This window comes from Actinomycetospora rhizophila (assembly GCF_042657905.1).
Taxonomy (GTDB): domain Bacteria; phylum Actinomycetota; class Actinomycetes; order Mycobacteriales; family Pseudonocardiaceae; genus Actinomycetospora; species Actinomycetospora rhizophila.
In genome coordinates this window covers 1-56036 of the sequence record NZ_JBHSKG010000018.1, presented here as the reverse complement: position 1 = coordinate 56036, position 56036 = coordinate 1, and the positions used below count along the sequence as shown (strand labels likewise).

The 56036-nt window shown below is 74.1% G+C and carries 52 protein-coding genes, 3 tRNA genes and 2 pseudogenes (1 of these 57 running past the window's edge); 31 read left to right on the top strand and 26 right to left on the bottom strand.

The window, feature by feature from the left end; all coding sequences use genetic code 11:
• Positions 1-1153, top strand: the 3' portion of a protein-coding gene (locus ACFPK1_RS26305; RefSeq protein ID WP_378023914.1) for a glycosyltransferase. It extends 875 nt beyond the left edge of the window; the window shows 1153 of its 2028 coding nt (coding positions 876-2028); the start codon falls outside the window, past its left edge; the stop codon is at positions 1151-1153.
• 188 nt (positions 1154-1341) lie between these two features.
• Complete coding sequence (locus tag ACFPK1_RS26300; RefSeq protein ID WP_378023913.1) at positions 1342-1911, top strand: DinB family protein; 570 nt, start codon at positions 1342-1344, stop codon at positions 1909-1911.
• A 21-nt stretch (positions 1912-1932) separates the two neighbouring features.
• Here the strand turns inward: ACFPK1_RS26300 and ACFPK1_RS26295 are convergent, their stop codons facing one another.
• A complete protein-coding gene (locus ACFPK1_RS26295; RefSeq protein ID WP_378023912.1) occupies positions 1933-2340 on the bottom strand; it encodes a hypothetical protein in 408 nt (135 codons plus the stop codon).
• Between the two features lie 7 nt (positions 2341-2347).
• On the opposite strand from ACFPK1_RS26295, the gene ACFPK1_RS26290 reads away from it, so the two are divergent.
• Positions 2348-2707 (top strand): hypothetical protein, encoded by a 360-nt coding sequence (locus tag ACFPK1_RS26290; protein ID WP_378023911.1) that lies wholly within the window; start codon positions 2348-2350, stop codon positions 2705-2707.
• A gap of 7 nt (positions 2708-2714) precedes the next feature.
• On the opposite strand, the gene ACFPK1_RS26285 is transcribed toward ACFPK1_RS26290, so the two are convergent.
• Entirely contained in the window at positions 2715-4046 is a 1332-nt protein-coding gene (locus ACFPK1_RS26285) for an MFS transporter (protein WP_378023910.1), read from the bottom strand.
• 330 nt (positions 4047-4376) lie between these two features.
• Between ACFPK1_RS26285 and ACFPK1_RS26280 the strand changes: the two genes are divergently transcribed.
• The 3 genes from ACFPK1_RS26280 (at position 4377) to mscL (ending at position 5702) form a co-directional block, all read left to right on the top strand.
• On the top strand, positions 4377-4787 hold the full coding sequence (locus tag ACFPK1_RS26280; protein ID WP_378023909.1) for a hypothetical protein: 411 nt from the start codon (positions 4377-4379) through the stop codon (positions 4785-4787).
• Between the two features lie 41 nt (positions 4788-4828).
• Positions 4829-5152: a hypothetical protein gene (locus ACFPK1_RS26275; RefSeq protein ID WP_378023908.1), complete on the top strand. Its 324-nt coding sequence runs from the start codon at positions 4829-4831 to the stop codon at positions 5150-5152.
• Between the two features lie 118 nt (positions 5153-5270).
• On the top strand, positions 5271-5702 hold the full coding sequence (gene mscL, locus ACFPK1_RS26270) for a large conductance mechanosensitive channel protein MscL (RefSeq protein ID WP_378023907.1): 432 nt from the start codon (positions 5271-5273) through the stop codon (positions 5700-5702).
• A gap of 275 nt (positions 5703-5977) precedes the next feature.
• Here the strand turns inward: mscL and ACFPK1_RS26265 are convergent, their stop codons facing one another.
• Entirely contained in the window at positions 5978-6535 is a 558-nt protein-coding gene (locus tag ACFPK1_RS26265; protein WP_378023906.1) for a GNAT family N-acetyltransferase, read from the bottom strand.
• Positions 6536-6618: 83 nt separating this feature from the next.
• Positions 6619-8847 carry a hypothetical protein gene (locus ACFPK1_RS26260; RefSeq protein WP_378023905.1) on the bottom strand — a complete coding sequence of 743 codons (2229 nt, stop codon included), beginning with the start codon at positions 8845-8847 and terminating at the stop codon, positions 6619-6621.
• A gap of 372 nt (positions 8848-9219) precedes the next feature.
• Between ACFPK1_RS26260 and ACFPK1_RS26255 the strand changes: the two genes are divergently transcribed.
• Positions 9220-10704 (top strand): acyltransferase family protein, encoded by a 1485-nt coding sequence (locus tag ACFPK1_RS26255; protein ID WP_378023904.1) that lies wholly within the window; start codon positions 9220-9222, stop codon positions 10702-10704.
• Between the two features lie 153 nt (positions 10705-10857).
• Here the strand turns inward: ACFPK1_RS26255 and ACFPK1_RS26250 are convergent, their stop codons facing one another.
• Genes ACFPK1_RS26250 through ACFPK1_RS26235 form a run of 4 tightly spaced genes read right to left on the bottom strand, consistent with a single transcriptional unit; the run spans position 10858 to position 19205 of the window.
• Positions 10858-11613, bottom strand: a complete 756-nt coding sequence (locus ACFPK1_RS26250) for a decaprenylphospho-beta-D-erythro-pentofuranosid-2-ulose 2-reductase (protein WP_378023903.1) — start codon at positions 11611-11613, stop codon at positions 10858-10860.
• Positions 11614-11621: 8 nt separating this feature from the next.
• A complete protein-coding gene (locus ACFPK1_RS26245; RefSeq protein ID WP_378023902.1) occupies positions 11622-12992 on the bottom strand; it encodes an FAD-binding oxidoreductase in 1371 nt (456 codons plus the stop codon).
• A gap of 11 nt (positions 12993-13003) precedes the next feature.
• A complete protein-coding gene (locus ACFPK1_RS26240) occupies positions 13004-16057 on the bottom strand; it encodes an arabinosyltransferase domain-containing protein (protein WP_378023901.1) in 3054 nt (1017 codons plus the stop codon).
• The gene (locus tag ACFPK1_RS26235) at positions 16041-19205 is read right to left on the bottom strand and encodes an arabinosyltransferase domain-containing protein (RefSeq protein WP_378023900.1); all 3165 of its coding nucleotides are present in this window, start codon (positions 19203-19205) and stop codon (positions 16041-16043) included. Before ACFPK1_RS26235 ends, ACFPK1_RS26240 begins: the two co-directional genes overlap by 17 nt.
• 75 nt (positions 19206-19280) lie before the next feature.
• On the opposite strand from ACFPK1_RS26235, the gene ACFPK1_RS26230 reads away from it, so the two are divergent.
• Together ACFPK1_RS26230 and ACFPK1_RS26225 are read left to right on the top strand one after the other, a co-directional pair.
• Positions 19281-19709, top strand: coding sequence for a GtrA family protein (locus ACFPK1_RS26230; protein ID WP_378023899.1), 429 nt, complete (start codon positions 19281-19283; stop codon positions 19707-19709).
• Positions 19710-19763: 54 nt separating this feature from the next.
• Entirely contained in the window at positions 19764-20741 is a 978-nt protein-coding gene (locus tag ACFPK1_RS26225) for a glycosyltransferase (protein ID WP_378023898.1), read from the top strand.
• A gap of 64 nt (positions 20742-20805) precedes the next feature.
• Here ACFPK1_RS26225 and ACFPK1_RS26220 read toward each other — a convergent pair whose 3' ends face one another.
• The 5 genes from ACFPK1_RS26220 to ACFPK1_RS26200 are packed head-to-tail and all read right to left on the bottom strand — an operon-like array spanning position 20806 to position 27724.
• A complete protein-coding gene (locus ACFPK1_RS26220) occupies positions 20806-24384 on the bottom strand; it encodes an arabinosyltransferase domain-containing protein (RefSeq protein ID WP_378023897.1) in 3579 nt (1192 codons plus the stop codon).
• Positions 24385-24443: 59 nt separating this feature from the next.
• Positions 24444-25349: a galactofuranosyltransferase GlfT1 gene (glfT1, locus tag ACFPK1_RS26215; protein WP_378023896.1), complete on the bottom strand. Its 906-nt coding sequence runs from the start codon at positions 25347-25349 to the stop codon at positions 24444-24446.
• Positions 25346-26143 carry a galactan export ABC transporter ATP-binding subunit Wzt/RfbE gene (gene wzt, locus ACFPK1_RS26210; RefSeq protein WP_378023895.1) on the bottom strand — a complete coding sequence of 266 codons (798 nt, stop codon included), beginning with the start codon at positions 26141-26143 and terminating at the stop codon, positions 25346-25348. Before wzt ends, glfT1 begins: the two co-directional genes overlap by 4 nt.
• A gap of 7 nt (positions 26144-26150) precedes the next feature.
• Positions 26151-27089 (bottom strand): galactan export ABC transporter permease subunit Wzm/RfbD, encoded by a 939-nt coding sequence (gene wzm / locus ACFPK1_RS26205; protein WP_378023894.1) that lies wholly within the window; start codon positions 27087-27089, stop codon positions 26151-26153.
• Between the two features lie 56 nt (positions 27090-27145).
• Positions 27146-27724 carry a bacterial proteasome activator family protein gene (locus ACFPK1_RS26200; RefSeq protein ID WP_378023893.1) on the bottom strand — a complete coding sequence of 193 codons (579 nt, stop codon included), beginning with the start codon at positions 27722-27724 and terminating at the stop codon, positions 27146-27148.
• A gap of 118 nt (positions 27725-27842) precedes the next feature.
• Between ACFPK1_RS26200 and ACFPK1_RS26195 the strand changes: the two genes are divergently transcribed.
• On the top strand, positions 27843-29060 hold the full coding sequence (locus ACFPK1_RS26195; protein ID WP_378023892.1) for a cysteine desulfurase-like protein: 1218 nt from the start codon (positions 27843-27845) through the stop codon (positions 29058-29060).
• A gap of 172 nt (positions 29061-29232) precedes the next feature.
• On the opposite strand, the gene ACFPK1_RS26190 is transcribed toward ACFPK1_RS26195, so the two are convergent.
• Positions 29233-30243, bottom strand: a complete 1011-nt coding sequence (locus ACFPK1_RS26190) for an NAD(P)H-quinone oxidoreductase (protein WP_378023891.1) — start codon at positions 30241-30243, stop codon at positions 29233-29235.
• Positions 30244-30321: 78 nt separating this feature from the next.
• On the opposite strand from ACFPK1_RS26190, the gene ACFPK1_RS26185 reads away from it, so the two are divergent.
• The 4 genes from ACFPK1_RS26185 to ACFPK1_RS26170 all read left to right on the top strand — a co-directional run bounded on the left by ACFPK1_RS26185 (position 30322) and on the right by ACFPK1_RS26170 (position 32582).
• The gene (locus ACFPK1_RS26185) at positions 30322-30789 is read left to right on the top strand and encodes a MarR family winged helix-turn-helix transcriptional regulator (protein ID WP_378023890.1); all 468 of its coding nucleotides are present in this window, start codon (positions 30322-30324) and stop codon (positions 30787-30789) included.
• A gap of 21 nt (positions 30790-30810) precedes the next feature.
• Positions 30811-30895: transfer RNA gene (locus tag ACFPK1_RS26180), tRNA-Ser, on the top strand.
• A 158-nt stretch (positions 30896-31053) separates the two neighbouring features.
• Positions 31054-31467 carry a PPOX class F420-dependent oxidoreductase gene (locus ACFPK1_RS26175; RefSeq protein ID WP_378023889.1) on the top strand — a complete coding sequence of 138 codons (414 nt, stop codon included), beginning with the start codon at positions 31054-31056 and terminating at the stop codon, positions 31465-31467.
• 590 nt (positions 31468-32057) lie between these two features.
• Complete coding sequence (locus ACFPK1_RS26170) at positions 32058-32582, top strand: DinB family protein (RefSeq protein ID WP_378023888.1); 525 nt, start codon at positions 32058-32060, stop codon at positions 32580-32582.
• A gap of 4 nt (positions 32583-32586) precedes the next feature.
• Here the strand turns inward: ACFPK1_RS26170 and ACFPK1_RS26165 are convergent, their stop codons facing one another.
• The gene (locus ACFPK1_RS26165; protein ID WP_378023887.1) at positions 32587-32820 is read right to left on the bottom strand and encodes a hypothetical protein; all 234 of its coding nucleotides are present in this window, start codon (positions 32818-32820) and stop codon (positions 32587-32589) included.
• A 57-nt stretch (positions 32821-32877) separates the two neighbouring features.
• Positions 32878-33555: a DUF1990 family protein gene (locus ACFPK1_RS26160; protein ID WP_378023886.1), complete on the bottom strand. Its 678-nt coding sequence runs from the start codon at positions 33553-33555 to the stop codon at positions 32878-32880.
• A 166-nt stretch (positions 33556-33721) separates the two neighbouring features.
• On the opposite strand from ACFPK1_RS26160, the gene ACFPK1_RS26155 reads away from it, so the two are divergent.
• The gene (locus tag ACFPK1_RS26155; protein ID WP_378023885.1) at positions 33722-34372 is read left to right on the top strand and encodes a DUF1990 family protein; all 651 of its coding nucleotides are present in this window, start codon (positions 33722-33724) and stop codon (positions 34370-34372) included.
• Positions 34373-34436: 64 nt separating this feature from the next.
• Positions 34437-35399, top strand: a pseudogene (locus tag ACFPK1_RS26150) (acyltransferase family protein); the annotation flags it as partial.
• Positions 35400-35464: 65 nt separating this feature from the next.
• On the opposite strand, the gene hisC reads toward ACFPK1_RS26150, so the two are convergent.
• A complete protein-coding gene (gene hisC, locus ACFPK1_RS26145) occupies positions 35465-36517 on the bottom strand; it encodes a histidinol-phosphate transaminase (RefSeq protein ID WP_378023884.1) in 1053 nt (350 codons plus the stop codon).
• 98 nt (positions 36518-36615) lie between these two features.
• Here hisC and ACFPK1_RS26140 point away from each other — a divergent pair, with 98 nt between their 5' ends.
• Together ACFPK1_RS26140 and ACFPK1_RS26135 are read left to right on the top strand one after the other, a co-directional pair.
• On the top strand, positions 36616-37368 hold the full coding sequence (locus tag ACFPK1_RS26140; protein WP_378023883.1) for a dienelactone hydrolase family protein: 753 nt from the start codon (positions 36616-36618) through the stop codon (positions 37366-37368).
• Between the two features lie 24 nt (positions 37369-37392).
• Entirely contained in the window at positions 37393-39144 is a 1752-nt protein-coding gene (locus ACFPK1_RS26135) for a phosphatidylglycerol lysyltransferase domain-containing protein (RefSeq protein WP_378023882.1), read from the top strand.
• A gap of 98 nt (positions 39145-39242) precedes the next feature.
• Here ACFPK1_RS26135 and ACFPK1_RS26130 read toward each other — a convergent pair whose 3' ends face one another.
• A complete protein-coding gene (locus ACFPK1_RS26130; RefSeq protein ID WP_378023881.1) occupies positions 39243-40274 on the bottom strand; it encodes a zinc-dependent alcohol dehydrogenase family protein in 1032 nt (343 codons plus the stop codon).
• Positions 40275-40429: 155 nt separating this feature from the next.
• On the opposite strand from ACFPK1_RS26130, the gene ACFPK1_RS26125 reads away from it, so the two are divergent.
• Positions 40430-40519 (top strand) — tRNA-Ser (locus tag ACFPK1_RS26125).
• 42 nt (positions 40520-40561) lie between these two features.
• Positions 40562-40634 (top strand) — tRNA-Arg (locus tag ACFPK1_RS26120).
• A gap of 433 nt (positions 40635-41067) precedes the next feature.
• Here ACFPK1_RS26120 and ACFPK1_RS26115 read toward each other — a convergent pair.
• Both ACFPK1_RS26115 and ACFPK1_RS26110 read right to left on the bottom strand, forming a co-directional pair.
• The gene (locus ACFPK1_RS26115; RefSeq protein WP_378023880.1) at positions 41068-41739 is read right to left on the bottom strand and encodes a DUF2182 domain-containing protein; all 672 of its coding nucleotides are present in this window, start codon (positions 41737-41739) and stop codon (positions 41068-41070) included.
• 151 nt (positions 41740-41890) lie between these two features.
• Positions 41891-42493 (bottom strand): DUF1326 domain-containing protein, encoded by a 603-nt coding sequence (locus ACFPK1_RS26110; RefSeq protein ID WP_378023879.1) that lies wholly within the window; start codon positions 42491-42493, stop codon positions 41891-41893.
• Between the two features lie 486 nt (positions 42494-42979).
• On the opposite strand from ACFPK1_RS26110, the gene ACFPK1_RS26105 reads away from it, so the two are divergent.
• Positions 42980-45343 carry an Hsp70 family protein gene (locus ACFPK1_RS26105; RefSeq protein WP_378023878.1) on the top strand — a complete coding sequence of 788 codons (2364 nt, stop codon included), beginning with the start codon at positions 42980-42982 and terminating at the stop codon, positions 45341-45343.
• A 25-nt stretch (positions 45344-45368) separates the two neighbouring features.
• Here ACFPK1_RS26105 and ACFPK1_RS26100 read toward each other — a convergent pair whose 3' ends face one another.
• Complete coding sequence (locus tag ACFPK1_RS26100) at positions 45369-45830, bottom strand: SRPBCC family protein (protein WP_378023877.1); 462 nt, start codon at positions 45828-45830, stop codon at positions 45369-45371.
• 132 nt (positions 45831-45962) lie between these two features.
• On the opposite strand from ACFPK1_RS26100, the gene ACFPK1_RS26095 reads away from it, so the two are divergent.
• The 3 genes from ACFPK1_RS26095 to ACFPK1_RS26085 all read left to right on the top strand — a co-directional run bounded on the left by ACFPK1_RS26095 (position 45963) and on the right by ACFPK1_RS26085 (position 47182).
• On the top strand, positions 45963-46301 hold the full coding sequence (locus ACFPK1_RS26095) for a hypothetical protein (RefSeq protein ID WP_378023876.1): 339 nt from the start codon (positions 45963-45965) through the stop codon (positions 46299-46301).
• 85 nt (positions 46302-46386) lie between these two features.
• Entirely contained in the window at positions 46387-46686 is a 300-nt protein-coding gene (locus ACFPK1_RS26090) for a YciI family protein (protein ID WP_378023875.1), read from the top strand.
• Positions 46687-46792: 106 nt separating this feature from the next.
• Entirely contained in the window at positions 46793-47182 is a 390-nt protein-coding gene (locus ACFPK1_RS26085) for a hypothetical protein (protein ID WP_378023874.1), read from the top strand.
• Positions 47183-47279: 97 nt separating this feature from the next.
• Here the strand turns inward: ACFPK1_RS26085 and ACFPK1_RS26080 are convergent, their stop codons facing one another.
• On the bottom strand, positions 47280-47813 hold the full coding sequence (locus tag ACFPK1_RS26080; RefSeq protein WP_378023873.1) for a hypothetical protein: 534 nt from the start codon (positions 47811-47813) through the stop codon (positions 47280-47282).
• 51 nt (positions 47814-47864) lie between these two features.
• Entirely contained in the window at positions 47865-48212 is a 348-nt protein-coding gene (locus ACFPK1_RS26075) for a hypothetical protein (RefSeq protein ID WP_378023872.1), read from the bottom strand.
• Positions 48213-48474: 262 nt separating this feature from the next.
• Between ACFPK1_RS26075 and ACFPK1_RS26070 the strand changes: the two genes are divergently transcribed.
• Positions 48475-48720, top strand: a complete 246-nt coding sequence (locus ACFPK1_RS26070) for a hypothetical protein (RefSeq protein WP_378023871.1) — start codon at positions 48475-48477, stop codon at positions 48718-48720.
• Between the two features lie 82 nt (positions 48721-48802).
• Here ACFPK1_RS26070 and ACFPK1_RS26065 read toward each other — a convergent pair whose 3' ends face one another.
• Together ACFPK1_RS26065 and ACFPK1_RS26060 are read right to left on the bottom strand one after the other, a co-directional pair.
• A complete protein-coding gene (locus ACFPK1_RS26065; RefSeq protein ID WP_378023870.1) occupies positions 48803-48979 on the bottom strand; it encodes a CsbD family protein in 177 nt (58 codons plus the stop codon).
• 30 nt (positions 48980-49009) lie between these two features.
• Complete coding sequence (locus ACFPK1_RS26060; RefSeq protein ID WP_378023869.1) at positions 49010-49942, bottom strand: DUF3048 domain-containing protein; 933 nt, start codon at positions 49940-49942, stop codon at positions 49010-49012.
• Between the two features lie 55 nt (positions 49943-49997).
• Between ACFPK1_RS26060 and ACFPK1_RS26055 the strand changes: the two genes are divergently transcribed.
• The 5 genes from ACFPK1_RS26055 to ACFPK1_RS26035 all read left to right on the top strand — a co-directional run bounded on the left by ACFPK1_RS26055 (position 49998) and on the right by ACFPK1_RS26035 (position 54813).
• Positions 49998-50648 (top strand): DUF1707 SHOCT-like domain-containing protein, encoded by a 651-nt coding sequence (locus tag ACFPK1_RS26055; protein ID WP_378023868.1) that lies wholly within the window; start codon positions 49998-50000, stop codon positions 50646-50648.
• Positions 50649-50707: 59 nt separating this feature from the next.
• Positions 50708-52510, top strand: coding sequence for a serine/threonine-protein kinase (locus ACFPK1_RS26050; RefSeq protein ID WP_378023867.1), 1803 nt, complete (start codon positions 50708-50710; stop codon positions 52508-52510).
• 122 nt (positions 52511-52632) lie between these two features.
• Positions 52633-53022, top strand: a complete 390-nt coding sequence (locus ACFPK1_RS26045) for a hypothetical protein (RefSeq protein ID WP_378023866.1) — start codon at positions 52633-52635, stop codon at positions 53020-53022.
• A 10-nt stretch (positions 53023-53032) separates the two neighbouring features.
• Positions 53033-54043, top strand: coding sequence for an acetamidase/formamidase family protein (locus tag ACFPK1_RS26040; RefSeq protein ID WP_378023865.1), 1011 nt, complete (start codon positions 53033-53035; stop codon positions 54041-54043).
• An 11-nt stretch (positions 54044-54054) separates the two neighbouring features.
• Positions 54055-54813 (top strand): SDR family NAD(P)-dependent oxidoreductase, encoded by a 759-nt coding sequence (locus tag ACFPK1_RS26035; RefSeq protein ID WP_378023864.1) that lies wholly within the window; start codon positions 54055-54057, stop codon positions 54811-54813.
• On the opposite strand, the gene ACFPK1_RS26030 is transcribed toward ACFPK1_RS26035, so the two are convergent.
• Positions 54810-55133 carry a hypothetical protein gene (locus ACFPK1_RS26030; protein WP_378023863.1) on the bottom strand — a complete coding sequence of 108 codons (324 nt, stop codon included), beginning with the start codon at positions 55131-55133 and terminating at the stop codon, positions 54810-54812. The two genes, ACFPK1_RS26035 and ACFPK1_RS26030, sit on opposite strands and share 4 nt — an antisense overlap.
• Before the next feature lie 332 nt (positions 55134-55465).
• Between ACFPK1_RS26030 and ACFPK1_RS26025 the strand changes: the two are divergent.
• Positions 55466-56036, top strand: a pseudogene (locus ACFPK1_RS26025) (hypothetical protein); the annotation flags it as partial.

The window sequence follows — 56036 nt, the reverse complement described above, 5'->3', positions numbered from 1 at the left end:
GAGCACCGACTGCGAGCAGATCCTGTTCATGGACGACGACGTCGTCCTCGAGCCGGACTCGGTGCTGCGCGCTCTGGCGTTCTCGCGGTTCGCCCGCGAGGAGATGCTGGTGGGCGGCCAGATGCTCTCGCTGCAGGCGCGCTCGCACCTGCACGCCATGGGCGAGGTCGTCGACCGCGGCCAGTTCTTCTGGCAGATCGCCCCGCACACCGAGGACGACCACGACTTCGCGGTCGACTCCCTGCGCCAGACGCTGTGGATGCACCGGCGCACCGACGTCGACTACAACGCCTGGTGGATGTGCCTGATCCCGCGCACGGTGGCCGAGCGCATCGGGCTCCCGCTGCCGCTGTTCATCAAGTGGGACGACTGCGAGTACGGCCTGCGCGCCGGCAGCCACGGTGTCCCGACCGCCACCGTCCCGGGCGTGGCGATCTGGCACATGTCGTTCGTGGAGAAGGACGACACCTCCGACTGGCAGGCGTACTTCCACGTCCGCAACCGCCTGGTGGTCGCCGCGCTGCACGGTCCGGACAACCCGCGCGCGATGCTCGCCGACTCGCTCAAGCGCACCCTGCGCCACCTCTTCCTGCTCGAGTACTCGACGATCGCGCTGCACCACATGGCGATGCGCGACTTCCTCTCCGGGCCGAAGGCGCTGTTCGGGGCCCTGCCGACCGCGCTGGGCGCCGTCCGGGCCACGCGCGCGGAGTTCCCCGACGGCACCGTGCACCGCGGCGCCGCCGACCTCCCGCGCCCGGCCCTCGGCGCCCGCGAGTCGCAGCTGTGGCCCAAGCCGCCGGTCGGCAAGGTCGCGCAGGTCGCCGCGCTGGCCCGGGGTCTCGTGCACCAGCTGCGTCCCGTCGACCCGGCCGCCCACGAGCGCCCGCAGCGCGACGTGCCCGCCGAGCACAGCCAGTGGTTCCTGCTCTCGATGCTCGACGGGGCGGCGGTGACGACCTCGGACGGCTCCGGGGTCACCTTCCGCAAGCGCGACCGCGAGATGTTCTGGGCGATGCTGCGCGAGTCGGTGCGCCTGCACGCCGAGGTGGGCAAGGCCTGGCCGGCGCTGCGCCGCCGCTACCGCGACTCGATGGGCGAGCTGGTGAGCCGCACCGCCTGGCGCGAGCAGGTCTTCGACCGCTTCCGCTGACCGACCGCCCGGACCGCACACGGGGTGTGCGCTGACGGTGGACGTCAGGAAATCCGTCTGCTCGATTCCTGCTGGTGATTCGGCAAGGAGGACCGAACCTGTCCGCCTCCCTCCGTAGCTTTCGTGTCACCAGGGACGACGAGGAAAGTGGGCCCCCGATGACGACGACCGCCACCCAGGAGACCGCCATGGCCAGCACCGACGCCGACGAGCGTGCCGACCTCCTCGCCGAGCTGGCCCAGGCGCGGCACTGGCTCGTCTTCCCCACCCGCGACCTCACCGACGAGCAGGCCGGCTCGCGGCCGACGGCGTCGCAGCTCTGCCTCGGCGGGCTGATCAAGCACGTCACCAAGGTCGAGGAGGGCTGGATGCGCTTCGCGGTCGAGGGCGCCAGCCCGGAGGAGGACTTCGAGCTGCCCGAGGGCATGACGATCGAGGACTTCGAGGGCTGGATCGCGAGCCTCGACGAGAAGCCCGACTGGCTGGTCGAGCGCGAGAACGAGTTCAAGCTCCTGCCCGGCGAGACGCTCGCCGAGGTGGTCGCGAAGTACCACGAGACCGCGGCGCGCACCGAGCAGACGCTGGCGTCGCTGCCCGACCTCAACGTGCGCCACGAGCTGCCGAAGGCGCCGTGGCACGAGCCCGGCACGACGTGGACGGTGCGCCGGGTGCTGATCCACATCATCGCCGAGACCACCCAGCACGCGGGCCACGCGGACATGCTGCGCGAGCACATCGACGGCGCCACGTCGATGTGAGCCCGGACCCGATCTGCCCCGTCACGACGCCGGTGCCAAGATGCCGGGCGTGACGGAGCAGGCGGGCGCGCAGCGCACCGAGGGCGGCAGCGACAGCGGCGAGTCGGCGGACGCGGCGTCCGGGGGCGCCGGCGGCGAGGGCGCGACCACCTCCACGGGGTCGACGTCGCCGTCCGGCGACCAGGGGGCCGACGCCTCGGCGGCGGGCGGGGACGCGAGCACGTCGTCGGGCGGCGGGGACTCGTCGTCGACCACGGCGGCATCGAGCTCGGGGTCGTCGAGCTCGGGCGCATCGAGTTCGGGATCGTCGAGTTCTGGGTCGTCGAGCTCGGAGGCCTCGTCGGAGGCCGCCACGAGCACGACCGCGACGAAGACCCGCGCGTCGGACGGCCCGCCGCCCGACGAGGCGCCGACGACGCAGCAGCGCACCCCCGACGTGTCCGGCGGCTCCGCGCCGCACGGGCGCGAGGAGCGCGCGCCGCTGAACGTCGGCGAGCTGGTCTGGAAGGTCGCAACGGTCCTCGCGTCGGTGATCCGGATCGTCGCCTACGTGATCGCCGTGGTGCTGGTGGCCTACGTGCTGCTGACGCTCGTCGGGGTGAACCCGCTGAACGCCGTCGCGCAGATCGTCGGCGGTGTCGCCGACTCCACCGTGCTCGCGTTCCGCGACCTGTTCCTCATCGCCGACCCGGTGTTCGCGGTCGTCGTCAACTACGGCCTCGCGGCCGTGTTCTGGGTGCTCGTCGCGGAGTTCGGCTCGCGGATCGTGCGCTGGGTCGGCGCCCGGTTCTCCTGACCGGTCCTCAGGTGCGGACCGCCGCCTGGCCGGCCGCGGCGCTGCCGGCGACGGCCCGCACCGGGATCAGCGTCGCGAGCCCGAGCAGGAGCACCAGCCCGATCCCCAGGATCCCCCAGCGCTGCGCGCCGAACAGGGCGATGAACAGGGCGAACATCGCCGGCGCGAGGAAGCTCACCGCGCGCCCGGTGGTGGCGTAGAGGCCGAACAGCTCGCCCTCGCGCCCCGGCGGGACGATCCGGGCGAGGTAGCTGCGCGAGCAGGCCTGCGCGGGCCCGACGAACAGCGACAGGAACGTGCCGCCGATCCAGAACGCGGTGGCGCCGGACGCGAACAGCATGCCGGCCGCGGTGACGACGAGGGCCGCGAGGCAGACGACGATCACGATCTTCGGGCCGACCCGGTCGTCGAGCAGGCCACCGATGACCGCGCCGAGCGCCGAGACGACGTTGGCGACGATCGCGAAGATGATGACCTCGCCGGGGGTCAGCCCGAACGTGCCGGCGGCGAGCACGCCGCCGAAGGTGAACACGGCGGTCAGGCCGTCGCGGTAGATCGCGCTCGAGACGAGGAACCCGAGCAGGTGCCGGTCGTCGCGGTACAGGCGCGCGAGCCGGCGGAACAGCAGCTTGTACGACGCGGCCCAGCCGACGGCGGCCTCGGTGTCCCCGGGCGGTGGCGGGAAGGGGAAGCTCATCCGCAGCACCGGGATCGTCGACAGCGCGAACCACACGGCCGCGACGAGCACGACGACCCGTACGGCCGTGCCCTCGCCCTCGAAGGGGATGACCGGGGAGTCGGCGAGGAAGAGCACGAAGCAGATCAGCAGCAGCACGATGCCGCCGACGTAGCCGGCCGCCCAGCCGATCCCGGACACGCGCCCGGTCCGCCCCGGCGGCGCGAGGCGGTAGATCATCGCGTTGTACTCGACCTGGGCGAGCTCGTAGGCGAAGGTCCCGACCCCGAGCAGCAGCAGGCCCCACCAGAGGTACGACGGCTCCGGCGCGACGAGCGCCATCAGCGCCGTGCAGGCGATGATCACCGCGGTGAGCCAGCCGAGCCGGCGCTGACGGCCCGTCTCGGCGCCGGCGGCGTCGCTGCGCTGGCCGTACACCGGCGCGACGAGGGCGACCAGGACCCCGGACACGCTGATCGCGGTGGCCAGCGCCGCCGACCCGCTCGCCTCGTCCGCGGCCACCGTGCCGGTGAGGTAGACGGTGAAGACGAACGTCGTGACGATGTGGTTGAACGCGGCGGAGCCCCAGTCCCACGCGGCCCAGGCCGCGAGCGGGCGCCCGATGCGGGCCGTCGGTGCGGACGGCGCAGTCGAGGACGACACGCGCGAACGGTAGCGACACCGAGGGCCCCGGCGCGCGCCCCGGACGGGCGGGTGAGCGGTCCGGGCGTGTGAGGCGGCCGGGCGTGGCTGCCACCGAGCGCGGCCGGTACACCGCTCGGCGTTCGCCTGGATGGAGCAGTCTCGCTCGTTCGGTGACGACAGGTGTGGTCGTGCGCCACTCGGTCGTGGGCGACCGATCGGTCGGTTTCACCGAGGGTCCGGAAGTGATCACGAGTCTGACTCATGATCACCTCCTCAGGGTCGTCGGGGCCGCCACGAGCGGGTGACCGAGCGAGCCGCCCGCCGCGAATTCCGGCGGGCAATCCGCGCGTGGTCGATCGCTACTGTCCGCCGCGCGGCATTCCGATGTCGCCGGTGAAGGCTCCCCGTCGTCGTCCCGGCCCGGGGAGGACCATGCGAAAGGACATCACTGTGGGATTTCTCCGTCAGTCCGTGCTCGCCGCCACGCTGATCGGCGCCGGCATCGCGAGCACGACCGGTTCGGCTCTCGCGCACGAGAGCGACGCCGACCAGAACGGTTTCGCGAACGTCGACTCGATCCAGACCATCACGCCGGCCAACGCCTGCAACAACGACGTCCCGGTGAACGCGCTCGGCGTCCAGGTCCCCGTCGAGGACGTCTCGGCCGCCGTGCCGGCGCTCTCGGGCGACTCCGACGGCGCGGCCGCGCAGCCCGAGTCGCAGGCCTGCGGCTCGTCGGTCGACGGCGACGCCAACTGATCCGGGCACGACCGCTCCCCTCGCTCCCCGGAGGAGAAGACATGAGCTTCCTGCGGCGCGCCGCGATCGCCGGCGCCCTCGCCGGCGCCGCGCTGGCGTCCACCACGGGCTCGGCGTTCGCCGCCGAGGCCGGCTCCGACGACGCTGACCAGCACGGATTGGTCAACGTCGGCGACGTGCAGACGATCACCCCGGTGAACGCCTGCAACAACGACGTCCCGGTCAACGCCGCCGGGGTCCAGGTCCCGGTCGAGGACGTGTCGGGCGTCCTCGACCTGGGTCTGCTCGGCGGCGGCGACAACGACGACCCGGCGGCCCAGCCGGAGTCGCTGTCGTGCGGCAGCGGGACCGACGCGGCCGCCTGACGGCCGGCGTCGACGTCCGGGTCCCGGTCCTCCCTGAGGGGGCCGGGGCCCGGGCGTGTGCGGCGGGTGGTCCTATCCTCGGCGCGTTCCGTCGGATCGCGAACTCGGGGAAGTGGACGTGCTCAAGGGTTTCAAGGACTTCCTGCTGCGCGGGAACGTCGTCGATCTCGCCGTCGCCGTCGTCATCGGCGCGGCGTTCACCGCCGTCGTCACGGCATTCACCAGCGCATTCCTCAAGCCGCTGATCCAGCTGTTCTCGGGCGGCGGCGAATTCGCCGGCTCGTTCGTCGTGAACGACGTCGTGTTCGACTACGCGAGTTTCATCAACGCGATCATCACGTTCGTCATCACGGCCGCGGTCATCTACTTCCTCGTCGTCCTGCCGCTGAAGTACGTCGAGGAGCGCCGCCGCCGCGGCGAGGAGGTGGGCCCGGCCGACCCGACCGACGTCGAGCTCCTCACCGAGATCCGCGACCTCCTCCGGGAGCAGGCCGCCCGGTCGGGCCGCGACGGCGGCCCCGACGGCCGCATCCCCCAGCAGGACCGCTGACGCCTCCCTCGGGCGATGCGGCGTTGCTGGCGTGTGGGGCCAGGATCGCCACACGCTCGCTCGCGCGACACGCCGCGAGCTCCACCCCGAGCCGGCTGCGGCACGGGGTGTCTCAGCCTGGCGGCCATGCTGACGTCCGACGTCAGTTTCTCCCCCCGCTCGATCCGGGTGGGCTGCCGGCTCGCCGACGAAGATCGTGGTGCCTTTCCTGACGTCTGACGTCAGCGTGGCCGCCAGGCTGACACCGCACACCACACCGCGGCCGCGCGGAGAGCTCAGGTGACGGTGAGGGCCGCCGGGTCGATCTCGAAGTGCACGGTCGACCAAGGGTCCGGGCGCGCGTCGTGGACGAGCGTCGCCCCGGGGAAGGTCGACCAGAACGCCAGCGCGCCGGGCACCGAGGCGTTGGTGTGCAGGCAGAGGGGGTCGTAGCCGTCGGCGAGCGCCCAGCGCGCCGCCTCGAGCGCGAGCATCCGGCCGGCGCCGAGGCGCCGGTGCCCCGGGTCGACCCAGACCCGGCAGATCTGGCCGACGCGCCGCCCCGCGTACCGGCGTGCGAGCCACGACGGCACGAACTGCGGCTTCGGCCCGCCCGCGCGCACCGACGCGGTGCCGGCGAGGGCGGGGCCGTCGGGGCCCTCGACGACGCACATGAACAGCCGCGTCCCCGCGGCGCCGAGGTAGGTCCCGGCGAGGTCGTCGACGTCGGCGTGCAGCCGCGGGTCGTAGCCGCCGAGCTCGCGTTCGAGCATCCCGCGCATGTGCCGCGCGACGGCGGGGAGGTCCTCGCGCTGCGCGGCGCGGACGAGAGGCGGCGCGACGGCGAGGGTCATGGCCGCACTGTTGCACAGCACTGGCAACGGAGAAAGACGTGGTACGGCGAGACTGTCCGTTCGGACAGGACGTGGCAGCTGACCTACTGGCTGACCCAGTAGGAGAAGGAGCGGTAGTCCGGGTAGGGCTGGAGGTAGGGCTGGCGCGGGCCGAGGCTGACGGTGAGCTCCGTGCCGGTGACCATTTCACCGGGGACGACGAACGAGTCCTGGGTCCAGGCGCGGTCGTCTGTCGTGAACGCCCACTCGCCCGCCGGCCTCCCGTCCACGCCCACGGCGACCACGCCCGCTTGGGTGTTGCGGTCGACCAGCGGTTCGCGGGCCTCGACGCGGGCCGTGAGCGTGACCGGCACGCCGGGGGTCAGGCCGCGGACGGTGAAGTGCTCGCCACCGACGATCTCGCGGCCCGAGTCGACCATGCGCCGGCCATCGGGGCGGTCCTCCCCGCGCAGGATCGTCATCGGTACGAGGCCGACCAGCGCGCGGTCGACGCCGTAGCCGTGGGCGTCCTCGTCGAGAGGATCGCCCACGTCCACGTGGTCGACGACCCGGCCGGGCACCGGGCGGTCCGGTGCGTCGCCGCTACCGACGACCGACCAGTCGGCGGCCCAGACATCGGTCTCCGAGCACCCGCCGCTGGCCTGGCACACTCCGCCGAGCGCCACGTCCCGCACCGGCGAGCGGGTCTGGAAGGTGGTGAGCGGCTCCTCGGCGAGCACGCCGGCCTCGGACATGTCGCCGAAGCTGACCCCGTTGAACGACGGGAAGACCGCGAAGTAGGCGGGCCGCCGGTCCGCGGGCAGGCGGGAGAGCGCCTCGTACAGCGCGCCGGTCCCCTCGTTCGCCGCGTCGGCGAGACCGTTGGTGGTGAGCCCCACGAGGTCGACCACGGGCCGCTCGCCGAAGTAGGCCGTGGCGCCCACGTCGTTGACGGCGATCACCGAGCCCGGCGGGGTGTTGCCCCGTAGCCACTGCGCCACCGACACCGAGGCCTCGCGGATGCCGGCGCCCTGCTGCGCCGAACGCAGCGCCCATGTCGGCAGCGTCAGCACGGCCACGAGTACGAGGACGCCGACCAGCGCAGCGCCGGCTCCCCGCCCGTGGCGCGGCATCGCGCGGGCGAGGAAGCGCACGCCGAGGACGACCAGAACGAGCACCAGGGGCAGGAACGGGGTCACGTAGCGACCGTTGTGCCACAGGGTGGTGATCAGCGTGGCGACCGCGAGCACGATCCCCCCGAGCCCCAGGACCAGGACACCGGCCAGGGTGCGGTGGCGGGGCCGGTCGACGACGAGCGCGACCGTGCCCAGGGCCGCGAGCACCAGGGTCCCCGGGGCCACCACCGGCACGCCGGTGAGCCCGCCATAGGTCGCGATGGCCTCCCGCGCGCCGGTGACCACGCGGTCGAGGACCTCGATGGTCGAGTCCAACGGCTGGTAGAGCCACGACTTCGCGACGACTCCGTTGTTCTCCGCCGACCCCGTGAGGGACCGGTAGAGCAGCCGCTGGGCCAGCGCCGCGATCAGGGGCAGCGTCAGCAGCGTCACGGTCAGCACGTCCGCGCGGCCGGTCGGGACGCCGCGACGCCGTCGCTGCACGAGCGTGACCGCGGCGCCGACCAGCACGGCGACGGTGAGCACCAGGCCCTCGGGGCGCGTCAGGGTGAGCAGGACACCGAGCAGCACGGTCAGGCGGAAGCGTCCGCCGGGCTGCTCGTGGACGAAGGCGAGGACCATGCCGGTCGCGAGGGCCGCCACGAGGCCGACCTCCATCCCGCTCAGCGCGCCCCACTGCAGCGGGCCGCACAGCGCGGTGAGGAGTCCGGCGACGACCCCCACGGTGCGCGAGGCGATCGTCCGGCCGAGGTGGTAGGTCAGCACCGTCGTGAGCACGGTGCACGCCACCCCGAGCGCGAGGGCAGCGTAGAGCAGCGAGCCTCCCGTCGCCCCGAGCGCGGCCGCGACGCCGAGCACGAGCACGTAGAGGAGGCTGCTCGCGCCCGTGGTCACCGGCGCGCCGTCCTGGTAGCGCAGGAACTCGCCCAGCCCGATCTGCCGCGCGTACTGCAGGTGGATGTAGACGTCGTCGAGCGGCGGGGAGAACCGGCCCTGGTTGTAGGCGGCGTTGGCCAGCAGGAACCCGACGGCGACGACGAGGGACAGTGCTGCGAGCCCCCAGGCCGCGGGGTCCGAGCGCGACCACGACCACCGGCCGCGGGCCTCGGGGCCGGGTGGGATGGACGTCCGCGGTCCGCGCACCCCGTCGGGGCGCGCCCGGTCTCCTCGGGCGCGCTCGTCCTCCACCGTGGTCATCGGGCCCCCCTCGGCCACGACGCAGGGTGCGGCGTGGCGATGCCTCTCATCTCGAGACGTGGATCGCACGCTAGCCACGCGGCCGGGCACCCCGGGCACCGGCTCGTGGTGCGGTCGCGCACCCGCTTCGGTCGGCCGTCCCGATGCCCCTCCTGCCGCCGACCCTCGACCCGGTGTCACCGCCACTCGCCGGTGACTGCTCCGTTCGTGTCTCGGTGACGGAGAGCGACAGCCAGGGTCGTCGTCACTCCCGGATCGAACGGCACACCACCCCAATCCACCGATCGGAGTATCAAAGGTCGGCCACTCGGCGCCGTTGACCGGATCGAGGGTTGGCATCCGCCGATCTGTCGGCGACGTCGGGGAGGCGCGGTGCGGACGGTGGTGGGGCAGGACCACGGCGGGCCGGACGGCCGCGGCGACCGCAACGACCGCACGGCGTCGAGCCTCCCGGGCATCCGGCCCATCCCCGTCCCGCGCGGTGGCGCGGCGTCCCGCCCGGCGCCCACCACGGTCGAGCAGGCCGTCCGCACCGTCGAGCAGCCCGCGCCGGCCACGGGCCCGCGCCCGGTCGCCCGGTCCGTGACCGTCGAGATCCCGGCCCTCACGGGCCTGCGGGCCGTGGCGGCGGTGTGGGTCCTCCTGCACCACGTCAGCTACCTGCCCGTCACGGGCTACGCGGAGTGGTTCGCCCCGGTCGCGCCGCTCCTCGCGGCGGGTCCGCTCGGCGTCGACCTGTTCTTCGCCCTCTCCGGTTTCCTGCTCGCCCGGTCCTACCTGGACCGCTGGCGGGGAGCGCCGGGTCCGCGCCAGGCGTTGGGGTTCGTCTGGGCGCGACTGGCCCGGGTGTGGCCGCTCTATGCGGTCGTGGTGGTCCTGGCCGGGCTGTGGTGCGCCGCGCGCGCCGTCCTGGGGAGCGACGGTGTGATCACGTGGCAGGGCGCCCAGCCCGGCCTGGACCCCCTGAGCTGGCTGCGCCAGCTGACCATGACGCAGATGTGGGACTCGGGCGGCATCGACGGTGTCTCATTCGTCCTGCCCGCATGGTCGATCAGTGCCGAGTGGGCCGCGTACCTGGCCTTTCCGCTGCTCGCCGGCGGCGCCTGGCTGCTGCGCGGGACGCCGCGGGCCGTGCTCGCGGCGCTCGCCGTCCTCGCCGCCACCCCGACCGCCGCCTTCGCCGTGCACGCCGCCCTGACCGGTGCGTGGGCGGGCTTCTGGGGCGTGCGACTCGCGGCGGGCTTCACCGCCGGGGTGCTGACGTGGCTGGTGGTGCGCCGCGTGCCGCGCACGGCCACGGTCTCGCGCTGGGCGCACCGGGTGCTGCTGTTCGCGATCGCCGAGATCGTCGTGGTCGTCTACTGGGCCGCCACGGCGCCGCCGAGCGCGGCCTTCGGCGCCGACGCCCGCCTCTACCTCGCCGCGCCGCTGCTGCCCGTGCTGATCGGTGCGCTCGCGCTGACCGACGGCCCGGTGGCCCGGGCGCTGGGGACGCCGCGCCTGCGCCACGGCGGGCGCATCTCCTATGCGCTCTACCTCGTGCACTTCCCGTTGATCGAGATGGCGCTCGTCGCCATGACCCGCATCCCCGCGCTCGCCCCCGACACGGCGGCGGCCGCGCTGCTCGTGCCGCACCTCGTCGTGGCCTCGCTGGTGCTCGCGCACCTCGCGTACCGCTACGTCGAGGAGCCCGGGCAGGCGTGGATGCGGGACCGGGACCCGTCGCGGCGCCGGGGCAGCGCGCGCCGCGACACCGCCGACGTCCGTCGTCCGGAGGTCACCCCGCCCTCCGGTCGTCGGGCGGTCGGGCGGCGTGGGGGCAGCCACGCCGCCCGGCCGGCAGCGGTCGCCGCCTAGGGGCGTCGCGAGATGTCAGCGGTGGGCCATCGCTGACACTGGACGTCAGGATCGCCACACGCTCGCCGGCGCGACACGCCGACACCGACGACAGGAACGGCGCCGTCGCTGCTATGCACGCAGCGACGGCGCCGTTCGTTCGTCCTGGCGGGCCTAGAGCGGCAGGCGCCGGAAGATCGGGCGCGGGACGTGGCGCAGCGCCGACATGACGAAGCGCAGCGGCGCCGGCGCCCAGGCCTGCTCGCGGCCGTTGCGCACCGACGACACGATCACGTCGGCGACCGCCTCGGGCGTCGTCGAGAGCGGCGCGGCGTCGAGGCCCTCGGTCATCTTCGTGTGCACGAAGCCGGGCCGGACGACGGTGACGCCGATGCCGTCGCCGCGCAGCGCCTCGGTCAGGCCCGTGTAGAACGCGTCGAGCCCGGCCTTGGTGGAGCCGTAGACGAAGTTCGACCGGCGGGCCCGCTCGGCGGCGACGGACGACAGGGCGACGAGGTGCCCGTGGCCCTGGCGGCGGAACTCCGCGGCCAGTGCGACACCGACCGACACGGCGGCGACGTAGTTGACCTCGGCGAGCTCGACGGCGGCGTCGATGTCCTGCCAGGCCTTCTCCTGGTCGCCGAGCACGCCGAACGCGACGAGGGCGATGTCGATGTCGCCGCCGGCGAACGCCTTGCGGACGGCCTCGGTGTGCACGGCGGCGTCGCGGGCGTCGAAGTCGACGGTCTCGACCGAGGCGCCGGCCCGGGTGAGGCGGGCGGCGGCCTCGGCGAGCCGCAGCGACTGGCGCCCGGCCAGCACGACCCGCACGGGCCCGCCGGCGAGGTAGCGCTCCGCGGTCGCGAGGCCGATCTCGGAGGTGCCGCCGAGCAGCAGCAGGGACGAGGGGTGGCCGACGGCGTCGATCATGGTTCTCCTCAGGGAGTGAGGCGGAGGCGGCGCGACATGTCCGAGGCGAACACGCCGTCGGGGTCGGCGGCGTCGCGGACCTTGCGCCACTCGTCCAGCCGCGGGTACATGGCGGCGAAGGTGTCGTGGTCGGTGCGGGAGTCCTTGGCGGTGTAGAGGCGCCCGCCCATGGCCAGCACGCGCTCGTCGAGGGAGCGGCAGAACTCGCCGAGCCCCTCCACGATCGGGAAGTCGACGCAGATGTTCCAGCCCGGCATCGGGAAGGACAGCGGCGCGCGGTTGCCCTCGCCGAACTTCTTGAAGACGTTGAGGAACGAGACGTGGCCGGACTCGGCGATGTCGCGCACGATCGCCCGGAACTCGGTCTCGGCGTCGAGCGGGACGATGAACTGGTACTGCAGGAAGCCCTTCGAGCCGTAGGCCCGGTTCCAGTCCCCGAACAGGTCCAGCGGGTGGTAGAAGGCGGTCAGGTTCTGGATCTGGCCGCGCTTGTTCTTCGTCTTCCGGTAGTACAGCTCGCCGATCGCCGAGAACGTCAGCTTGTTGGCCAGCCCGTTCGGGAAGACGTCGGGCAGGTCGAGCAGGGTCGGCGCGTCGAACTTCAACGGGTCGTGGCGCAGCTTCGCGGGCAGCTCGTCGAGGCGCGCCAGCGAGCCGCGGCCCAGGGCCGCGCGGCCCAGCTTCGGGCCCGTCGAGATCGAGTCGAACCACGCCGACGAGTAGTCGTAGGCCTCGTCGGAGCCGTCGGAGAACCGCTCGATGGTCTCGTCGAGGTTCGCCGTGCGCTCGGTGTCGGCGACGAAGTACGCGGTCTCGGTGGGCGTCATGCGGATCGTCGCGCGCAGGATGACGCCGGTCAGGCCGATGCCGCCGACCGTCGCCCAGAACAGCTCGGCCTCCGGGCCCTCGGGCTCGAGCCGGCGGACCTCGCCCGAGGCGAGCAGCAGGTCCATCGACACGACGTGGTCGCCGAAGCTGCCGTTCGAGTGGTGGTTCTTGCCGTGGATGTCGTTGGCGATGGCGCCGCCGATGGTGACCTGGCGCGTGCCCGGCAGCACCGGCACCCACAGCCCGAACGGCAGCGCGACGCGCATGAGCCGGTCGAGCGAGACGCCGGCGTCGAGGTCGACGAGCCCGGTGGCCGCGTCGACCGCGTGGATGCGGTCCCGCGCGGTCATGTCGAGGACGAGACCGCCGGCGTTCTGGGCCGTGTCGCCGTAGGAACGGCCGAGACCGCGGGCGACGACGCCGCGCTCACCGGCCGCGGCGATCGCCTCCGCCAGCCGCTCGGTGGAGACGACCTCGTCGCCGGAGAGCACGGTGGCCCGCGACGGGGCGGTGCGTGCCCACCCGGCGAGCGTCTTCTGGGTGCGCGACATCCCGGGCGAGTCTAGGGGGTGTCCAGAACGGGGACGCTCGCGCGTCCCTGCCTGCTCCACCCGGCCACGGTCTCCTCGCCGACCTGCGGTGTCAGGGTGGTCAGCGCCAGCCGCGGCACCCACCGCGCGAGCCCGACCGCGTCGCGCGTCGGGTCGCCGTCGAGGTACACCGGCACGCGGACCTCGTCGACGAGCAGGCGCGGGGTGAGGAACGGCCCGCCGGTGGTCGGGCTGACCGCGATCTCGCCCGCGTCCGAGAGCCCCGGCGGGGTCACCCGCCACGGCGGGACGCCGGCGGTGCCGCTCGTCAGCGGCGGCGGGCGCAGGCAACCGAAGGCGAACGCCACGGGCCAGTCGACGAGCGCGGTGCTCCCCGGGGGGACGACCTCGTCGAACGGCACCGTGCGCGGCACGCGGGGGACGCTGACCGCGAGCGGCAGGTCGGGGGAGAGCCCGGCCGGAGTGGCCGTGCGCGCCTCGTCGGCGTCGCGGGCCGCGCTGGTGGCCCGGACCCGCACGAGCGTCGCGCCCTCGGGGGCGAGGGCGCGCAGGTCGCGCGGCGCGGTCCCGGCCCGCGAGCCGGCGGGTGACTCGCTGACGGGGCCCTCGGATCCCGTGGCGAACTCGAGCGCCACGTCGCCCCGGGCGAGCGAGCCGCTCGCCGTCACGACGACCGGTGCCTCGCGGCGCTGCGCCTCGGGGGGCAGCGTGAACCAGCCCGAGCGCAGCGTCGCGGCGCCCTCGGAGATCCCGGCGGGCGCGGCCCAGCCGGGCAGCTCGACGCCGCCGGCGGTCAGCGGCACCGCCGGCGCCTGCTGCGCGGTGGGCGTGAAGCGGGGCCCGGATGTCTGCGGTGCCAGACCGCTGACATCGAGGAGCCCCGCCGCCGGGTCCGTCTCCACCGCCAGGTCCGACGCCATCCCGCACGGGTCGCCGCGCAGCGCGGCCAGCGAGGCCGAGCCGTAGCTGAAGGTCCCCAGCCGGTCGGCGGTGACCTTGAGGAACGAGCCGCCCTCGAGCGCGACCACCGCGACGACCAGCACGAGCGCGAGCGCCCCGGGCGCCAGCGCGCGGGCCACCCGGCGCGGCAGCCGGCCGCGCACGGCGACGACCACGGCGAGCACCAGCGTCCCGACCATCGTCACCGGCAGCGTGATGTTCGCCAGCGGCACCCGCGCGACCTGCGGCGGGATGTCGTTCCAGAACACGCCCCACGCCGCGGCGAACGCCCACTGGTTGCTGCCGATGAGCACGAGCGTCGTCACCAGCCCGAGCCCGCCGAGGACGACGACGAGCGCAGGGCCGCGCAGCCGGTCGGCGGCCGCCACGACCCGCGGCGACCACAGCAGCACGAACAGCGTCAGCACCGCGGTCCCGACGCCCGCGAGCTCGCCGAAGTGCAGCGTCCACTTCGTCGGGCTGACGACCAGCAGCACGGGCGCCAGCGCCACCAGGGCGAGCAGCCGGCGCGCCGGGGCCACGGCGATGCCCGGCTCGACGCGCGCGCGGTACAGCGCCCACGCCACCGCCGGCAGCGCGAGCAGCGTCAGCAGCACCGCGAGCCGCGCCCCGATCCCGCCCTGCACGTCGCCCGGCACGAGCAGCGTCGTGTAGCGGGAGAGCTCGTTCCACCAGGGCGACCCGCCCCCGATGACCTGGCGCACGCGCGTGGCCTCGAGCAGGCCCGCGAGCGACTGGTCGGCGGCCATCGGCAGCACGGCGACCGCGAGCCCGGCGACGACGACGAGCGCGCGCGTCCAGCCCTCGCGCACGCCGAGACCCGCCCGCGACAGCGCCGGCAGGGCCACGAGCAGCGGCGCGAGCCCGAGCAGCGCGCCCGGGGTCAGCGCCACCGTGAAGCCGGCGAGCACCGCCGCGGCGAGCAGCGGCAGCAGGGCGCGGGTCGCGACGGCGCGCTCCGTGCCCACCCACACCGCCAGCACGCCGAGCGCGAGCCAGGGCTCGGGCCGCAGCGACAGCCCGAACGGCGCCCACCAGGCGAAGAAGGCGGCCGCCGCCACCCAGGTCGCCCCGCGCCCGCGCAGGGCTGCGCCGAGGCGGGGCAGGGCGTGGCGGCGCAGGAGCACCCAGATCAGGAGGCCCAGGACGGTCGCCGGCACCCGGAGCCAGAGCACCGACGCCGCCCCGTCCGGCGCGAGCGACGCCCAGGCCCGCGCCACCTCGTAGAACCAGCTGAAGGGCGCCTCGGGCGCGTTGAGCCAGCGGTAGACGTTGCCGGTGAACCCGCTCTCGCCGCGGGCGCGCAGGATGCCGGCGATGTAGCCGTCGTCGACGGTGGCCGGCCCGACCAGCGCCCAGCCGACGAGGCCCAGCGCGACGACGCCGTCGACCGGCCGGGGTCGCGCGCGAGGACCGGCCCCGAAGCCCCCGAACCGGCGCCCGTCGCGCCGCCACACCGCGACGACCATTCCGGCGAGCCCGAGCAGGACCCCGATCCCGAGCAGGTCCTTGAGCACGCCGGGCGTCGTCTGGAACCGCGTGTCCGTCCGCAGCGACAGCGACAGCCCGTCGGTGGTCGGCGTCCCGGCGACGAGGGCGGCGACGACCGGCCGCACGTCGCCCTCGCGGACCGCGACGACCCGGTCGTCGACCCGCACCTCGGTGCGCGACGGGTCCGACGACACGCTCAGGGTGCAGGGACCGCCGGGCGCGACGACCGTCGCGAGCGTCTCGCCGTTGCTCGCCACGACGACGCCCTCGAGGCCCGGCCGGACCGTGAGCCCCCCGACCGGGGCGGGCGGAGTGCCCGGCGGCGTGGTGGCCAGGGTCGCCGCACCGGGCGGGGTCGCGGCGAGCGCCGCGCAGCTCACCGCCGCGTCGAGGCGCACCGGCTGGTAGGGCATGAGCGGCAACGAGGCCGCCGTCCCGTCAGCCGCCTGCGGCCAGGTGAACGTCACCACCGGCGCGACGACCGGGGCGAGCGGGAAGGCGATCGCGCACAGCAGCGTCAGGACCGCCGAGGCCAGCAACAGGGTGGGGCGCGGGGAGGGGACCGGTGGGTCCGTCGTCGTCTCCGGCGCCCCCGGCTCAGCCGAGGTACTCACGACCGGAGTAGGCCTCCGACGCCAGCGTCGCGAACCGCTCGAGCCCGCCGCGGGTCACCTGGTCGACCCGCAGGTCGTAGCCGTCGGTGGGGTGGTCGTAGACGATCCGGTCGACGTTGCCCCACGGCAGGGCGGGCACGCCGCCGTCGGGCACCGCCGAGAACGGGCGCACCGTCGCCCACGTCCGTTCCGACTGCACCATCGTGCCGCCCCAGGACTCGTAGGTCGGATTCGTCAGGATGAACTCCGGGGTGTTCTCGGCGGCGGACAGGCGCAGGGTCGGGGTGGGCGCGATGCCGTCCTTGACCGCGACCTGGTCGATGCACGGCCAGAGCACGGCCGAGAGCTGGTCGGCGAACGCCCCGCCCGCGACCTGGGCGGGCGGGCGGTCCTCCGCGGTCGCGAGCGTCATCACCGGCTGCATCGCGGCCAGGTGCGGCGACGCGACGGCGAGCGAGCTGTCGGGGCCGGCGACCCGGTCCTCGACCACCAGCCGCACCGCGGTGGGCCGGCTGCCCGGCAGCTGCACGGGGATCTCCTGCCACTGCCGCGCGGTGAAGCCGGGGGCCGGGGTGACGGCGACCGACTCGGCCTCCACCGGGGCGCGCGGGTCGCCCGAGGCGAACTGCACGACGATCCGCTGACGGTCGGGCTCGTTGCCGGCGACGGGCACGATGACGTGGGTCGGCGCGCCCTCGTCGGCCGGGTCGACCGCGGGCAGCGGGTACCAGCCGGTGGTCAGCGAGCCGAGGCCCGTGACGCCCTCGGGCGACGAGGTGGGGTCCGCGCCCGGCGGGAGCTCGACCTCGTCGTGCCACAGGTCCCCCGGCCCGGGGGCGGGCACCGGCGCGGGGTCGTCGGCGGCGAGCGCGAAGTCGCCGGTGCGGGTGTCCGGCGTGGTCGCCGCCCCGACGTCCTGGCCGGTCCGCGCCATCACCGTCGCCGCCTCGCCCAGCCCGCAGCCGCGCCCGGTGAGGGCCTGGGCCTGGCTGCCGGCCACGGTCCAGCCGGCGCCCTGGTTGAGCGGGGCCACGATCATGACGCCGACCATCAGCGCGACGAGGGCCCCGGTGGCGACGACGAGCACCGCGCGCTCCGGGGTGATGCCGAACGTGCGGCCCCCGGCGCGCCGGCGCCAGGCCAGCCACAGCCCGGCGAGCGCGGCGAGGATCAGCCACCACCACACGTCGCGCAGGTAGAACTCGCCCCAGTGCGGCGCGAAGCTCTCGAGGTCGAGCATCGAGATCTCGGTGTCGAGGTGGTCCCCGAACGGCATCCCGCGGTCGCTGTAGGGCTTCCAGGTGTTCGGCCCGGCGAACCCGAGCACGGTCGCGCCGCTGATGAGCACGACGGACGCGCCGGTGACCAGCGCCCCGGCGCGGCGCGTCAGCGGCGAGCGCAGCAGCGTCAGGGCCAGCAGGATCGTCGCCGGCGCCTCGATCGCCCCGAAGTGGTTCACCCACTTCGTCGGGCCCAGCGCGAGCAGCCCGAGGGCGACCGCGACGGTGACCGCGGCGCCCAGCGTCGCGTCGCGCACCCGGCCGGCGGCCGGACCGCGGCTGCCGCGGCCGCTGCCGATCGACACGACGACCAGCAGCACCACGGTGAGCAGCACCGGCAGGCGCCGTCCCCACGTCCCGGTCTCGATGAGGGTCCGGTAGTGGGCCCACTCCTCGTACCAGGGGAACGTCAGGTAGTACCAGCTGTGGACGTCGGTGGCCTCGATGACGTCGCCGAGGGTCGCGTCGCCGAAGCCGACAGGGATGGCGATCGTGCCCGCGGCGATCACCGCGCCCGCCGCGCCGAGCCGCGAGCGCCACCCGCGCGCCGCGAGCCAGCGCCACAGCCACGGCAGGGCGACCACCACCGGCGCCGCCGCCACGAGCCCCGACGGCGACACGGTGACCGCGAGCGCCGCCAGCGCCGTCGCCGGCACCAGCGGGCCGACCGCCTCGCGCCGCCGGGCGACCTCGGCGAGCACGAGCACCGCCGCGGAGATCGGGACGATGACGACCTCGGGGCGCAGCGCCATCCCGTAGGGCAGCCACCACGCGAGGTGGGCGAGCAGCAGCGCCCACGCGACCCCGGGCAGGCGTCCGCCCCGCCCGAGGATCGTGGACAGCAGGACCCGCAGCAGCACCCACGTCAGGAGCCCGAGCAGCAGCGGGAGCAGCCGCATCCAGAGCAGACCCCACCCCGGCAGCCCGATCGCCTCGCCGAGGTGGCCCCACAGGGCGAAGAGGTACTGCGAGAACACGAACGGGTTCTCCGTCGTGTTGAACATGTAGATCTGGTTGCCGATGTAGCCCGTCGGCGTCGCGTTGCGGGCCATCAGCAGGTACCAGGAGTCGTCGTTCTGCAGCGGCCCGAGCACCACCCAGGCCGCCGAGACGAGCCCGACCACGGCGTCCGCCGGGTGGAACCGGGGCCACTCGAGCCCGGGGCCGCGCCCGCGCCATCGCCGCGTCGCCATCCAGATCGTCGCGGCGAGCGCGAGCGCGTGCAGCACCAGCAGCGTCGTCTTCAGCGCGCCGGGCACCGAGGAGTAGCGGTCGTCGGTGTGCACGGTCGCCGCCAGCCCCGGCGTGCCCGGCGCGTCCGTGGCCAGCTCGGCGACCTGCGGGACCAGGGCGCCCGGCCGCTCGGCGAGCACCTCCCCGTCGCGCTCGACCCGCGTGCCCTGCTGGTCGGCGATCACGCGGTAGGTGCAGTCGCCGAGGGGGAGGATCTCGGAGACCAGGGTGTCGCCGGAGCTGGTGACCTGCACGCGCCCGCCGCTCGTGGCCACGGTGAGGCCCCGGCCGGGCGCGCCCGCCGACGCGGGCTGGGTGCGCAGGGCGTCGCCGCCGGGGCGCAGCGCCGCGCACGGCACGTCGGCGGTGAGCGAGAGCGGGCGGTAGGGCGTCAGCGGCAGGCTGGTCGACGACGCCGGCTGCCCGGCCTTCGGCCAGGTGACGACGGGGTCGTCGGCGAGCACCGGGGCCAGCGGGATCGCGAGTCCCAGCAGCACCGTGATCGCCCCGAGCGCCGCGAGCCACCAGCCCGCGGCGCGGGAACCACCCCGGTGGGGCGGGCCGGTCGACTCGTCGTGGTGCTCCTCGCCGGGGGCCGGGTCGGCCCGGCCCTCCTGCGCTGCCACCACGGCCATGGGTGTCGACGATATCGACGCCCTCCGGCGGCACCCCGAGGAGGTCACCACGGGCGGGCTCGTACCCTCGTCCCCATGACCGAGACGGACGAGCGCCCCGCACCGCTCGGCCTCAAGGCGCAGCTCGTCCGATTCGTCGCGATCGGCGCCGTGGCCGCGGGCGTCGACCTCGGCGTCTACGCGGGCCTCCTGGCGCTCGGCGTCTGGGCTCCGCTGGCCAAGGCGGTGTCGTTCATCCTCGGCACCACGACGGCCTACCTGCTCAACCGCCGCTTCACCTTCGCGTCCTCGTCCGGGGGCGCGGGCCGGTTCCTCGGGTTCGTGCTGCTCTACGGCTCGACGTTCGCGGTCAACGTCGGCGTCGCCTCGCTGGTGCTGCACGTCATGGACGCGCCGTCGATCAACCCCGGCGCGCTCGCGGGCTTCCTCTCCTGGTTCATCGCGCAGGCCTGCGCGACGACGATCAACTTCGTCGTCATGCGCACCGTGATCTTCCGCGACTGACCCCTGCACACGCTGCGGATCGTCCCCGACCTGCGGAGCTCCGTGGTCGAGGAGATGCCTCCCGGCCAGGCGCTGCTCCACACCTCCCGGCGTGACGACGCCGACGCCGCCCTGCTGACCGCGCCCGGCGTGGCGCCCTTCACCTGGCGTGCGCTGCTGAGGGCGCTGCGCGACCCCGACCTGGAGATCCTCGAGGTGGCCGAGCCGCTCTGGGTGGGGGAGTGGCGGCGCGCGCTGCGCTGCATCGCGGTGGCCAAGGCGGCGCGGATCGTGCGGCGGCGACCGGTGGCCGTCGCGACCTACGCGATCGAGAACCTCGACGCCCGCGAGCGCGTCCGCCGCCGCGGCGCCCGGCTCGCCCTCGGGGTCTCCCTGCTGACGCTGGACGCGGTCGTCTTCGGGACCACCGGCGCCTACGAGAACTACCGGCGCGCGTTCGGCTGGTCGCTGCGCCGCACGCGCCACACCGTGCTGACCCCGCGCCTCGACGGGTGCACCGTGTGCGCCCCGGACGACGCGCCGCGCGAGCGCACGGTGCTCTTCCTCGGCACGCCGAGCGAGCGCAAGGGCTTCCCCGTGCTCCTGGAGGCGTGGGAGCGGGTCGGCGGGGCGGAGCGCGGCTGGCGGCTGGTGGTCGCCGACCCGGGCGGCGCGGACGAGCACGAGCTGCCCGCCGGGGTGTCGGTGACGGTGGACCCGCCCCGTGCCGAGGTGCACGAGCTGCTGCGCTCCAGCGCCGTGGTGGCGATGCCCTCGGTGCGCCGGCCCGGCTGGCGCGAGCAGATCGGGCTGCCGCTGGTCGAGGGGCTCACGCACGGCTGCCGGGTCGTGACGACCACCGAGACCGGGCTCGCCGACGACCTGCGCGAGCACCCCGCGGTCGAGCTCACCACCCCCGGCGACCCGGCGAGCCTCGCCGAGGGCCTGCGCCGCGCCATGGAGGGCCCGGTGACGGTCGCCGCGGGGCGCCGCGGGCACACCAAGAGCGACGTCGTCGCCTGGTGGCGCGCGGCCTGCGCGCTCCGGCGCTGATCAACGCGGACTTCGCGCGCCTAGAGGCAGCGAACGCCACGTTCGCTGCGCCCGGGAACGGACGTCAGCGCGACGGCGACGGCGTGCCCGGCGGCGGGTCGCCGATGGGGCCGGGGGTGAACGTGCCCCACACCGTGCGCTGGCCGTGCGTCACCGTCGGCGCGGCGGCGTCCGGGACGTAGGGGTCGAGGCGCTCGACGATGCCCCAGTCGCGCCAGGGCTGGCCCTCGAGGTAGGTCGGCAGCTCGGTGCGCCGCTCCAGGATCTCGATCCAGCCCAGCGGCCCGCCGGCGTTGGCCGACGACCAGTTCACGCCGCCGGGACGCAGCTGGCTCGCGTCGGCGATGAGGCGGTAGCGCGCCACCTCGGCGATGCCGTCCCGCACGTCGAAAGGCCGCAGGCAGGGGCTGGCGAACTGCACGGGCCACTCGAGGTAGCCGGGGTTCTCCGGGCCGAGGATCTCGGTCAGCGGCACGAGCTGCGGGCCGCGCATGGGCGCGATCGCGAGCCAGCCGTCGGGGCCGAGCGCGCGGTCCTGGGCGATGAGGCGCACCTCGTCGGCCTGCGCGCCGATCCCGCCGGCGAGGTTGAGGCGGATCTCGCGCCACCCCGGCTCGCCGAAGCGCCCGTCGTCGACCGGCTGCTGGCCGAGGACCTGCACGCGGCCGTCGGGCAGGCGGTCGGCGTACTGGATGGAGAGGAAGTTCCCGCCGTTGAGGCGGCCGGCGACGGTGAGCACGAGCGGCGTGGTGCCGGCGCGCAGGTCGTCGTTGAGCGAGTACCAGTCGGTGCGCAGGACACCGGTGCCCGTGCCGTTGGCGTCGTACGAGCCCAGCGCCTGGTCGGCGAGGCCGTTGCGCAGCGAGTACTCGGTGCCCGAGACCCCGGTGCCGCCGCCCACCGGCGGGCTGGCCCCGGCGCGCGAGAAGCCGCTGTTGACGGGCTGCGGCTCGACGAGCTGGGCGTCGGGCGCGGAGGCCGGGATGGTGTTCGCGGGCAGCGGCGCGGGCGTCGCGCTGGTCGCGGACGAGCCGGGCGTGGTGGACGTGGTCGGCGGGGTGGTGGTCGTCGTCCCGCCGCCGTCGGTGCCGGTGCTCGCGTCGCCGCCCGCCGAGCCGGTGGCGCCGTCGGTGGTACCGGCGCCGGCGGACGGCGTCGGTGTGGCGGGCGCGACGGTGGGCAGCACGCCCGGCGCGGAGGGCGCGAGACCGGTCGGGGCGGGCGCGACGGGCAGCACGCCCGCGAGGGTCGAGCCCTCGACGCGGACGGCGTCGGCGAGGCCGCAGGAGCCGCCGAAGGGGTGCTCGACGACGTCGCCGCCGAGGGAGAAGCTGCCCTCCTGGGCCTCGATGCCGTCGGTCATCGAGACCATCTCGAAGGCGAGCAGGGCGGCGCAGACCAGCGCGATCGGTGCCGACCCGATCCGCAGGGCCCGGGCCCGGCGCTCGACGGAGGACCCCCCGGACGTGCGCCGCAGCTTGCCGAGCGCCTCGCGCGGCGGCCGCAGGGCGTTGCCGACCGCCGACGACACCGCCGGGGGCAGGGTCGTGGCAGGGGCCGGCGGGGGCGTCCCGAGCTCCTCGGGGCGGGGCACGCCGCGGATGTGCTCGATCCCGGCCCAGATCAGCAGGAGCACCGAGACGCCGAGCAGCAGCGTGTACACCGGCCACGGCTCGGTGAGGCCGTAGCCGAACGGCCAGCCGTCCCAGAAGACCGGGCCGCCGTTGAACGGCACGCCCCAGTTGTTCGTGTACCACCAGGTGTTCGGGCCGGTGGCCGCCAGCGCGAGCACCGCGAACAGCGCGGCCAGGAACAGCAGCCGGTTGCGGCGCGACCGCAGCACGTCCGACGACGTCGCCAGGGCCGTCAGCGCGGCCATGCCGGCGCCCAGGGCGGCGAAGGCGCCGAAGTGGTGGGTCCACTTGGTCGGGGTCAGCGCGAGCACCGCGAACGCGATGACCGACGAGCCGATGAGCCGCTGGGAGGGCCCGAGCGCCGCGCCGGCGATCTTGTCGCGGCGCAGCAGCACGACGATGCAGACGACGATCCCCAGGATCAGCAGCAGCACCGGGAAGCGGCGCGCGAGCGAGCCGTCGGCGGCGGTGCCGAACAGCGACTGGTAGCGCACGACCTCCTGGAACCAGCTCCAGTTGGGGCCGAGCAGGGTGCGCAGGCGGGTCGCCTCCCACACGGCGGCCCAGGTCTGGTCGGCGTAGATCGCGACGAGCACCAGCAGGCCCGCCGCGGTCACCGGCGCCAGCACGGGCAGCCAGCCACCGAAGCGGACCCGCTCCATGAGCAGCTTCCACAGCGGGCGGGCGGCGGCGAGGAACGGGGCGACGGCGATGAAGCCGGTGGGGGTCGCGGCCACCGCGAACGCCGCCGCGAGCAGCCCGAGCGCGACCGGGGCGAGCCGGCGCGTCGCGACCCCGCGCTCGACCGCGCAGAACGCGAGCAGCGCGGAGATGACGACGACGGGTTCGGGGCGCAGCCCGTTGTTGTAGGGGAGCCAGAACGCGAGGAACACCATCGCGGCGGCCCACGCCGCCGCCTTCGACCGGCGGACCTGCTGGCCGAGGCGCGGCAGCATCTCGCGGCTGATGAGGATCCAGGACACGATCCCCATCGCCAGCGAGGGCACGCGCAGCCAGAGCACCGAGTCGTCGATGCGGATCCACTGCGCGTAGAGCTCGTAGAACCAGCCGAACGGCGCCTCGGGGACGTTGAACCACCGGTAGTAGTTGCCGATGTAGCCCGCCGACTCGCGGGCCCGCGCGATGCCCAGGATGTAGCCGTCGTCGGAGGTCTGGCTGCCGATCACGGCCCAGACGCCGAGCACCGCGGTGACCACGACGTCGCGCCCGGTGGGCCACCACCAGCGCTTCGGTGCGAGGCGGGGCGCGCGGCGCCCGGCGCGGACGTCGAGGGCGTGCAGCGCCCACACCCCGCCCGCGACCGCGAGCACCGCGAGCACGCCGGCGAGCACCTTCAGCGTCGTCGGCGAGGTCTCGAACCGCGTGTCCGGCGTGACCGACACCGACACGCCCGCGACGTCGTCCCGGGCGTCGTCGAGGTCGGAGTAGATGCCGACGACCTGCGGGCGCGCGTCGAACGGCAGCCGGATCTCCTGGCCGATGCCGAGGTCGACCAGCGTCGAGCCGGCGTCCGACACGATCCGCACCGTGCAGTCGCCGGGCGGCACGGCGGCGTTCGCCATCTGCTGGCCGCGGTCGTTGAGGACGAGCTGGCCGTTGTCGACGGTCAGCCGCATGCCGACCTGCGCACCGGGGTCGGACAGCGGCGGGTAGGTCGAGACGACGGTGGCCGTCCCGTCGCTGCGCGCGTCGAGGTCCTGGACGGCCCGGCAGGGCACGGTGACGCTCATCGTCTCGGGCCGGTAGGCCACCAACGGGGCGTCCACCGGACGGGTGCCGGTGGTCGCGCTCGGCCACGTGATGGTCGAGGTGTCCTGCACGACGGGCAGGAACGGGAACAGCAGCGCCAGCCCGGTGCCGAGCAGTCCGAGACCCACCGCGAGCCAGCGCAGCCACCGCGGGCCGCGCGTCGGGCGTCCCCCGTCCGGTGTCTCGGACACGCCCGTGCCCGGGTGGCCCGGGCTGACGGCCTGTTCCGAGGTCAGCACGCTGCGAGGCTAGCCGTGACGCCGGAGGGCCTCGTGAGGTGGATCCGGTCGGCGGCGCCTCATCGGCGGTGGAAGCGCTCGCGGCGCCCGAGCCGCACCAGCGCGAGCCACTCGCGCAGCCCGGCGGGGTCGCGGCGGGAGACCAGGAAGTACCACGCGAAGCGCAGGTGCTCGATGGCCCCGAACCGGCGCAGGCCCGGCTGCGCGAGCAGGTAGCCCCGGTTGCGGTAGGTGTAGTAGCGCTTGGCGGCGTCGCCCGGGTCCTGGGCGTGCAGGCGCCCGCCGAGCATCGGCTTGAACTCCGCCGAGCCGTCGGGGTGCAGGTACGCGGTGGTCAGGCAGATCCCGTAGGGCAGCCCGGAGCGGGCGAGGCGGCGGTGCACCTCGACCTCGTCGCCGCGCACGAACAGCCGCAGGTCCGGGACGCCCACGACGTCGAGGGTGTCGGCGCGGAACAGGGCGCCGTTGAAGAGGTGGGCGATGCCGGGCAGGAGCTCGTCGTCACCGTAGGCCGCCAGCTCGCTGCGCCGGCGCATCCAGCGCACCCCCTGGCGCAGCGGGAAGGCGAGCCGGTCGGGGTCGGCGATGTCGGCGATCACCGGCGAGACCTCGGCCAGCCCGCGGCGGCGGGCGACGTCGAGCAGGGTCGCGAGCACGTGCTCGTCGACCGGGCGCCCGTCGTCGTCGGCGAGCCAGAGCCAGTCGGTGCCGCGGGCCAGCGCGGTGAGCATGCCCAGCGCGTAGCCGCCGGCGCCGCCCAGGTTGTGGCGCGACGGCAGGTAGGTCACGGGCAGCCCGCAGCTCTCGACGACCGCGCGGGTCTCGTCGTCGGGCCCGTTGTCGACGACGACGAGGTGGTCGGGCCGCCGGGTCTGCTTCGCGATCACCGCGAGCCCGTCGACCAGCAGGTCCGCGCGGTGGCGGGTGACGACGACCGCGGTGACGATCTCGCTCTCGGTGCTCACCCGGGGGTGCCCGCACCGTCGAGGCGCTCGACGACCTCCGGGCTGAGGTTCTCGAACACGTCGCGGCCCTTGTAGTGGCTGACCACCTCGCGCAGCGGGCCCTGCTCGCGGATGACGCCGCTGTCCATCCAGATCGCGGTGTCGCAGAGCTCGACGAGGAACTCGTCGGAGTGCGAGGCGAACACGAGCATCCCGGAGCGCCCGACGAGGTCGCGCAGGCGGTCGCGGGCCTTCTCCAGGAACGCCGCGTCGACCGCGCCGATGCCCTCGTCGAGGATGAGGATCTCGGGGTCGATCGAGGTGACGACGCCGAGCGCGAGGCGCACGCGCATGCCGGTGGAGTAGGTGCGCAGCGGCATGTTCAGGTAGTCGCCGAGCTCGGTGAACTCGGCGATCTCGTCGACCCGGCGCTCCATCTCCCGGCGGTTCATGCCGAGGAAGAGCCCGCGGATGATGATGTTCTCGTAGCCGGAGATCTCCGGGTCCATGCCGACGGCGAGGTCGAAGACGGGGGCCACGCGCCCGCGGATGCTCGCCCGCCCGCGCGTGGGCTCGTAGATGCCGGCGAGCAGGCGCAGCAGCGTCGACTTGCCGGCGCCGTTGTGCCCGACGAGCCCGACCCGGGCGCCCTCGCCCAGCGAGAGGTCGATGTCGCGCAGGGCCTCCACCACGGGGACCTTCTGCTCGCTGATCCGCCCGCCCGCGCGGCCGAGGACGGACTTCTTCAGCGACCTGTTCTTGGCGTCGAAGATCGGGAACTCGACGCTGGCCCCGCGGACCTCGATGCTGACCATCAGATGCTCACACCCAGTACGCGACGCGGGAGCGGTAGTTGCGCAGCGCGACCAGCGCGAGCGTCCAGCCGACGACGGTGATCCCGCCGGCGACCGCCCAGTGCGTCCAGCTCTGCACCTGGCCCACGAGCGGGGCCCGGAAGATCTCGATGAAGTGGTAGAAGGGGTTCAGCTTCGCGAGGAACTCGATGATCGCCTTCGCGCTGCCCGGCGCGCCGCCGGTGAGCAGGTCGGTCGTCCAGATGATCGGCGTCATCGTGAAGAACAGCTGCATGAAGCTGCCGACCACCGGCGGGATGTCGCGGAAGCGCGCCGAGATGATCCCGAACAGCAGCGTCACCCACAGGCCGTTGACGACGATCAGCACGAAGGCCGGGATCGCCAGCAGCGCCCACCAGCTCAGGCCCGGGTGCACGATCGCGTCCGGGTTGTTGTTGACCATCGTGTAGGGCTGGTCGAGCTGGCGGAAGAAGATCGCCAGCACGATCACGTAGACCACGACGTTGTGCGCGAAGAACAGGATCTGACGCCACACCGTGCGGAAGACGTAGATCATCAGCGGGGCCGGCAGGAACCGGATGAGGCCCTCGTTGGCGATGAAGGTCTCGGTGCCCTCCAGCACGCAGGCGCTGATGAAGTACCAGATCATGAAGCCGACGGTCACGTACGGCATGAACGTGCCGATGGGCTGACCGAACAGCTGGGAGTACAGGCCGCCGAGCGCCGCCGCGGTGACGGCCATGCTGATGGTGATCCACAGCGGGCCGATGACCGAGCGCCGGTAGCGCTGCTTGATGTCCTGCCAGCCGAGGTGGCCCCACAGCTCGCGCTGCGCGATCGCGGCCCGGATGTCGGCGAACGCGCGCCCCCAGCTGCGCGGGGACGGCGCGGCTTCGACGGGCGCCGGGTCGTCGGCGTCCTGGCGCGCGAGTGCTGGGACGGCCACGACGGGTGAGCCTACCTGCGCGGGGGGACGCTCCTCGCGGACCGGCTCGCCCGTCGTCAGAGGTACTGGCCCGTCGTGCCCGACGAGGCCGCGCCGCCCGACGACCCGGCCGGCAGGCCCCGGCGCATCTGCTCGAGCTGCACCTTCGCGGCCATCTGCTGGGCGACCAGCGCGGTCTGGATGCCGTGGAACAGGCCCTCGAGCCAGCCGACGAGCTGGGCCTGGGCGATCCGCAGCTCGCCCGCCGACGGCGGCTCGTCCGCGGCGAACGGCTCGACGAGCCGGGTGAGCTCCTCGCGCAGGTCGGGGGAGAGCGCGGACTCGAGCTCGCGCAGCGACGAGGCGTGGATCTCGCGCAGCCGGCCACGGCTCGCGTCGTCGAGGTCGGTGCCGCGGACCTCCTCGAGCAGCTGCTTGATCATCATCCCGATGCGCATGACCTTCGCCGGCTCCTCGACGCCCGCGGAGAGGTCCTCGGGGCCGTCGTCGGCGGCGGTGTCACCGCTGGTCCCGCCGGTGCCGGGCCGGGTCTCGGCCGCATCGTCGGAGTCGCCGGGGACCCGCACCGTGCCGACCGGCTGCCCGTCGGGTCCGACGATCATGACCTGGTCACCGGGGCCGGGGTTCTCGCTCATGCGTCCATCCTCCACCCGGCGGTACGGCGCGCCCGCCCGGCGCCCGCCCACCGCCTGCTGCCGTCAGCTGAGCTGACCGCCGTCGCTGCCCGCAGGCCCGCTCCGTACCCTCGCGAGCATGGCGTTCGACGTCGCTCGGGTCCGCGGCCTGGTGCCCGCCCTGGGTGACGGGTGGGCGCACCTGGACGGCCCGACCGGCATGCAGGTGCCCGAGCAGGTCGCCACGGCGGTCTCCTCGGCGCTGCGCGCGCCGGTCTCGCGACCCGGCGGGGTCTTCCCGGCCTCGCAGCGCGGCGGCGCCATCATCGAGGCCGCGCGGCGTGCCGTCGCCGACCTCGTGGGCGCCGATCCCAAGGGCGTCGTCCTCGGTCCCGGCCCCGCGCCGCTGCTCGAGCGGCTCGCCGACGCCCTGAGCGCCGACTGGGCCCTCGGCGACGAGGCCGTCGTCTCCCGGCTCGACGACACCGCGAACGTCGCGCCGTGGCACCGCGCCGCCCAGCGCACCGGCGGGCGGGTGGTCACCGCCGAGATCGACGTCGAGACCTGCGAGCTGCCGAGCTGGCAGTTCGACGAGCTGCTGGGCGAGCGCACCCGCGTCGTCACCGTCACCGCGGCCTGCCCGGCGATCGGCACCCGCACCGAGGTCGCGGCCATCGCCCGCAAGGTGCACGCGCTGCCCCAGCCCGGTGTCGGCATCGAGCCGCTGATGGTCGTCGACGCCACCGCCGCGGCACCCTTCCTGCCGCTGGACCTCGACACCATGGGCGCCGACATCATGGTGCTCTCCGCGGCGGCCTGGGGCGGTCCACCGGTCGGCGCGCTGGTGTTCCGCAACCCGGCGCTGCTCGACCGCCTGCCCGCCGTCTCGCTCGACGCGTCGGCGAAGGGGCCCGAGCGCCTCGAGATCGGCGACGCCCCCTACGCGCTGCTCGCCGGGCTCGTCGCGTCGATCGACTACCTCGCCGACCTCGACGACCACGCCGACGGCCCCCGCCGCGAGCGCGTGCTGACCTCGATGAGCTCGGTGCGCAGCCATCAGGACGAGCTCACCGCCTACCTCGTCTCCGAGCTGCGCTTCCTGCCCGGCGTCATGGTCATCGGCGAGCCGCCCCGCCGCATCCCCGTCGTCGCCTTCACCGTCGCCGGCCGCACCGCGCGCGAGGTCGCCGAACGCGTCGCCGAGCACGGCGTCTGCGTCGTCACCGACACGGGCGACAGCGGCGCGCTCGAGGTCCTCGGCGGCGCCGAGGTCGGCGGCGTCGTGCGCGTGGGCCTGGCGCACTACACCACCCGCGCCGAGATCGACACGCTCGTCACCGCCCTCGCGCGCCTGTAGCTCGCCCTCGTGTCAGCGGTGCGGCCTCGCTGACACTGGACGTCAGAATCGCCACACGCTCGATGCGCGACACGCCGTGCGGCGTGGCGCCGGGCGTCGCCCGGAGATCACGAGCACCTCATCCACGTCCGACCGCGCACCCGCGTCGACGAGGTGCCCCTGATCTCATCGGTCAGCCGTCCAGGACCCCGTCCTCGTCACGCACCACGAGCACGAGCTTCCCGACGACGCCGCCCTCGTCGAGCGCCGCGTGCGCGCGGGACGCCTCGGCCACGGGGACGTACTGGTGGATCACGGGACGGACGCGGCCCTGCCCGATCAGCGGCCAGACGTCCTCGCGGGTGGCGGCGACGATGGCGCCCTTGCCGTCGGGCCCCTCGACCTCGCGCCCGCGCAGCGTGGTGGCGCCGATCGAGAGACGCCGCCCGAGCATCGACGCGAGGTTGATCTCGGTCTTCGCGCCGCCCATCAGCCCGATGATGACCAGGCGGCCGCCGACGGCGAGTGCCTTGAGGTTCGCCGCCAGCATCGACGCGCCCATGTTGTCGAGGATGACGTCGACACCGCGGTCGTCGGTGGCGCTACCGACCTCGGTGGGCAGGTCGTCGTGGTAGTCGATGGCGACGTCGGCGCCGAGGTCGAGGCACGTCTGCAGCCGCTCGGGCGAGCCCGCCGTCGCGAGGACGCGGGCGCCCATGGCCTTGCCGATCTGGATCGCGTGGGTGCCGATGCCCCCGGACCCGCCGTGCACGAGCAGCGTCTCGCCCTCGCGCAGGTGGCCGGTCATGGCGAGGTTCGACCACACCGTGCACGCCACCTCGGGCAGCCCGCCCGCGTCGACGAGCGACACCCCGTCCGGCACCGGCAGCAGCTGGGCCGCCGGCACCGCGACCTTCTCCGCGTACCCGCCGCCGGCCAGCAGCGCGCAGACCTCGTCGCCCACCGACCACCCGGTGACCCCGGCGCCGAGCGCCGCGATCCGTCCCGAGCACTCGAGGCCGGGCACCTCCGACGCGCCCGGGGGCGGCGGATAGTTGCCCTGGCGCTGCATGACGTCGGCGCGGTTGACCGCCGACGCGACGACGTCGATCACGACCTCGCCCGGCCCCGGCTCCGGGTCGGGGTGCTCGACCCACTCGAGGACGTCGGGGCCGCCGGGCTCGCGGATGCTGATGGCGTACACGGCGCGGCACGCTATCGGCGCCCGCCCGTCCCCGCGCGTTCCGTACCGCGAGTACGTCTGCGGCATTATCGTGGCGTGATGGCCGAGCAGGAGCCGCGCTGGCTCGACCCCGTCGAGTGGCACGCGTGGCGCAACTACATCGCAGGTCAGGCCCTCCTGGCCGGGCGGCTCAACCGCGAGCTGTCCGACCGGCACGGCCTCTCCCTGGCCGACTACGAGATCCTCGTGCGCCTCTCGGAGCAGGAGGACCACCGGATGCGGATGAGCCTGCTCGCCGAGGAGGTCGTGGCGTCGAAGTCGCGGCTCTCCCACCAGGTGTCACGCCTCGAGGTCGACGACCTCGTGCGCCGCGAGCTGTGTCCCTCCGACGGCCGGGGTGTCTTCGCGGTCCTCACCGAGCACGGCTTCGACGTGCTCCAGCGCGCGGCGCCCCACCACCTCGAGGGTGTGCGCGCCCACTTCGTCGACCTCCTCGACGACCACGAGCGCAAGGTCATCGGCGACGTCTTCGAGCGCGTCGTGACCAAGCTGCGCGCCGACTCCTGACCGGCCCTTACCCTGGCCCGCGGAAGCGTGGCAGAGCGGCCGATTGCATCCGCCTTGAAAGCGGACGTCACGAGAGTGACCGGGGGTTCGAATCCCCCCGCTTCCGCAGGTGAGAGCCGGTGCGGACGATCTTCGTGGGTCGCCGGTGATCCAGTGACAGCGGTGGATGACACTCCTCGAGCTGGTCGTCGAGCAGGCCCCCATGCCCCTGTCGGTGATGTGTGCCTTGTCCGATACTGCGTCGGACTTCTGGGGGGAGGCGTCGTGTCGTTCACGGACGCGGAGATCGAGTTCATCCAGGCGCAGGGCATCGGACGGCTGGCCACCGTCGATCCGGACGGGCAGCCGGACGTCGTGCCTGTCGCGGTCGAGTTCGACGGGCAGCACCTCTGGGTGGGAGGCCCCGGGGACGTCGTCCGGACCCGCAAGTTCCGCAACGTTGCCGGCGGTTCTGCTCGGGTCAGCATCGTCTTCGACGACCTGCCGTCGATGGAGCCGTTCGTGGCCCGCGGTCTCAGGGTCTACGGGGAGGCCGAGCAGCCCTTCGAGCGCGTCGGGATGGTCGGGCCGGGCACCTACATGCGGATCACGCGCACGGTCTCGTGGAGCTGGAATCTCGCCGGAGAACCGGCGGGCGACGAGTGGTACCCGGTGGCCCGCCGCGAGCACGTGGGCTGACAGCTGCCGTCGAGGAGACCGGTGCCGCGTCGTGGACCACGGCTGGGCCGATGCCGGCGGGAGGTGCGCCTCTCGAACAGTGCGATCGTTGTCCGTACGAATGGCGCGGATTCCGCCGTCGATGTCGCGCGACGCCGTTGACCGGTCGCGATGACGAGGAGCAGCATCGAGAGGGCCCTGTTCGGTCGGATTGACAGAACAGACGGCCCTCGGGGCCGGGGGCGCGCGTCATCGGCGCGCGCCCTCTCCCGATATCCGTGGCAGACGGTCCTACGTGGAGAACCGGGTGGGGGACAGCGGTCGCGTGTCCGCGGCGACGGGCCGGTGGCACGCCGATGTGCTGCCGGGCTCGCAGGCCGCTGTCCAGCGGGGATGCCTCTGCTCGGTGCTCGCCAACGCCGCCTACCGCACCGGCGCCTCGGATCTCCCCCTCGTCGAGGCGGACTGTCCCCTCCACGCACAGCAGCCGGGGGCGTCGGCGTGGCCGGAACTGGCGTGACAGTTCGGGAGTCGCTTTTCTGACACGGCGAGTCGATCACCGGGAGAATGCGCGCGGAGAAATGCGACGCCGATCGCTACCCTGCCCCGTCGTGGATCACGGCACCGACCGGAGCGGCCTCCTGCGCGGCCAGCTCGCCCTCACCCGGCAGCTCGCGGAGATCGTGCTCGCGGACCTCACCGACGAGGTGTGCCTGCGGCGGCCTTCACCGGGCAGCTGGACCGTGCACCGCGACGACCGCGGCCGCTGGGTGCCCGACTGGGACGACGACCCACCCGACGACCTCGCCCAGCCGAGCCTCGCGTGGACGATGTGGCAGGCGCTCTGGTGGGGGACGGTGCTGCTCGACCAGGCCGAGGGCCGCCCCGTGACGCCGCGCGAGGAGATCGTCTGGCCCGGGGCGACCGCGGGCGTCGACGCGCTGCGCCGGCTCCACGACCGTTGGGACGCGTTCCTCGCCGCGCGCACCGAGGCCGAGCTCGACGCGGGCGACGTGGTCACGTTCCCGTTCGACGACGGCCGCCCGCTCGCGGCGATCGCCGCGTGGGCGAACGTGGAGCTGACGAAGAACGTCGCCGAGATGGGGGTGCTGCGCCGGCTCGCCGAGGCGGCCTGACCCGTCACTCCGGGCGGTCGTCCTCGTCCGGCTGCTGCCGGCGGATGCTGTCGAGGATGTCGTCGATCTCGGAGCGGTCGCGCGGCGGCCGCACGCGGCGGCTCTCGAAGGCGAGGTGCTGGAACTGCGGCGCGAGCGCGCGCCACACCTCCTTCTTCATCGCCTCGTCGACCGCCTCACCGAGCTGGGGGTCCGGTGAGGTCTCGTCGACGGGCTCGTCGCCCTCGGGTGTGGACATCCGCGCCTCCGTACCTCGGTACCGCCGGGATGCCCGCTGCGCGCGGTGGTGAAGCGCTCAGTCGGTCGGCGCGATGACGATGTCGCCGGGTCCGATCCGTCGCGGCTCCGGGCGCTTCCCGCCCGCGGACACCTCGGCGACGAGACGGGCCAGGCGCCGGCCGGCGGCCCGGTAGAAGCGGGTCTGCGTCCAGCGCCCGAACACGCCGAAGCCGAGCGCGACGACCGGGTTGGGGATCTTCGCGCGGCTGGAGACCCCGGTCATGACGAACTCGACGCGGCCGGTGTCGAGGTTCTTGACCACCTCGTAGACCAGCCGCCCGCGCTCCAGGTGGTGCTCGAGCGTGCGGTAGCTCCAGCCCCACGAGCGCTCGCGGGTGCCGTCGGCGCGGTCGCGGACCTCGTCGACCTCGGCGTCGACGCGCACGCCCATCGGGAAGCGCAGGACGATGAAGCGGCCTTCGAGCAGCATGTCGCGCCCGACCAGCGGGGCGTCGGCGTGGAAGTACGCGTGCATGATCTTCGGCTCGGCGAACTCGTAGTCGAGCACCATCCGGCACGCGAGGTCGAACGGACCGTCGGGCACGGGCTCGCCGGGCTCCTCGTCGCCGAGCAGGTGGCGCACGCGGTCGTGGTGCCAGCCGCGGCCGTCGGTCTCGGCGGGGTCGAAGTTGAGCCCGTACGCGGCGATCTCGCGCAGGCCGCGGTCCGGGTCGGGGTGGGCCGTGAACCTCACGCGGTGCCTCTCGATCGCCGGGCAGGACGGGAGAACGGTCGGGGGCCGGACGGCCCGGCGCATGCTGTCATCGACGGACGGCTACCCACACACCGTGTCGCCTCGACCTCTGTTGTCCCGTCGCCCCCCGCTCGGACGCCTCCGGCGCGGCTGGGGCGCCCTGATCATGACGGGGCGGCACCTGCGGAGCCTGCCGGTCCTCGATCGCCGGCACGAGGACGGTGACGGCACCGACCTCCCCGCCCCCTGGCCCCTCGCCCTCGTCGACGAGCGCACCAAGACCATCGAGCGGGGGTACGGGCCGCTGTTCCATCGCACGTTCACCGTGCGGGCCGTCGACGCCCGGCACGGCGCCACCGACCTCATCGAGGTCCTGTCCCGCGACCTCGACCGCGGCGCCCCGCCCCACGTCGTGACGTTCGCCCGCGAGCGCGGGGAGCCCGGCCGCATGCTCGTCGGCGACGAGTACCGCGTCTACATGCCGGCGCCGTGGGACGGGCCCGTCCGCGTGCTCGCGCGCACCGAGCAGTCGTTCCGCTTCGGCACGCTCGACGGCCACCTCGAGGCCGGCGAGATCGAGTTCCGGGCCACCGACGCCGGGGCGGGGATCGTCGACTTCACGATCGAGGTCTGGTCCCGGGCGGGCGACCGCGCCGCCGAGGTCCTCTACGGGCGCCTCGGCGTCGGGCGCGAGGTCCAGGCGAGCCTGTGGGTGCAGTTCTGCCTCGGCGCCGTCGAGCTCGTCGAGGGCCGTCGGGAGGGCCACGTGCGGGAGATCACCCGTCGGGTACCGGTGCGTGAGCTGGACGGACGCTGAGTTCAGGTCCGCCGTGGGCTGACCACAGCGTCCTCTCAGGAACCGTTCCTAGCGTCCGGACGTTGTGGATCGAACACGGCAGCTGAGCTGGGACGTCGTCCGCGTCGTCGCGGTCGCGAGCGTGGTGCTGCAGCACGCCACGTACTCGGTCATCGGCGTCATGCCGTGGATGCCCCGGCTGCCGTTCGTGTGGCCGATCCAGGCGGGCGCGAACACGCTGATGGTGATCTCGGCGTTCTTCGTGTGCCGGACGCTGGCGACCCGCCCGCCGGGCCGCTGGTGGGTCGACCGGCTGGCCCGGCTGCTGCCCGCCTACGTCGTCGCGGTGCTCGTGACCTACCTGCTGACGCTCTACGCCGCGCAGTTCGGCTACTGGCGGCCCAGCGGCGTCGACCTCATCGGCAACCTCCTGCTGGTGCAGGGCTGGGACTCGCGCGTCACCTACATCGACCACTCGTACTGGACGCTGCCCGCCCAGCTCGCGATGTTCACCCTCGCCGCCGCGGCCGCCGCCTACCTCGGCCGCGGGTTCTGGCGGCGGAGCTGGACGCTCCAGGCGCTGGCGTGGGGGATCATCGTCGTCCCCGCCCTGATGCTGGAGGTCGGCGCGGCCGACGGGGTGCTGAGCAACGTCTTCCACGGCCTCGTGATGTTCCGCTGGCAGATGTTCGGCATCGGGCTGGCCGTCTGGCTGTGGTCCCGCGGGCGCATCCACGTCGCGCACCTCGGCGCGCTGGTCGCCGCGGCGCTGGTCGCCGAGAACCTGCACACCCCCGACCTGCCCTCGGTGCTCGTCCTGGCGCTCGCGGTGCTGGGGATCGCGGCCGCCGGCGCCGGGCGTGACTGGAGCGTGCTGCGGGTGGGCCGGCTGCCGCGGGTGATCACCTGGCTCGCCGGCATCTCCTACGGCATCTACCTGATGAACCAGCAGATCGGCTACTTCGTCGCCTGGGGCCTGCGCGACCGCTTCGGGATCGACGGGTGGCCGCGCCTCGTGGCCGTCGTCGCCGTGGCGGTGCTGCTCGGGTGGCTGCTGACCGTGCTGGTCGAGCGGCCCGCGCACCGCTGGCTGGTGCGGCGTCCGTCCCGGAATCAGAGGCTGAACGAGCCCGCCGCCGCGAGGAAGAGGTCGACCTCCTCGGGCGTGCCGGCGCTGACCCGCACGCCGTCGCCCGCGAACGCGCGCACGACGACCTTGTTCTCGAGCGCGTGCTCGGAGAACTCCACGGCCCGCTCGCCCAGCGGCAGCCAGACGAAGTTGGTCTGCGACGGCGGCACCTCGTACCCCATCGACCGCAGCTCGGAGGCCATCCGCCCGACCTCGGCGACCGCGCCCGCGCAGTCGGCGTGCAGCTCGTCGAGGTGGTCGAGCGCGGCGAGCGCCCCCGCCTGCGCCGCCGACGAGACCCCGAACGGCACCGCGACCCCGCGCAGCGCGGCCGCGAGCTCGGCCGGCCCGATCGCGTAGCCCACGCGCAGGCCGGCGAGCCGGTGGGCCTTGGAGAAGGTCCGCAGCACGCAGATGTTGTCGTACTCCTGGGCGAGCGCGAGCCCGTCGGGCACGGCCGGGTCCGAGACGAACTCGCGGTAGGCCTCGTCGAGCACCACGAGGACGTCGCCGGGGACGCGGTCGAGGAAGGCGCGCAGCGCGGTCTCGTCGACCGCCGTGCCCGTCGGGTTGTTCGGGTTGCAGACGAACACGAGCCGCGTGCGCGGGGTGATCGCGTCGGCCATCGCGTCGAGGTCGTGGACGTGGCCCGCGGTGAGCGGGACCCGCACGGCCTGCGCGTGGCCCGCGAGCGCGACGATCGGGTAGGCCTCGAACGAGCGCCAGGCGAAGACGACCTCGTCGCCGGGCGCGCAGACCGACTGCACGAGCTGGCCGCACAGCGCCACCGAGCCGGTGCCGACGGCGATCCGCGCCGGGTCGACGCCGTGGTGCTCGGCGAGGCGGGCCGTCAGCGTCGTCACGGCGATGTCGGGATAGCGGTTGCCGGCCTCGACGGCACGGTGGATCGCGGAGAGCACCGCGGGCAGGGGCGGCAGCGGCATCTCGTTGCTCGCGAGCTTCACGGCCCCGGGCACGGTGCGGCCGGCGACGTAGGCGGGGAGGGCGGCGAGGTCGTCACGCAGGCGCACGGGCACGGTCACCACGGTAAACGCCCGGCGGCGGGTCCCCGCCCGACGGCCGTGATCCACCGGCCGGGCGGCACCTGCCCCCGCTGACGTGGAAGGCTGAACGCATGACGGGGACCCACACCGAGACCATCCCTCTGGTCGACGAGACCCAGCTGCGGGTGACGATCGCCGAGCCGGACGGGGCGGTGCGCGGTGGTGTGGTCGTCCTGCACGAGTCGCGGGGGATCACGTCCCGCACCCAGGCCATCGTCGCGGCCCTCGCGGGCGAGGGGTGGCTCGCGGTCGCGCCCCACCTCTACCACCGCGACGACCCCGGCATCGACGAGCAGACCGGCGACGAGGAGGCCGTCGACCGCGCCGTCGCGAAGATCTCGGGCGAGTCGGTGCTCGCCGACTCCGACGCCGCGTTCGGGATCCTCGCCGAGCGCGGCATCGGGTCCGACCGCATGGGCGTCGTCGGCTTCGACCTCGGCGCCACCGCCGCGCTCGTCGTCGCCGCGCAGCGGTCGCTCGGCGCGGTGGTGACGGTGTCCGCGGCGGGCGTCTCCACGTCGCTGTCGACGGGGCTGCCGGCGCTGGTCGACGTCGTCGGCGAGCTCACCTGCCCGTGGCTCGGGCTCTACGGCGAGCGCGGCGACCCGGTCGACCCCGCCGACGTCGACCGCCTGCGCGAGGCCGCGCACGCCTCGGGCCGGGTGGTCGACGTGGTCGTCTACCCCTCCCGCGAGCACCGGTTCGACGCCGACGAGCGCGCGGCCGAGCAGCCGGATCCCCTGGACGAGGGGAACTCCGAGGAAGCGACCAAGATGGAGGCGCGCAGCAGGGTGCTCAACTGGTTGGATACCCATCTGCGCTGACGCGCGGACGCTGCCGGAGGACACATGACGTCGGGGGTGCGGGCGGATCGCCCCACGACGGCCGCCGTCGAGGGTCGGTTCGCCCGGTTCCGGGGCCGTCGTGTCGCCCGGGTCCTGACGTGGGCGGCGCGGGTCGCCGGCCTGCTGACCGTCCTCTCGCTGCTCACCCCCCTGCTGCGCCGGCGCCTGCAGCCGGCGACCTGGTTCGGCCTGCCGCCCGAGGCCACGCTGGTCGGCGCGGTCGTCGTCGCGACCCTCGGCGTCGGGCTGATGATGCTGGCGACGGGCCTGCGGCGGCGCAAACGGCGGGCCTGGCAGCTCGCCGTCGTGGCCTGCGTGCTGCTGATCGTGTCGCACATCGTGGGGCGCCACGCCCTGGTGCCGACGATCGTCGTCGCCGTCCTGCTCGCCGGCCTGCTGCTGACCCGCCGCGAGTTCACGGCCCTGCCCGACCCCGTCGGGCGCCTCGCCGCGGTGCGGGTCGTGGTCCAGATGCTGCTCGGCGGCTTCGTCACCGTCTTCCTGCTGCTGCTCGTGCGCCCGTCGCTGCTGGCGGGCGGGCCGAGCATCGAGGACAAGCTCGCGCAGGCCGGCCTCTCGCTCGTCGGCGTCAGCGGGCCCGTGGCGTTCCGGGCCGGCTGGTTCGACGACCTCACCGCCGTCCTCGGCCTCTCGTTCGGCGTCGCCGCGCTCGTGCTCGGCGGCTACTTCCTGCTGCGCTCCTCGGAGCCCCGTCCGATGCTGACCGAGGACGAGGGCGCCCGGATCCGCGAGCTGCTCGGCCGCCACGGCCGCGCCGACTCCCTGGGCTACTTCGCGCTGCGCCGCGACAAGTCGGTGGTGTTCTCGCCGTCGGGCAAGGCGGCCGTGGCCTACCGCGTCGTGGCCGGGGTGGCGCTGGCGTCGGGCGACCCGCTCGGTGACCTCGAGGCCTGGCCCGGCGCGATCACCGAGTTCCTCGGCGTCTGCCGCCGCTACGGCTGGGTGCCCGCGGTGCTCGGCTGCTCCGAGGCGGGGGCGCGCGTGTGGCTGCGCGAGGGCGGGCTGGACGCCCTCGAGCTCGGCGACGAGGCGGTCGTCGACGTCGCCACCTTCTCGCTGCAGGGCCGCTCGATGCGCACCGTGCGCCAGGCGGTCTCGCGGATCCAGCGCGCGGGCTACGGGACCACCGTGCGTCGCGTGCGCGACATCCCCGACGAGGAGCTCGCGCAGCTCCGCGAGCTGGTGTCCCGCTGGCGGGGCGGGCCGGCCGAGCGCGGGTTCTCGATGGCGCTGTCCCGGGTCGCCGACGGGGCGTCCGACCCCGAGGCGGTGCTCGTCGTCGCGACCGCCGAGGACGCGGTGCGGGGGCTGCTGCAGTTCGTGCCGTGGGGTGCCGACGGGCTCTCGCTCGACCTCATGATCCGCGACCCCGCGGTGCCCGACAACGGGCTCAACGAGCTGCTCATCGCCGATCTCCTCGGCGCCTGCCGGGGGCTGGGCGTCGACCGGGTGTCGCTGAACTTCGCGGTGTTCCGCTCGGCGCTGGAGCGCGGCGAGAAGATCGGCGCGGGGCCCGTCGCGCGGCTGTGGGCGCGCCTGCTGCGCACGGCGTCGCGGTGGTGGCAGATCGAGACGCTCTACCGGTTCAACGCCCGTTTCGGCCCGGTCTGGGTGCCGCGCTTCCTGGTGTTCGACGCCGTGCGCGACCTGCCGCGCATCGCGGTCGCCGCCTTCGAGGCCGAGGGGTACGGCGGGCGGCCGCCGGCGCTGCTGCGCTTCCTGCGGCGGACCTAGACCTCGCGTACGGGTGGCGTGAGCCGGTGCCCGCGGGCTGGTGCGAGGGACGCCCTGGCTGCCTCGGAAGCAGTCGGGGCGTCCCTCGCACCCGGCGATCAGGGCCGCACGAGCACCTTGAGCGCCTCGCGGTCGTTCATCGCCCGGTAGCCGCTCGGGGTCTCGGCCAGCGGGATCTCGCGGTCGAACACCTTGCCCGGCTCGATCTTCCCGTCGAGCACGTCGGGCAGGAGCTCGTACATGTTCGCCTGGGTCGGGGCGATGCCGCCGGCGACGGTCACGTTCTTCATGAACTTCTGCGCCAGGTTCGGCAGCTCACCGCTCTGCGGCACCCCGACGATGCCGACGTGGCCGCCGGGCTTGGTCAGGTTGATCGCCGAGGTCAGCGACTGCTCGTAGCCCACGGCCTCGATCGCCGAGTGCACGCCGTCGGTGCCGAGCAGGTCGCGGACTCGTTGCTCGCCCTCCTCGCCGCGCTCGGACACGACGTCGGTGGCGCCGAACTCGCGGCCGAGGTCGGTGCGGTCCTTGTGCCGGCCCATGAGGACGATCCGCTCGGCGCCGAGGCGCTTCGCGGCCAGCACGGCGAGCAGCCCGACGGCGCCGTCGCCGATCACCACGACGTCCTTGCCGGGCTCGACCCTCGCCGACACCGCGGCGTGGTGGCCGGTGCCGAAGACGTCGGACAGGGTCAGCAGGCTGGGCATGAGCGCCGAGTCGTGCGGCACCGTCAGCTTCATCAGCGAGGCGTCGGCGAACGGCACGCGGGCGGCCTCGCCCTGCCCGCCGTCGGTCTCGGCGCCCCAGGCGCTGCCGTTCGGGCAGGCGCTGGTGAGGCCGGCCCGGCAGTACTCGCAGGTGCCGTCGGCGTAGTAGAACGGCGCGACGACCAGGTCGCCCTTCTGGATGCGGCTCACGTCGGAGCCGGTCTCCTCGACCACGCCGATGAACTCGTGGCCGATGCGGTCGCCCTGCTCGGTCTGCTCGCGGCTCTTGTAGGGCCAGAGGTCGCTGCCGCAGATGCACGAGTGCGTGATGCGCACGATCGCGTCGGTGGCGTTCTGCAGGGTCGGGTCCGGCACGTCCTCGACACGGATGTCGCCGGCTCCGTAGATCAGGGTCGCCTTCACGGCGGGTGTCCTCCTTGTGGCGGGTCCGGTGGGCTACCCGGCCTCGGGGGGCGCATGCGGGAGCGTGCACACGTCACGTCGCGCCGGGGGGTGGCGACGAACCGGGTCGACGGCGGTGTGTACTGTTTCCCTCCGGAGGCCCCAGGGGGACCTCGGGAGGCTTCGCCTAGTCTGGTCTATGGCGCCGCACTGCTAATGCGGTTGGGAGTTCGGCTCCCTCCCGGGTTCAAATCCCGGAGCCTCCGCGGCCGTGGTCCGGACTGGATCGAGGCTGACAACGAGATACTGCGCCCGTAGCTCAACGGATAGAGCATCTGACTACGGATCAGAAGGTTAGGGGTTCGAATCCCTTCGGGCGCGCGCCGGTCGAGGCAGCTCAGAGGGGTCGCAGCACTGCTGCGGCCCCTCTGTTCATGATCGCGGGTCCACGGTCTGGTCCACGAGCGTTGCCGCCACGACCGAGGCTCCGCCGGGATCGCGTCAGCGGGGGAGCGTCAGGCGCCCTCCGTGACCGATGGCACGTGCGGGTCTCCGCGGGCATCGACCGGGAAGCGCCGGACGACCGTGCTGAACGCTCGCACCCACCGAGGCGTGACAGCGCCAGCCGTGGCCGCATCTCCTCGACCGCTCCAGCCGCCACATCCGCCTCGATCACGTCATGAGTGCGGTGGCATTCCACGGCCGGAGGTCACGTTTCGGAAGGCTCAGCGGAGCACGCGGTACCGTCTAGCTGCGCCGTTCCGGGATCGGAGCATGTGAAGCGGCTCCACATTGTTTCGCCGTGCCGAGCACATCACATCATCATCATGTCGTGCATGCCGGGGATCGTCAGACCGGGAACTGCGCCGGGGTCGATGAGCACGACGATGCCGAGGGCGACGAGGAGTGCCGCCGTTCCGTAAGTGATCAGGGAACGCCGCAACGTCGCGATCTTCTCGACGGCGATGATGACGGCGACGAATGCCATCCACACGATGCTCATGACGCCGAGTGCGAACAGCGCGAGCATGAGAGCCCAGCAGCATCCGAGGCACCAGGCGCCGAGACCTACACCCATCCGGAGCCCGCCGATCGAGCCCTCGCGCCACGAGCCGAGCAGGAAGCCCAACGGGCTCCGGCATCTGGTCAAGCATGCGTTCTTCAACGGGGTGAGCTCGTACAGACCGGCGACGACGAGCGCGGTACCCGCAAGAGCTCGACCGCCGCCGTCCCACGCCAGAGCGTCGGAAGCGAGGTGGCTGAGGGCCGCGCCGACGCCCCACGCGACGGCACCCGCACCGGTCCACGTCAGGAGGTATCCCGCCGTGAAGGCGGAGGGTGCGAGCGGCGTCCGCGCCTTCGTCATGCGCGCGTACAACGCGACGGTCGGCGCGACCGACGGGAACATCATCGCCGCCATCATCACGACCCAGAGCAGGAGGAACCATCCGAGACCGCCGAGTGCGGTCCACGGGCCGGCGTCCATTCCCCGCATCTGCTCCGCGGACCACCACCAGGCGACCGCGGCGATGAGCAGGAGTGCGACGAGGAGACCGAGCCGCGACCTGGCGGCCACGAGTGCCGGACGGGGACCCTCGTCGACGGTGCGACCGCCCCGATCGTCCAGGGTCATGTCGTCAGGCTGCCCAGGAGAAGTCCGCGTGCGAGACCCCCGTCCTGCCCTCATAGCGGATGCCGAAGGCGTCGATGTGTGAGCGCGTGGCCTCGGCCATCGTGAGGTCGGAGGCCACCGGGTGGAACATCCCCGCGAACTTCACCGGTTCGGCGGGCTCCTTGCCGAACGGCACGATGTCCTGGATCTCGAAGTCGATCCCGCCCGAGACGCGCACCGAGTGCCGCAGGCCGTCGTGATCGATCTCGATCGTGGCCCGCTCCGGGCCCATGGCCTCCCCGACGAGCGGCCCGAGCGCCGCCATCGGACCCCCGAGCTGACCGCTGAACACCTGGGCCAGCTGATCGAACTGGGAATCGCTCGCCTGGTCGTCGACGAACACGCCGACGCGCCAGTTGCCCTCGGTCATGACCTTGGGAGTATCGATGATCATGACAATCTTGCGGTCCGACACGTCGGTGCCGTCGATCGAACCTTCTCGGATGTCGAACGCCAGACTGGCACGGCAGAAATCGTAGGTAGCGCCGTGGTCCATCGAGAGGTTGCACGGACACATCAACTCGCAGGAGCAGGTCTCCACGTAGCGGCCCCTCAGGTTCCACGACATGATCGCGCCCCCGTTTCCCCATGACCGAAGGGGAATCGACTGTCCTGCGCACCCCTCATCATGTCAAGGCCCGCGTTCGCCGATCGTCGGGCGACGAGATGCATCGAAAGGAGGGGCGCAACGAACTGCTCCAGGGGCGAGGGACCTCCTTGCGCGTAGAGCGACGGATCGGGGGCACAGAGTCGCCGGATCGTGGCGAGAACCCACGAGAAAAAGGGCAAGGCTGCCTGGACCACCGCTTTCGGACGTTGCTTCGGCACGGTGGAGGCGCACATGAATGCACGCCGACGCCGATCCGAGACCGGCTCAGACGCCGGCCCCTTGCGGGTCGATCACGCCTGGGCGACCGCGCGGCTCAGCGGCGGTGGTGAGCCGCCGAGCTGCTTGCGCCGTTTTGGTGACAACCGTCACAATTTTGCTCGCACGGTGTCGACCTCGCGGTGCCCTCCCCTGACCCGCCGCGAGACCGACGAGCGAGGGAAACCAGTGGGATACGGGCTCGGTGTCGACCTGGGCACCACGTTCACCGCCGCCGCTGTCGAGCGCCACGGGCACGTGGAGATGGTGACGCTCGGGGACCGATCGGCGGCGGTGCCGTCGGTGGTCCTCGTCCGCGCCGACGGTGAGGTCCTGACGGGAGACGCCGCGGACCGCCGGGCCGCGATCGAACCGGATCGGGCAGCGCGCGAGGTGAAGCGGCGCCTCGGCGACCCGATCCCGTTGGTGCTCGGCGGCTCGCCGCATTCGGCCGCCGAGCTCATGGGCCTGCAGCTGCGCGACGTGGTGAGGTCGGTCAGTGAGCGCGAGGGCGGCATGCCCGACGCAGTGACGCTCACGCACCCAGCCAACTGGGGCCCGTACAAGAAGGAACTGTTCGGCCAGGTGCCACGTATGGCGGGGCTGCGGTCCGTCCGGATGATCACGGAGCCGGAGGCGGCGGCCGCGCACTACGCGTCGAACGAGCGTCTGGAGGCGGGTGCGCTCGTCGCGGTCTACGACCTCGGCGGCGGGACATTCGACGCGACTGTCCTGCGCAAGGCCGGTCGAGGCTTCGACATCCTCGGGACACCGGAAGGGCTCGAGGGTCTCGGCGGCATCGACTTCGACGAGGCCGTGTTCCGGCACGTCGACCGCAGCCTCGGCGGCCCGCTGTCCGGTCTCGACCCGTCGGACCCGCACGACACCACCGCCGCCGTCCGGCTCCGGCAGGACTGCGTGCGGGCGAAAGAGGCTCTCTCGGTCGACACCGAGGCCACCGTGCCGGTGATCCTGCCGAAGCTGCACACCGAGGTGCGTCTGACGCGCAGCGAGTTCGAGGACATGATCCGTCCGTCGATCGACGCCACCATCGAGGCACTGCTCCGCGCGTTGCTCTCCGCCGGGGTGGTGGCCGACCGCCTGTCCTCCGTACTGCTGGTGGGCGGATCGTCACGGATCCCACTGGTCTCGCGGATGGTCTCGGCCGAGCTGGGTCGCTCGACCGCCGTCGACGCCCACCCGAAGCACGCGATCGCGCTCGGTGCGGCGGCGATGTCCGGTCGCGGCCACCCCGACGACCGAGGCCGGTTCAGCGGCGCTGATCCGGTGACAGCGGTGACGACCCTCGGCGGCCCCCGCACCGGCGCGGGCCCGACCGGACCGAGCACCGACGGCACCCCTGCCGGGCTGCGCGGCGGGACAGGCCCACCGACGGGTCCCATCCCGATCGGTCGAACCGCTGCCGCCCGCCCGACGGCGCCGCCGACGTGGCCGGCCGGGGCGGGTACGTCGGGCCGGCCCCCCGCGGTCGACGTCTCGGGTGCCCCGGCCGCGAGAGTCCCCGCCTCGGCCCTGCGCGGGTCGGACTCGAGGGAGGCCCCCGAGGCGGACTCCCGGAGCCGTCGGCGCACGGTCACGCTCTCACGACGCTGGTTGATCGCCGGGTCGGTCGCGGTGGTGCTCGTGCTCGTCATGACCGGAGTCGCGATCGTCGTGCTGGTGACGGGGCCGTCGGCGGCAGCGAGTGAGACGACCCTCGAGTCGGTGAACACACCCCAGGCCAACCCGTTCCTGCCGCAGCCCGGCGGTTCCGACCAGCCCGGCGTGGCCGCGCCCGACCGCGCGTCCGGCTCGGTGGGGGGCGGCACTCCGGGCCTGTTCGGCGGCAGCGGGAGCAACGTCTGCCGACGTGACGAGATGGCGAGCTTCCTCGCCGACAACCCCGACCTGGGCGCGGCCTGGGCGCAGGCCGAGGGCATCGACCCGAGCCAGATCGGCGACTTCCTGGCACATCTGACTCCCGTGGTCCTCCGCGCGGACACCGCGGTGACCAATCACGGGTACGCCGACGGGCACCTCACCAGTCGACCCGCGATCCTCCAGAGCGGCACCGCGGTCCTGGTCGACGGGTACGGCACGCCGCGGGTCAAGTGCTACTGCGGCAACCCGCTCACCGAGCCCCCACACGACCTCCCGATGCGCTTCAGGGGCACGGGGTGGCCGGCCTTCGTGCAGCTCGGCATCGTGGTCGTCCGACCTGCGCCCGTGGTCGTCGACACCCTCACCGTCGTCGACGTGGTCACCAACGACACCTACGTCATCAGCACCCCACCGTGGCGATATGGACCCCCGCCGCGTCCGGTGCGGGGCTCGGGGACCACGAGCAGTGACACCGCGCCCACGACCACTGCTCCGACCGTCACCAGCACGACAGGCTTCACCACGACGACGACGGACGCCACGACGACGACGGGCGCCACGACGACGACGGGCGCCACGACGACGACGGGCGCCACCACCGCGACGGGATCCACGCCCGCGACGGGCGCCACCACGACGACCGGCGCCACCACCGCGACGGGTCCGGGGTAGACCGGCGGTGGCGACGAACGACGATCTACTGCCCGTGTCGCGCCCCCTCCGCCTCGAGGAGGTCCTTGAGAGCGAGAAGATCTTTGTGGTTGGCCCGTCGCACGGCCGCCGACATGACGGGAGCGCCGAGGCCGGAGAAGCCCGAAGGCTCCCCACGGTTGCGCAAGGTCATGCGTGTCCCGCCGTCGGCGGTGTCCTCCCAGGAGTAGGTCGTCTCCATGGGAAACGGTCCCTGGGCAGTACTCATGACGAACCGCCGCGACGGCTCCAGCTCGCGGACCTCGTAGGTGTAGGCGAGTCGCCGACCGAGGAAGTGGGCGACGAAGGCGACCCGTGAGCCGGGACGGACCGGCCCGGTCGTCTCCCACTCGACGGACGTGATGTTCTTGTACCACCGGGTGGCGTTGTCGGGATCGCTCGCGAACGCCGCTACCTCTGCCCGCGGCCGCTGGATCGTGATGGTGCTCGAAACGTCGACCCGCGCCACGCCCGAAGGATGGCAGCGCCCTCACCAGCTTGACGAGTGCCCGCTCCCGGATCTGCGATCCGCACCCGTCCGACGATGCCGACCGGAACGTGGTCGGCCACGATCGCGACCGACCAACAAGCACACATCGCGGTGCACGGGCGGGTCGCCCGCGGCCACGATCCGGAGACTCTGCTGTTCCGGACGAGTCCCTTGCTCACGGCCGCCATCGGGCCGCTGCTGATGATCGGGCCGGCGGCCCCGGAGGTGCTGCCGCTGGTGACCGCCCTCTACCTCGCGGCGAGCGTCGACCTCGCGCTGATGTTCCTCTGGGGATTCGGTCTCGGGCGTCGGATGGGCGCGGGCCTGCTGGCTGAATCGCTCTCGGGGCTGGTCAACCTCGTGATCGGCCCCGTGGTGGTGGGAGTGAAGCTCCTGGCCGGCCACGAGCTCGTGCGGTATCCCGATCAGCGGATCGGAGTCCGGAGATGACGCCGGGACAGCCCCCGGGGTCTGCCACGATCGGCGCCATGACCGTGGTGACAGTCGAGCCGACCCTGGATCGAGGGCGCACGACATGACGACGTTCGTGCTCAGGCTCCAGGCTCCTCGTCCGAACTTCGCGCTCGACATGAGCGACGAGGAACGTGAGATCATGGGTCGCCACGCGGCCCACTGGCAGCCCTACATCGACTCCGGCCGGATGGTGGTGTTCGGGCCCGTGCTCGACGAGACCGGTTCCTTCGGGCTCGGCGTGATCGAAGCAGCCGACGAGGCGGAGCTGCGAGCGTTCGCCGCCGCCGATCCGGTGGTCACCACCGGCACCGCGCACCTGCTGATCGGCACGATGCTCGCCGGGTTCGTGCGGCCCGGTTAGCGCCCCACGAAGGTCCGGTCCCACGCCCGAGCCGCCGCGAGGGTGTCCTGAGATGGCGCCGCCCGGGCATGCTTGGACCCGTCGCGCTCCATTCCCTCGCCGGGGGGTGATCGTGCAGGTCTCGACAGCGAGCTACGTGACGACGGTCGTCGTCGGGGTGGTGGTCACCCTGGTGGTGGGCCAGCTGCTGCGGCGGGTCGGATACGACTTCCTGATCGAGGTCTACGACGACCGGACGGTGGCGACGTCGTTGAACCACCTACTCGTCACGCTGTTCCACCTGATCGCCCTGGGCTCGCTGTGCCTGGTGTCGACGACGAATCCGAGAGGCCTCGACGGCATCCAACTGATCGTCACCAGGACCGGGATCGTTCTGCTGGTCCTCGGGGGTGTGTACGGGCTGACTGTGCTGGCACTGACACGAGCGCGCAGCCGCCTGCGCGACGACGCTCTCGAGGACGGCATGACCGCCCGCCGGGGATGGCGAGGGCCCTGACGCCGGAGAAGGCCGCGGTCGACCCTCGGCCGGCAGGTCGTCCCCGACGCCGGCGTGCCCGGAGCAGCTGCGGGCGGCCCGCCCGCCGGTCAGGTCCTCACGCGGTCGCCCACCCGGCCACGGCGGTGAGCGCCGCGCGGTCCGCGGGACGGATACCGGGCTCGGCGGCGGCCGGGTCGACGGCGGCCCGGCGCCGGTCCGCGTCGGGGGACGTGAGCGCGTGGACGTGGTCGACCAGCGTCCAGAGGTAGCCCTTGCCGTCCTTGCGGCCGCCCGGAGCCCGGCCGAGGGCAGCGCGCAGGGTCTTGGTGGCGTCCTTCTCGCTGTCGGGGACCCACTGCGCGTCGATCCCCCGCAGCAGCCGGTCGAGGTCGTCCTCCTGCAGACGCCCGCTCTCGGCGAGCGCGGCGAGCGAGGCGAGGACACCGGCGCGGGAGCCGCCGGCGTCGTCGTCGACCATCGCGCACCAGGTCACGACGGTGCCGACGGTGCTCGCCGTCTCCGGGTCGAGGGTGCCCTCGCGCCACCAGGCGCCGACCGTGTCGGCCCAGGGGCGGCGATCGTCGCGGTCGTCGGAGGACAGCGCGTGGAGGAGCGGCCGGAGCTGCTCGGCATCAGGTGTCGGTGACATCGCCGGTGATCCTGACAGCGGATCCCCGGCGCAGGAAGCCTCCGGCGGCGCTCAGCCCGCGCGGCGGACCAGGACGAGCTGGGAGCGGCGCAGGCGCGCGGCGGCGTTCTCGGCGAGCAGGGAGTTGCGGCGCCGGACGATCGCCGTCGCGAGCTCGCGGGTGGCCTCGACGATCTCCGCGGGATCGTCCTCCTCGACCGAGCGGGCGGTGCAGCGTTCGACGACCTCGCCGATGGTGAGCACCGCGCGGGCCAGCTCGTCGAGGGCGTCACTGGACCAGTCGAAGCGGTCGGGACCCGTGGGGTGGGCACGGCTGTGCTCCAGCAGCTCGGCCAGCGCATCCGACGCCTGCCGCGCGAGCCTCGCCGCCGCCTCGTCCTTGTGCACGTCCGCCTTCACCGTCGCTCGGAAACTCTGATGAGAGTGTCCGCTGGGACGCGGCCCCAATCCCCGACGGGGCTGTCCGTCGAGGGAGTGGGGAGGACCCGGCCGGCGGGGGGACACCGACCGGGTCCGGTGCCGATCACGGGGGGCATGACCGGCGGCGATCATCCTTGCATGTGCAAGTACAGCTGCAAAGAGCGGGCCCGGACGATCCGCTCGTCCGAGGGCGGCGTGCCACCATGACCCCGGACGGCGGACGAGACGAGGGGAGGGCCCGATGCGGATCCGACTCGCCGACGGCCCCTGTCGGGGGGACCACGACCTGCGCATCGCCGACGGCGCCAGCCTGCCCGAGGAGTACCTGGTGCTCGTCGAGTCCGGCCCGCGACAGAAGGTCAACGAGATCTTCGGCGGCACCATCCCCGGCATCAACGTCTTCGCGGTCCACCGCCTCGCTCGGCGCGACACCGACGGCACCCCGGTCTACGCGTTCACCGGCCGCCGCGAGTCGCGCGGGTACTGAGTCACGCGCGTACCGGCGACCCCGGAGACACAGCGACCCCGAGGACAGCGTGGTCCCCGGGGTCGCTTCAGTGCGGGAGACGTCAGTTCGACTTGAAGGCGTCCTTGATCTTCTCGCCGGCCTGCTTGATGTCGCCCTTGGTCTGGTCGGCCTTGCCCTCGTGGCGCAGCTCCTCGTCGCCGTTGAGCGTGCCGGCCGTCTCCTTGACCTTGCCCTTGACCTTGTCCGTCTTGTTGTCGATCTTGTCATCGGCAGCCATATCGCCCGGCTACCCGATCGGACCGGAGCGTCAACCCTCCGCCGGGACGAGCAGCACCCACACCGGCCCGGGGGCGAAGGCGACCGGCCGGCGGTCGGGTCCGAGGACGGCGGTCGGGTCGGTCGGCGTCGGGCGCGACCACCGGGCGGGGTAGGCGCGGCCGTCGCGCAGGACCTCGGCCTCGCCCCCGCCGACGGTGACCGCGTAGGGCGACACGGCGCCGGCGGCGTCGCGGATCGCCGACGGGCGGGTGGTCACGCGCTGGATCAGCACGGTCGCCGCGCCGATCGGCTCGCCGCCGGTCGCGGGCACGGCCGGGTCGCCGCCGCCGGGCTCGACGAGCCAGCGTCCGCGCACCGCGTTCCACGTCAGCCCCAGCTCCGCGGACCCGAAGGAGACGTCGCGGTGGCGCACGACCTCGCCCCCCGCCGGGGTCGCGCCGAACCGGAAGCCGACGTCGCGGGGCGGCGAGGCGTCGCCGGCGGCGGCCAGCAGGGCGGCGGGGTCGGCGTACAGGTTGACCGGCGCGCGCCGGGCGCCGTCGCGGCGGAACGCGTCGCCGGCCGACTGCGGGGTCAGCGGCACGAGCGAGGCGCCGGCCAGCGTGCCCGCGAGCTCCGGTGCCGCGCCGGAGAACGCGAGCCCCGGCCGCCCGTAGGCGCCCAGCACCGTCACGTCGGACTCGCGGGCGCTGCGCACCGGGCCGACCGACGCCGGCAGGCGCGAGGAGAAGACGGCGAGCAGCCTCGTGGTGCCGCCCTCCACGGGTTCGACGTAGACGACGTCCGCGTCCTCGACGCCGGTCCACGGCCGGCCCGCGGGCGAGTTGTCGACCTTGACCGCCAGCACCGGGGCGTCGGTGTGCGCGGGCGTGCCGGTCAGCGGCGAGACCCGGGTGCCCGCCCCGGCGCACCCCGCGGCCAGGAGCGCGGCGGCGAGGAGCACGAGCAGGCCTCGCGGCACCGGTCACCTCCAGCTTCCGTCCGTCCCGTCCCCGGCGGCGCCCTATCCTTACCGTGTGACGTCGGTGAGCCCGGAGCCCGGTGATCCCGCGGCCCTGCGCGTCTCGGACGTGGAGCGCGAGCAGGTGCAGCAGTTCCTCGCGCGGGCGATGGTGGCCGGGCAGATCACCGCCGGGGAGTACAGCGAACGGTCGGCCGCGGCGCTCGCCGCCCGGTTCCGGCGCGACCTCGAGGGCCTGCTCGACGACCTGCCCGGGGCGGACCTGCACGTGTCCCGCTCGGTCGACGTCCTCGACCTCCAGGCCGGCGTGGGCGGGGCGATCAGTCGGCGCGGCTACTGGCGCGTGCCGCCGCTCGTGCGCGTCCGCAGCTGGGTCGGCGGGGTGACCCTCGACTTCAGCGGCGCGGAGTTCACGACGCCCGTGGTCGCGGTGGAGCTCGCCACCGGGATGTGCTCGCCGGTGCTCGTGCTGCCCGAGCACGCCACCGCCGACGTCGACGACCTGCGGATCGCGGCGGGCAAGGTCCGCGACGACATCCACCACCGGCGCGAGCGCGGCGTCCCGCACCTCGTGGTGCGCGGCCGGCACAGCCTCGGTGACGTCGTGCTGCGTCACCCCCGTCGACCGCGGTGGCGCCCGGGACGCAGGAAAACCACCGTGACGCGTGAGGGTGACGGCGCGCCGGGTCGAGGCAACGGGGACTGATCGAGGACCCCGGTACGGTCACGGCAGGCGTGGAACACCCGGCGGGAGGAGGCGGACTGGTGGGGCTGGCGGAGCTGGGCCCGGGCATGCCCGTCCTCGTGGTGCTCGTCGCGGGCGTCCTGACGGCCCTCGTGATGGGCCCGCTGCACCGTCGTGCGGCCCGCCAGCGCCGGACGGCGATGCTCGTCGACCGCGTCGTCACCGACCGCGTCGCCCGCCTGACCGGCGCCGAGCGGCGTCGTGCACGCCGGCACCTCCACCGCGCCGCCGACCTCCCGGTGCCCCGCGCGCTGGGACTGACGCTGCTCACCGCCGCCGTGACCGGCGGGGTCGCCGCGCTCACCGTCTCGCTGGTCGCCGACGAGCTCGGCCAGGACCGTCGCCTCGCGATCCGCGGACTGATCGCGAGCCTGGACGACCTCGGCCTGCCGTCCCCGACCGCGTCCGGTCCCACGATCACCGTCGCCGGCCTCGTGCTGGTCGCGGCGCTGTGCCTCGCGGTCGCCGGGCTCTGGGTCGGCGGCCTGGACGTCGAGCGGCGCCGCGCGATGCCCGTGACGCGCCCCTGGCCGACGAGCCGCGGCAAGGCGGTCCTGGCGCTCGGCGTGCTGCTGGGGCTCGCGCTCGTCCTCGCGGGCGGCTCGCTCGCGGTCCCGGGCGTGGGGCTGGGCGCGGCGCTCTTCCTGCTCGCGCACGGCATCGTCACCCGCGTCGCGCGCCCGCGCGCCTGCCGCGAGGCCCCGGTGGTGCCCGAGGCGCTGCGGGCCGCGCGCCTGCCCGCGGTCAAGGAGCGCCGCCTGCTGCGCGCCCGCCGCGCCAAGGAGCAGCCCGAGCTCCCGGCGTCGCCCCCGTCGGCCCCCGCCCCGGTCCCCGCCGCGCCGGCGCCCCGCCTCGGGCGCTCGGTGCCCTCGCGGCCGGCGCCGCCGCCCCCGCCGGCGGTGGGCCCGTCGACCCGCCTGGTCGACATGGCCGCCCCCGAGCAGCCGCTGACCCCGCACGACCCGCGCTCGGTCGGCGACTACACGCTCACCGGCCGCCTCGGCTCCGGCGGCATGGGCACGGTCTACCTGGGGCACCGGGCCGGCACCCACGGCGTCGTCGCCATCAAGGTGCTCGCGCCGCACCTGCTCGACGACGTCGACGCCCGCACCCGCTTCCTGCGCGAGGGCCAGACGCTGCAGAAGGTCACCGGCGACTACACCGCGCGGGTCTACAGCGTCGGCTTCGACGGCTCCATGCCCTACATCGTCATGGAGCGCCTCGACGGCCCGTCGCTGCACGCCTTCGTCGCCGCCTCCGGCGCGGTCACCGACGGGGAGATGCTGACGCGCACGGCGATCGCGCTGGCCCGGGCCCTGGCGGCCCTGCACGCCGACGGCATCACCCACCGCGACCTCAAGCCGGGCAACGTGCTGCTGACCTCGGCCGGGCCCAAGGTCGTCGACTTCGGCATCGCCCGCGTCGTCGGGCAGACCCACCACACGCCGGCCGGGAACATGGTCGGCACGCCCGGCTACATGGCGCCCGAGCAGGTCACCGGCAACGGCGCGGGCCCCGCCACCGACGTCTGGGCCTGGGCCTGCTGCGTCGTCTTCGCGGCCCGCGGCGACCATCTCTTCGACGGGGACAACATCCTGGACATCGCCCGCCGGATCCTCGACGGTCCCGGCCCCGAGGCCTTCGCCGCCGTGCACCGGCTCTCGCCCCGCCTCGTGCCGGTGCTGCGCCGCGCGACGGCCCAGGAGGTCGGCGACCGCCCGCGCGACGGCGCCGCCCTCCTGCGCCTGCTCGACCGCAGCGGCGCCACCGCCGTCGCCGGCGCCACCGGGTGGGACCGGCTGGTCGGCGGGGGCGTCCGATGACCGAGCGCGGCGAACCGGCGCGCCACAGGCGCGCTGCTACGGTGCGATCGCTCCGCCCGGCGAGCCGTCCGGGCCGACCCGGCAACGGGACGTCGAGCCCTCGTGAGGACGGTGACTGGTCGGTGGCGTCGTGGGACGACCTCGTGCTGTGGGTGCGGGTGCGCTACGAGGTGATGGCGCAGGACCAGCACAGCCTGACGTTCCGGCTCCCCACCTCGGAGGACCGCACGCAGCTGGTCTACGTGCACCACAAGGGCGTCGTCGACGGGCACGACTGGCTGCAGATCGAGTCGCCGATCGGCCGTCTCGACGACATCGACACGCGCCGGCTGCTCGAGCTCGCCGAGGACGCGGTGGTCGGCGGCGCGGCGGCCGTGGGCGGGGTCGCGGTGTTCCGCCACGCCACGCCGCTCGAGGACCTCTCGTTCGCCGAGTTCGACGGCCCGTTCCGGCTGGTCACGCGCATCGCCGACCAGCTCGAGCACGCCCTCACGGGCACCGACCGCTACTAGGCTCGCAGGCGTGGACGTCGTCGAGTTCCGCCCCGAGCCGTCGCAGTACGCCTACACCTTCGGTGGGGTCGCCCCGATCCGCGAGGTCGAGCCCGGCAGCGTGCTGCGCCTGTGGTGCGACGACGCGTTCGGCGGCACCATCCGGTCGACGTCCGACCTCGCGAGCGCCAACCTGCGGATGGGCTTCCTCAACCCGCAGACCGGCCCGTTCGCGGTCCGGGGCGCCGAGCCGGGCGACACGCTCGTGCTGCACCTCGTCGACCTCACCCCGGCCCGCGACTGGGGCGCCTCGACGCTCGTGCCGTTCTTCGGCGGGCTCACCGGCACCGACCGCACGGCGCTGCTCCAGGATCCGCTCGAGGAGCGCACCTGGATCTACGAGCTCGACCGCGCCCGCTCGACGGTCACGTTCACCGCGAGCCGCGGCGACCTGTCGATCGACCTGCCGCTCGCGCCGATGCTCGGCACGGTCGGCGTCGCGCCCGCGCTGGGCGAGGTGCGCTCGTCGCTCACCCCGGACGCCTTCGGCGGCAACATGGACACCCCGGAGATGCGCGCCGGCGCCACCTGCTACCTGCCGGTCAACGCGCCCGGGGCGATCTTCTCGGTCGGCGACGGGCACTACCGGCAGGGCGAGGGCGAGTCGTGCGGCACCGCCGTCGAGGGCGCCATGGACGTCACGCTGATCGTCGACCTCGTCAAGGCCTCGCAGGCGGCGGCGCCGCTGTGGCCGCGGCTCGAGAACGACGACGAGATCGTGGTGGTCGGCTCGTCGCGGCCCCTCGAGGACGCCTGGCGGATCAGCCAGGTCGAGATGATCACCTGGCTGGGCGGGCTGCTCGGGCTCGACCGCCTCGACGCCTACCAGCTGCTCACGCAGGTGTCGCTGGCCCCGCTGGCCAACGTCGTCGACACGAACTACAGCGCGGTGACGAAGGTGTCCAAGGCGCTGGTGCCCGGACTGCGGCCGCTCGACGGGCTGCACGCGGACCTGCGCGAGCGCGCACGGTCCCTGACCTGAGGGAGCTCGCCATGGACCTCCAGCTCGCGGGGCGCACCGCCCTCGTCACCGGCGGCAGCCGCGGCATCGGGCGCGCGATCGTCGAGGGGCTGGCCGCCGAGGGCGCCACGGTCGCCTTCTGCGCCCGCGACGCCGACGGTGTCCGGAAGGCCGAGGAGGAGATGCGCGGCGCCGGGTGGGACGTGCACGGCACGGCGGTGGACGTCGCCGACGGTGACGCCCTCGCGACCTGGGTGCGGGCGAGCGCGACGGAGCACGGCGGCATCGACGCGGTGGTCGCCAACGTCTCGGCGCTCGCGATCCCGTCGTCCGAGGAGAACTGGGCGGCGAGCTTCACCACCGACATGCTCGGCACCGTGCGCCTGGTCGAGGCGGCGCTGCCCGCGCTCGAGGCGAGCGACGCCGGGGCGATCGTCACGATCTCCAGCGTGTCCGGCCGGGAGATCGACTTCGCGGCGGGCCCCTACGGGACCTTCAAGGGCGCGATCGTCCACTACACGCAGGGCCTGGCCCACCAGCTCGCCGGCCGCGTGCGCGCCAACACCGTCTCGCCGGGCAACGTCTACTTCTCGGGCGGGGTGTGGGAGTCGATCGAGGAGAACGACCCCGACCTGTTCTCGCAGGCGCTCGGCCTCAACCCCACCGGACGCATGGCCCGGCCGGAGGAGATCGCCCGCGCCGTGGTGTTCCTGGCCAGCCCGGCGGCGACGTTCATCACCGGCACGAACCTGGTCGTCGACGGGGCGCTGACGCGCGGGGTGCAGCTCTAGCGGGACGCCGGGGCCGCCGCGAGCAGGGCGACCAGCGAGCGGACACCGTCGACGGTGACGTGCACGAGGCGCGCGACGGCGCGGGCACACGTCCGCCAGAGGCCGGGCGTGCCCGTGTCGCACACGGCCGGGGCGGCAGAGCGTCGGGGCGCGGGGACGGGCGCCGGCGCGACCCGCTCGGGCAGGCGCTCGGCGGCGGGCGCGACGCGCGGGAACGGGACCGTCGGGCTCCACGGGTCCCCACCCGCCCCGCCGGCTCGGATGTCCGCCCGGCCGCCGTCACGCGGCGCGGGGACCCACGGGTCCTGGGGGGCGTCCATGCCTCGTGTGTCCTCTCGCCGGGGCATCGTCGCCCCGGTCATCGGTCGAGGACGCCGGCTCGTTAGCGCTGGGTGACGGCGGTCGCCACTGAGCGCACCGGCCCGGGATCAGTGGGAGCCCCGTCACGACGGAGTGACACCGGACCACCACTCACCGCATCGGACGGTCCGGTCATGGACGGTCCCCCCTGCGGACCGCGACCTGGGCGTCACCGGCGCGTTGCCTTCGTGCGGGTCCGAAGGTCCTCCGTCGGGCTCGACGATCGCCGTCGACACCCCGGCGCGGTCGTGACCACAGGTGACTGCGAGCGACATCGGGAGGTGGTTGCTCGGTGGCGGGCACGCATGCTCGCTCGTCGGGACGGCGTCGCGCGGTCGACGTCGACCCCGCCGACGACGCCCGGGGCGCCCACGCCGGCGGGGACCGCGACGGGTCCGACCGGCGGCACCTCGACAGCGACTACGGCGACGTCGGCGCGCGCATCCGCTCGACGCCCGCGCCCGCCTCGCCGCCGGTCGGCTTCCCGTCCGCGTTCTCCACCGGGTCCTTCCGCTCCGCGACGAGCACGGGCGCCGGTGGCTCGACGGGCTCCGCCGCCGGTCGCGCCGCGCAGTCCGCCGCGGGCACGGCCACCGCCACGCCACCGGCGACCCGCCGCAACGACCGCCCGGACATGAAGCCCGAGGGCGCCGGCCGCCCGGCGGCGCCGACTGCTGGTCCCGCCGCTGGTCCGGCGGCCCCCGCGGGTCGGCCCGCCACGCCGCCGGCCCCTCCGAAGGCCCCGAACGGCGCCCCTGCCGCGCTCGGCGTCCCGCCCGCCGTGCCGCCGCCCCCTCCGGCGCCCGCCGGCGCCCCGCCGCGCGGCACGCCCGGCCGCCTCGCCGGGCCCCGCCCCCCGTCGG

Bases quoted from the DNA above. Each gene is read 5' to 3' on its own strand.
- ACFPK1_RS26300 (WP_378023913.1), top strand. From the start codon at position 1,342: ATGGCCAGCACCGACGCCGACGAGCGTGCCGACCTCCTCGCCGAGCTG.
- ACFPK1_RS26275 (WP_378023908.1), top strand. From the start codon at position 4,829: ATGAGCTTCCTGCGGCGCGCCGCGATCGCCGGCGCCCTCGCCGGCGCC.
- ACFPK1_RS26265 (WP_378023906.1), bottom strand. From the start codon at position 6,535: ATGACCCTCGCCGTCGCGCCGCCTCTCGTCCGCGCCGCGCAGCGCGAG.
- ACFPK1_RS26260 (WP_378023905.1), bottom strand. From the start codon at position 8,847: ATGACCACGGTGGAGGACGAGCGCGCCCGAGGAGACCGGGCGCGCCCC.
- ACFPK1_RS26250 (WP_378023903.1), bottom strand. From the start codon at position 11,613: ATGATCGACGCCGTCGGCCACCCCTCGTCCCTGCTGCTGCTCGGCGGC.
- ACFPK1_RS26245 (WP_378023902.1), bottom strand. From the start codon at position 12,992: ATGTCGCGCACCCAGAAGACGCTCGCCGGGTGGGCACGCACCGCCCCG.
- ACFPK1_RS26235 (WP_378023900.1), bottom strand. From the start codon at position 19,205: ATGGCCGTGGTGGCAGCGCAGGAGGGCCGGGCCGACCCGGCCCCCGGC.
- ACFPK1_RS26230 (WP_378023899.1), top strand. From the start codon at position 19,281: ATGACCGAGACGGACGAGCGCCCCGCACCGCTCGGCCTCAAGGCGCAG.
- ACFPK1_RS26225 (WP_378023898.1), top strand. From the start codon at position 19,764: ATGCCTCCCGGCCAGGCGCTGCTCCACACCTCCCGGCGTGACGACGCC.
- wzt (WP_378023895.1), bottom strand. From the start codon at position 26,143: ATGGTCAGCATCGAGGTCCGCGGGGCCAGCGTCGAGTTCCCGATCTTC.
- ACFPK1_RS26200 (WP_378023893.1), bottom strand. From the start codon at position 27,724: ATGAGCGAGAACCCCGGCCCCGGTGACCAGGTCATGATCGTCGGACCC.
- ACFPK1_RS26195 (WP_378023892.1), top strand. From the start codon at position 27,843: ATGGCGTTCGACGTCGCTCGGGTCCGCGGCCTGGTGCCCGCCCTGGGT.
- ACFPK1_RS26185 (WP_378023890.1), top strand. From the start codon at position 30,322: ATGGCCGAGCAGGAGCCGCGCTGGCTCGACCCCGTCGAGTGGCACGCG.
- ACFPK1_RS26165 (WP_378023887.1), bottom strand. From the start codon at position 32,820: ATGTCCACACCCGAGGGCGACGAGCCCGTCGACGAGACCTCACCGGAC.
- ACFPK1_RS26155 (WP_378023885.1), top strand. From the start codon at position 33,722: ATGACGGGGCGGCACCTGCGGAGCCTGCCGGTCCTCGATCGCCGGCAC.
- ACFPK1_RS26140 (WP_378023883.1), top strand. From the start codon at position 36,616: ATGACGGGGACCCACACCGAGACCATCCCTCTGGTCGACGAGACCCAG.
- ACFPK1_RS26135 (WP_378023882.1), top strand. From the start codon at position 37,393: ATGACGTCGGGGGTGCGGGCGGATCGCCCCACGACGGCCGCCGTCGAG.
- ACFPK1_RS26115 (WP_378023880.1), bottom strand. From the start codon at position 41,739: ATGGACGCCGGCCCGTGGACCGCACTCGGCGGTCTCGGATGGTTCCTC.
- ACFPK1_RS26110 (WP_378023879.1), bottom strand. From the start codon at position 42,493: ATGTCGTGGAACCTGAGGGGCCGCTACGTGGAGACCTGCTCCTGCGAG.
- ACFPK1_RS26090 (WP_378023875.1), top strand. From the start codon at position 46,387: ATGACGACGTTCGTGCTCAGGCTCCAGGCTCCTCGTCCGAACTTCGCG.
- ACFPK1_RS26080 (WP_378023873.1), bottom strand. From the start codon at position 47,813: ATGTCACCGACACCTGATGCCGAGCAGCTCCGGCCGCTCCTCCACGCG.
- ACFPK1_RS26070 (WP_378023871.1), top strand. From the start codon at position 48,475: ATGCGGATCCGACTCGCCGACGGCCCCTGTCGGGGGGACCACGACCTG.
- ACFPK1_RS26065 (WP_378023870.1), bottom strand. From the start codon at position 48,979: ATGGCTGCCGATGACAAGATCGACAACAAGACGGACAAGGTCAAGGGC.
- ACFPK1_RS26035 (WP_378023864.1), top strand. From the start codon at position 54,055: ATGGACCTCCAGCTCGCGGGGCGCACCGCCCTCGTCACCGGCGGCAGC.
- ACFPK1_RS26030 (WP_378023863.1), bottom strand. From the start codon at position 55,133: ATGGACGCCCCCCAGGACCCGTGGGTCCCCGCGCCGCGTGACGGCGGC.